The following is a 55,953-nucleotide window of genomic DNA, read 5'->3' on the forward strand; positions in this document are numbered from 1 at the left end:
ACCCGGGAGTCGTCTTCAGAATCCGTCTTGCCTTACAATGCAATAGCTAGCGAAAACCCATATGCGATTCCCCTGCCGCTTGCGGGGAGAGGGTTGGGGTGAGGGGGAGTCTCCGCAGGGACGGAGACAGATGGACTCGTGGAGAGTCCCCCTCACCCGCCGCGCGTTCCGCGCGTCGGCCTCTCCCCGCAAGCGGGGAGAGGCGAAGGAAATCGATCAGCTCGCCAGATCCAGCTTCGACGCCACGGTCGAATCCGCGTTGAGGCGATAGATGATCGGCACGCCGGTGGCGAGTTCGCGCTTCAAGATGCCCTCGGGCGACAGCTTTTCCAGCACCATGATCAGTGCGCGCAGCGAGTTGCCGTGGGCGGCAACCAGGGTGCGCTTGCCGTTGAGCACCGCCGGAAGAATCTCCTGCACGTAATAGGGCAGCGCGCGCGCCAGCGTATCCTTGAGGCTTTCGCCGCCGGGCGGCGCAATGTCGAAGGAGCGACGCCAGATGTGCACCTGATCCTCGCCCCACTTCTTGCGCGCGTCGTCCTTGTTGAGCCCGGAGAGATCGCCATAGTCGCGCTCGTTCAGCGCAAGGTCCTTCGATGTCGGCAGGCCGGTCTGGCCGAGCTCGGTGAGGATGAGATCGAGCGTGTGCTGCGCGCGCGTCAGCACCGAGGTGAAGGCGACGTCGAAGACAAGCCCATGCGCCTTGAGCTTGCGGCCGGCCTCCTTGGCTTCCGCAACACCCTGCTCGGTGAGATCAGGATCCTTCCAGCCGGTGAAGAGGTTCTTCAGATTCCATTCGCTCTGGCCGTGGCGCACGAGCACGAGAAGACGTTCGCTCATCTTACCTTCCATACGGAACTAAGTTTGACTATTGCGGCATCGACAGTGCCGAACCTCTCCCATAGGGAGAGGTCGGCGCGTAGCGCCGGGTGAGGGGAGTGGTCCCTCGAGGGACCTGAGCCCCCTCACCCGATTTGCTGCGCAAATCGACCTCTCCCCATTGGGGAGAGGTGAAGGGAGCTTGCGGTGAGAACGAGCAATCATCCAGTTCGTTCAGAAGTCGGCGAGGCCGAGCACGTCGGCCATCGAGTAGTGTCCCGGGCTCTTGCCGTGCGCCCAGAGCGCCGCCTTCAGCGCACCATGCGCGAACAGCATGCGGTCCTCGGCGTGATGCGACAGCGTCAGGCGCTCGAACGGCCCGAGGAAGCTCACGCTGTGATCGCCGGCCGCGGTGCCGCCGCGCAAGGAGGCGAAACCGATATCGCCGCTCCGGCGCGCACCGGTGATGCCGTCGCGTCCACGCGCCGAATGATCGTCGAGCGGGATGCCGCGGCCGGCGGCCGCCGCCTGGCCCAGCATGAGCGCGGTGCCCGAGGGCGCATCGACCTTCATACGGTGATGCGTCTCGACGATCTCGATATCGAAGGTCTCGTCGAGCGACTTGGCCACGCGCTTGACCACCGCGGCGAGCAGATTGACGCCGAGGCTCATATTGCCGGACTGCACCACCACGGCGCGGTTGGTGACGCTCTTGATCACGGCATTGTCGGATGCGGACAGGCCGGTCGTGCCGACGACGTGAACGAGGCCGCGCTCGGCCGCAATCGCGACATTGGCGATCGTGGCCGCCGGCACGGTGAAATCGAGGATGCCGTCGGCGTCCTTCGACATCGCCCAGAGATCGGCCGAGAGCTTGATGCCGTTGGCCGGGAGCCCCGCCAGCACGCCGGCGTCCTTGCCGAGCAGTTCCGAGCCCGGCGCCTCCAGCGCGCCGGCCAGCACCGCGCCTTTGCTCTCGGAAATCGCCCGTGTCAGCGCCCGGCCCATCCGGCCGCCGGCTCCTGCAACAATCAAGCGCATGTCGGACATGGTGTGATCCTCTTCGTGGCCGTTGTAGCGGGGGGACGCAGTTCCGGCAACCGAGGGGGCACCTAGTGAAAACGAACGCTCCCACCCTCCCCTGGAGGGCCTGGAGGGGGAGGGTCGATCGCGCGGAGCGCGAGCGGGGTGGGGTGACAGTCCCTCCGCGACAAACAGTGCCCGAGTGGAGAGATCACCCCACCCCGTCACGCAACCTCGCTTCGCTCGATCGCGTGCCGACCCTCACCCTCCAGGGGAGGGTAAGAAAGCAGCCCTACGGCTGCGGGCCGTCGTAGCCCTCGATGATGATGAGGTCGGCGATCGAGTGGGGCTGACGGACCTTGATATTGGCCTGGTATTCCGGTGAGTTGTAGCAGGCGAGCGCGGCCTCGTAGTCCGGGAATTCGATCACGACGTTGCGCGCGCGGCTCTGGCCTTCGACGCCGGTAAACTTGCCGCCGCGAACGACGTAGCGACCGCCGAACGTCTTGAAGATCGCGAGATTGGCCGCCGCATAGGGCTTGTAGCCATCGTCATTGTGCACGTCGACGCGTCCGATCCAGTAGCCTTTTGCAGCCATTCTCGTTCCCTTTCTTGTTCTGCTGTTTAACCCAAAGCCTGCGCGATCTCGGCATGGATCGCGTCTGCGACCGCCTTCGGATCGGCGGCCTCCACCACTGGCCGTCCCACGACGAGATAATCGGCGCCCGCGGCGATCGCGCGGCCCGGCGTCATGATGCGCTTCTGGTCGCCAGTCGCGGATCCCGCGGGCCGGATGCCGGGAGTAATGAGCTCCATCTGGTGGCCGACGATCTTGCGCAGATTGCCCACCTCCTCCGGCGAGCAGACGAGGCCGTTGACGCCGAGCACCTGCGCCTGCTGGGCGCGGGCCTCGACCAGTTCCGACACGCCGATCCGGTAACCGGCCGCGTGCAGATCGTCGTCGTTGTAGGATGTCAGCACCGTCACCGCGAGAATCTTGAGGCTTGACCCTGCGCGCCCTTCGACGGCGGCCTTCATGGTCTGCGGATAGGCGTGCACGGTGACGAAGGTCGCGCCCGACTTGGCGATGCTCTCGACGCCGCGTGCCACCGTGTTGCCGATGTCGTGCATCTTGAGGTCGGCAAAAACCTTCTTGCCCTGGCTCGCAAGCTTGCCGATCAGCGGCAGGCCGCCGGCATAAGCGAGCTGATAGCCGATCTTGTAGAAGGTGACGCTGTCGCCGAGCCGGTCGATCATCGCCTCCGCTGCGGCAGGACTCGGCAAATCGAGCGCTACGATCAGGCGGTCTTTCGGGGCGATTTCGGCTTGCGTCATGTCACCTCACATCATGCGTTGGGAAATGTCGATCAACTGCCGCACCAGCTCCTTCAGCGCGTCGATATCGCTCTGGTTCTTCAGCCTGTCCATATCGTCATAGGCCTGGTCGGCAAAGGACAGCGCGAGCTGGCTGGCAATCACATTGGCGTGGCACGAGGTCAGGATCAGCCGCAGCGCCATCAGCGCGCGGCTGCCGCCGAGCCGGCTCTGCGATGCACCGGCCAGCGCAAAGGCGCGATTGCGAAACACATCGCCGCGCCTCTCATGCGGATCCTGCACGCGGCTGACCCAGTCGATCGCGTTCTTGAGCAGTGGCGGGACGGAGGCGTTGTATTCGGGTGTGACGATCAGCACGCCATGATGGCTGCCGATCATGCGCTTGAGATTGAGGGCGTTCTTCGGCACGCCGGATTTCGCATAGAGATCTTCGTCATAGATCGGCAGCGGAAAATCGGCGAGCGAGATGCGGGTGACGTCGACGTTGGCCTGGGTGAATTCATAAGCGGCCACGGCCGCCAGCTTCGCATTGTGCGAACCGGTGCGCAGCGAGCCGGGAATGACCAGGATCTTTGGTGCGGGCATCCAATACAGCGCGTTCGGCGAAAACAACTCCCGCCGCGCGAAGGACGAAGCCGGCGGAATTAGTCCTTGCGATACACCCAGACGCGGGCGGGCGGAAGGTTCATCCAGATCCGCTCCGAGGCCTCTGTGGACACGCCGGGCAGCGATTTGGGGATCGGCGGCGCCACCGAATAGGTGAACTGCACGAAGGGCGCGCCGGGCGCGAGCGCCGTGAAGGCGTCGCGGATCAGCCTGAGGCGCGTCAGCATCGGTTTGGTAACCAGCGGAAGGCCGGAGACGACGGCGGACGCGGGCGCGCCCAGGACGTTCCGGAGCGTATCGCGCAAACGATAGGCATCGCCCTGCAAGACCTTGGCCCGCGGATAGCGGTCGCGCAGCAGCGCGCAGAAGCCGGGATTATATTCGACGAGGACGAGACGTTTCTGATCGACCCCACGCTCGATCAGGGCCGAGGTGATTGCGCCGGTGCCGGGGCCGAGCTCGACCACCGGTGCATCTGAATCGACGTCGACGTAATGCGCCATGGTCCGGGCAAGCAGCTTGCCCGACGGCATCACCGCGCCCATGTGCAGCGGCTTTTCTATCCATGAGCGGAGGAATCGAACCTCGTCGTCAAGACGGGGCTTCTTCGACGCACGCACGGACGATTGCAATGGCATGTCAGGACCGGACGGGACCGCGTCACCGCGGCGTGTCAGAAAATGGTCATAAAGACCTATAGGTGACAAGCGGTATGGTCAAGCCGGGTCAGGTCGCCCGATTACCGAAGAAATCCTTGACCTTGGAGAAAAAGCCCACCGATTCCGGCTGCGTGGCGCCGGAGGACAATTTTTCGAACTCCGCGAGCAATTCCTGCTGCTTCTTGGTGAGGTTCTGGGGTGTTTCGACCGCAACCTGGACGTACATGTCGCCCATCTGGCGCGAGCGGAGCACCGGCATGCCCTTTGATGCAATGCGGAATCGACGGCCGGACTGGGTCCCGGCCGGGACCTTCACCTTGGTCTTGCCCTTGTCGATGGTCGGGACCTCGAATTCGCCGCCGAGCGCGGCGGTCACCATCGAGATCGGCACCCGGCAATGCAGATCGGCGCCGTCGCGCTGGAAGAACTGGTGCTGGGCCAGCGACAGGAAGATGTAGAGGTCGCCGGACGGACCGCCGCGCACACCGGCCTCGCCCTCGCCGGCGAGCCTGATCCGCGTGCCGTCCTCGACCCCCTGCGGAATGTTGACCGACAGCGTCCGCTCGCGCGTGACGCGGCCCTGGCCCGAGCAGGACGGGCAGGCATCCTCGATCATCTGGCCGCGGCCCTGGCAGCCGGGACAGGTCCGCTCCAGCGTGAAGAAGCCCTGCGACTGCCGCACGCGCCCGGCGCCGCCGCAATGCGAGCAGGTCTTTGGCTTGGTCCCGGCCTTGGCGCCGGTGCCCGAGCAAGCTTCGCAGGTGACCGAGACCGGAATCTCGATCTGCGCGGTCTTGCCGCCAAAGGCTTCCTCGAGCGTGATCTCCATGTTGTAGCGCAGGTCCGCGCCACGCTCGCGGCCGCCACGGCCGCGTTGTCCGGCCATGCCGAACAGATCCTCGAAAATATCGGAGAAGGACGACGCAAAGCCCGCGCCGAAGCCGGCACCGCCGCCGCCGAAGCCGCCGCCCTGCTCGAAGGCGGCATGTCCGTAGCGGTCGTAGGCGGCGCGTTTGTCCTTGTCCTTCAGGATCTCATAAGCCTCGTTGATCTCCTTGAACCGCACCTCGCTGGTATCATCCCCCGGATTGCGATCGGGATGGAATTTCATCGCCAGCTTGCGGAACGACGATTTCAGTACGGAATCGTCGGCGGTCCGTTCGACTTCGAGGGTTTCGTAATAGCAGCGCTTGGTGGACATGTTGAACCCGGTCTCGTCGCAATTCAGGTCGGGGTGGAACAACGTCGCCACGCGACGATACGAGCGCCCTCACGCCCTGCGGCAGAGGACGGCAAAGCAGCGTTCAGAATAACGGCTGGGAGTTGATCGATCGTAACGCGGACGCGTCCCGTCTGACCCGGCACGACGGCCTCCCCCTTGTGGGGGGAGGCGTTCGCGATATGGGTCCAAGCCGTCCGCATCATGACCCTCGCGGGCTCTAGGCGGACTTCTTGTTGGTCTTGTCGTCGTCGACCTCGGTGAACTCCGCGTCGACGACGTCGTCCTTGGCAGCATCCTTCTTGGCGTCGGCCTCGGCCTGCTGCTTGTACATGGCCTCGCCGAGCTTCATCGAAGCCTGGGCCAGCGTGTTGGTCTTGGCCTTGATCGCCTCGGCATCGTCGCCCTTCAGCGCTTCCTTGAGGTCGCTGACGGCATCCTCGATGGCGCGGCGCTCGGTCTCGGCGACCTTCGAACCGTGCTCGGCAAGCGCCTTCTCGGTGGAATGCACCAGCGCATCGGCATGGTTCTTGGCGTCGACCGCCTCGCGGCGTTTCTTGTCGGCGGCCGCATTGGCTTCGGCGTCCTTGACCATCTTGTCGATGTCGGCTTCGGACAGACCGCCGGAGGCCTGGATGCGGATCTGCTGCTCCTTGCCGGTCGCCTTGTCCTTGGCGGACACGTTGACGATGCCGTTGGCGTCGATGTCGAAGGTCACCTCGATCTGCGGCATGCCGCGCGGGGCCGGCGGAATGCCCATCAGGTCGAACTGGCCGAGCATCTTGTTGTCGGCCGCCATTTCACGCTCACCCTGGAAGACGCGGATAGTGACCGCGTTCTGGTTGTCCTCGGCGGTCGAGAACACCTGGCTCTTCTTGGTCGGGATCGTGGTGTTGCGGTCGATGATGCGGGTGAACACGCCGCCCAGCGTCTCGATGCCCAGCGACAGCGGGGTCACGTCGAGCAGCAGCACATCCTTGACGTCGCCCTGGAGCACGCCGGCCTGGATCGCAGCGCCGATCGCGACGACCTCGTCGGGATTGACGCCCTTGTGCGGCTCCTTGCCGAACAATTGCTTCACGACTTCCTGGACCTTCGGCATGCGCGACATGCCGCCGACCAGCACCACTTCGCCGATCTCACCGGCGGTGACGCCGGCGTCCTTCAGCGCCTTGCGGCAGGGCTCGACGGTCTTCTGGATGAGGTCGTCGACCAGCGCCTCGAACTTGGCGCGGGTGAGCTTCATGGTCAGATGCTTCGGCCCGGTCTGGTCCGCCGTGATGAAGGGCAGGTTGATCTCGGTCTGCGTCGTCGACGACAGCTCGATCTTGGCCTTTTCAGCGGCTTCCTTCAGGCGCTGCAAAGCGAGCTTGTCGTTGCGCAGGTTGATGCCCTGCTCCTTCTGGAACTCGTCGGCGAGATAGCCGACCAGGCGCATGTCGAAATCTTCACCGCCGAGGAAAGTGTCGCCATTGGTCGACTTCACCTCGAACACGCCGTCGCCGATTTCGAGAATGGAAATATCGAACGTGCCGCCGCCGAGGTCGTACACGGCGATCGTGCCGGCCTTGGTCTTGTCCAGACCATAGGCGAGCGCGGCCGCGGTCGGCTCGTTGATGATGCGCAGCACTTCGAGGCCCGCGATCTTGCCGGCGTCCTTGGTCGCCTGGCGCTGGGCGTCGTTGAAGTATGCGGGAACGGTGATGACCGCCTGATCGACCTTCTGGCCGAGATGGGCTTCCGCGGTCTCCTTCATCTTCTGCAAGATGAACGCAGAGACCTGCGAGGGCGAGTAGGTCTGGCCGTCGGCCTCGACCCAGGCGTCGCCGTTGGAAGCCTTCACGATCTTGTAGGGAACGAGCTTCTTGTCCTTCTCGACCATCGGGTCGTCGTAGCGGCGGCCAATGAGGCGCTTCACTGCGAAGAACGTGCGCTCGGGATTGGTAACGGCCTGGCGCTTGGCGGGCTGGCCGACGAGGCGTTCGCCATCATCCGTGACGGCGACGATCGAAGGCGTCGTGCGCATGCCTTCGGAATTCTCAATGACTTTGGCGTTTTTGCCATCCATTACGGCGACGCACGAATTCGTGGTGCCGAGGTCGATCCCAATGACCTTTCCCATGGTCCTGATATCCTTGTTTTTGCGGCAGGTTGGTTGGGCCCAGAAGGCACCCGATCCAAACCCCCTAAGATCAAACATCCGCGATATTGCGATGATTGAGGCTCATATAGGAGGGGGGGACCTGCCCGCAAGGACCGAAACCACGTTTCGGCCGTGAAAACATTGGGTTTTGGAGGATCGTATCGGGCTACCCGGCCCCTTGCGGGTGAGGGTTTATCAACAGGTTGCGGGCCACCCGGCCCCGGCCGGGCCCGATGACCCGCCCTGTTGCGGGAACGCCAAACCCGCTAAAAGGCGGGGCGACCGGATCGCCCCCCTGATCCGACCCTTGATCGATCCTTGGGCTCCCACCGCGACAAAGGGGCCCGATGGCCGTCCATCGAACGGCCTCAATGTGAACCAAGTAGAGTCTTCATGAAGCCCATTCGCCTGCTGACCGCGCTCGCCCTCGTCGTCATCTCCGCCGTTTCGGCGATTGCCCCGGCCTTGGCCGCCGATCCCGTCTTCCCGTCGGGAGCCCGCCTCGGGATGGTCCCGCTGATCGGCCTGAATGCAGCCAAGACTTTTCCGGGATTTGAGAGCGGCGACGGAGGCGTGAAGGTGCTGGTCACCGAGCTGCCGGCGGATGCCTATGGCGAGGTCGCAAACGCCCTCAAGGCCAATCCCGCCGGCACCACCGCGATGAAGCCGGACAAGATCGAGACCCAAGCGGGCCTCGCCTATTTCACCGTCGAGACCGGCAAGAACGGTGCGGAGACCGTGAAGCGCTATTCGATGATCGTGCCGGGCCAGGGCTTCTCCGGCTATGTCGCGGTGCAGATCCCGGAGAACGCCGCCAAGATCTACACCGACGAGGCGGTGCGGCAGATGTTTGCCACAGCGGTCACGCGCAAGGAGGTGCCGGTCGACGAGCAGCTTGCGACGATGCCGTTCAAGATCAGCGATCTCGGCAACTTCAAGAACGTGCGCATGATCGCGCCCGGCGCCAGCATCGTCTTGGCGGACGGCGACGAGACCGCCAGTCTCGAAACCAAGCCGTTCATGATCATCAGCCTGATCGGCTCGACGCCGCAGAATGCGGACGACCGTGCCCGCTTCGCGCAGGAGGCTGCGCAGCAGATCCCGGGCCTGCGCGAGGTACGCGTCACCATGTCCGAGCCGGTCCGCATCAGCGGCACGCCGGGCTTCGAGACCCGGATCGACGGCGTCAGCGGCAAGGACAAGACCGAGGTCACGGTGGTGCAGTGGATCCGCTTCGGCGGCGGCACGTCGCTGCGCATCATCGCCAGCGCCCCGCGCAGCCAGTGGTCCGACGCCTTCACCCGTTTCCGCGCGGTGCGCGACGGCATCCAGCCGAAGGGCTAGCAAAGGTCATCGCGCGACGACCGACCAACCAACCTGCTCGGTGTCGTCCCGGCGGGGATTTGTCCGGCCAGCAAGCCTACACGTTGACCAAGCCAGGCCGCATTTTCGGGCTTTTGTTTGTACACAAATGGAACTACGCTCCCTCCCCGTCGGGTTCATCTTGGAGGGAGACGGACTATGCTTGATCGACGCAAGGTGCTGTTCGGGATTTCGACTGCAACGCTCGCAACCCTCGTTCCTGCCCCGCTCTGGGCGGCGGCATCAATCAAGCCGGACGAGGCGTCGGCGCTGCTCGTGATCGACGTGCAAAACTGCTTCCTGCCCGGCGGCAGCCTCGCCGTGAAGGAAGGCGAGCAGGTGGTGCCGGTCATCAACAAGATGGCCAAGGCGTTCGCGAACGTGGTGATGACACAGGACTGGCACACGCCGGGACACATCTCGTTTGCGTCGGTGCATTCCGGCAAGAAGCCGTTCGAGACCGTCGATCTTCCCTACGGCAAGCAGGTGCTGTGGCCCGACCATTGCGTGCAGGGCACCGACGGCGCTTCGCTGTCGAAGGATCTTGCGATCCCGCACGCCGAGCTCATCATCCGCAAGGGTTTTCACAAGGACGTCGACAGCTACTCGGCCTTCGTCGAAGCCGACGGCAAGACCTCGACCGGCCTCGCCGGTTATCTCAAGGGCCGCAAGATCAAGCGCGTCTTCGTTGCGGGCCTGGCGACAGATTTCTGCGTCGCCTGGACCGCGCTCGACGCGCGCAAGGCCGGCTTCGAGACCTATGTGGTGGAAGACGCCTGCCGCGGCATCGACACGCAGGGCTCGCTCGCAAAAGCCTGGGCCGATATGGCCAAGGCCGGCGTCAAGCGGATTCAGTCCGGCGATATCGCAATGAGCGCGTAAGATAGCAGCTTGTCATTCCGGGGCGGCTCGAAGAGCCGAACCCGGAATCTCGAGATTCCACAATGCGCAATTGCGCGTTGGGGCTCGATGCTTCGCATCGCCCCGGAATGACGTTCAAACTTACGCCGCGCTGTTCGGCTCGTTGGTGTTGGCGGCCGGCGCGGCCTTGGCGCCGCCCTTGGACACACCGACCAGCGCCGGGCGCAGCACGCGCTCGCCGATCAGATAGCCGGCCTGCACGACCTGCACGACGGTGCCCGACGGCACCGACGCATCGGGCACCTCGAACATCGCCTGCTGGAAGTTCGGATCGAACTTCTGACCCTGCGGATCGAACTTCTTCACGCCGTGCTTTTCCAGCGCGTTGAGCAGCGAGCGCTCGGTCAGTTCCACGCCCTCGATCAGCGCCGTCAGGCCGGGATCGGCGGCGGCACGCGCCTCGGCCGGAACGGCGTCGAGCGCGCGCTGCAGATTATCGGCGATGTCGAGCACGTCGCGGGCAAAGCCGGTGATGCCGTAGAGCCTGGCGTCGGCGACTTCCTTGGTGGTCCGCTTGCGCAGGTTTTCCATCTCGGCAAGCGTCCGCAGCATCCGGTCGCGCGCATCGGCCGCTTCCTTCTGCAGCAGCTCGACAGAACCGGGCTCGGGATCGTCGGGCATCACGTAAGGCTTTGACACCACGGGCTCGCCGGTTGCCGCGGTCGTGTCTTCGGGTTGCCGGTCTCGATCGGTCATCGGCTGCTTCTCGGTCTCAGTTAGGGGAGTTTCTGGCCGGGATATCGTGCTTTGCGGCGCGAAAATCAAGCGCCCGTGATCGGCGAAAAACGCGCCTCAGCCGCCCAGCAGGCGGCTGACGATGCGGGCGGCATAGTCCACGGTCGGGATCACGCGGGCATAATTCAGCCGCGTCGGACCGATCACGCCCAAAACGCCGACGATGTGACCGGCGGCATCCCGATAGGGCGAGATGATGGTGGAGGAGCCGGACAGCGAGAACAGCTTGTTCTCCGAGCCGATGAAGATCCTCACGCCCTCGGCGTGTTCCGCGCGGCCGAGCAGATCGATCACGCCGCGCTTGGTCTCGAGGTCGTCGAACAACAGGCGCACCCGCTCCAGATCCTCCAGCGCATGCAGGTCTTCGAGCAAATTGGCATGGCCGCGCACGATGAGCTGGCGGTCCTCGTTCTCGCCGCCGGACCAGCTCGCGATGCCGGCCGAGATCACTTTCTGGGTGAGCTGGTCGAGCTCGGCGCGGGCATGCGCCAGCGCGGTCTCGAGCTCGAGCCGTGCTTCCGCCAGCGTGCGGCCGCGGATCCGCGCATTGAGAAAATTGCCGGCTTCGATCAGGGCCGCGGCCGGAACCCCGGGCGGCAGCGTCAGCACGCGGTTCTCCACCTGGCCGTCCTCGCCGACCAGGATCACCAGCGCCCGCTCCGGTTCCAGGCGGACGAACTCAATGTGCTTGAGCCGCGCGTTGGATTTTGGCGTCAGCACCACGGCGGCCGCCCGCGTCAGGCCGGAGAGCCGCGTCAGCGCCTCCTCCAGCGCGGCCTCGACCGACTGCGCCTGGCCGACGGAGGACAATTGGCTCTGGATCGCCTGCCGCTCGGCGTCGGTGAGGTCGCCGACCTGCATCAGGGCGTCGACGAAGAAGCGCAGGCCGAGTTCCGTCGGCAACCGGCCGGCCGAGGTGTGCGGGGCATAGATCAGGCCGAGCTGCTCCAGATCGGCCATGACGTTGCGGACAGAGGCCGGCGACAGCGGTACCGCGATCAGCCGCGAAATATTGCGCGAGCCGACGGGCTCGCCGGTCGCGAGGTAACTCTCGACAATTTGACGAAAGATGTCGCGCGAACGTTCGTTGAGCTGGGCAAGGCCTGCGCGCGACGCGATCAGATGAATCGGATCGTGATGGGCCACAGACGTTAACTCCTCTCAGTTGCTGATAATTTGTCTATCCAAGGGCGCTCTGACAAGCGCGCATTTGGGCCGAAAAGGCCTTGCCGCCCACCCTTCCCCCACATACAAGCACCGCGAACAGCATTTTCCCGTGAGTTTTGGAGGATTCCCATGCGGCCAAGCCGCCGTGCGCCCGACGAATTGCGCCCCGTGACGCTGGAGCGCGGCGTGGTCAAATATGCGGAAGGCTCCTGCCTCGTGAAGTTCGGCGACACCCATGTGCTGGTCACCGCCACGCTGGAAGAGCGCCTGCCGCCGTGGCTAAAGGGCCAGGGCCGCGGCTGGGTCACCGCCGAATACGGCATGCTGCCGCGCGCCACGCTGGAGCGCACCCGTCGCGAGGCTTCCGCGGGAAAACAGAGCGGCCGCACCGTCGAGATCCAGCGCCTGATCGGCCGCTCGCTTCGCACCATCGTCGACCTCGAAGCGCTCGGCGAGCGCCAGATCACGGTCGATTGCGACGTGCTCCAGGCCGATGGCGGCACCCGCACGGCGTCGATCACCGGCGCCTGGGTCGCGCTCGCCGACTGCATCAACTGGATGAAGTCGCGCAACATGATCAAGGCCAACGTGATGCGCGACAACGTCGCCGCGATCTCCTGCGGCATCTATCAGGGCACACCGGTGCTGGACCTCGACTATGCCGAGGATTCCGAAGCCGAGACCGACGCCAATTTCGTCATGACGGGCGACGGCCGCATCATCGAGGTGCAGGGCACCGCGGAACGCGAGCCGTTCACGCAAGACGAGTTCCTGGCGCTGATGGCGCTGGCGCGCAAGGGTGTGGCGCGTCTGGTGGACTTGCAGAAACTTGCGGTGGCATAGTCAATAGGCCATGGCCCGCCGAATCACAGGCAAGCTCGTCATCGCCACCCACAATCCCGGCAAGCTCGCCGAGATGCGGGAGCTGCTGGCACCGCACGGCATCGAAGCGGTGTCGGCCGGCGAGCTCGGCCTCGGCGAGCCCGAGGAGACCGGCCACGACTTTCGCAGCAATGCCGGAATCAAGGCGGTCGCAGCGGCGCAAGCCGCAAAGCTGCCGGCCTTTGCCGACGATTCCGGCATCGTGGTCGACGCGCTCGACGGCGCGCCCGGCATCTTTTCCGCGCGCTGGGCGGGACCGACCAAGGACTTCACCGCGGCGATGACGCGCATCGAGCGGCTGTTGCAGGAGCGCGGCGCGACCGCGCCCGACCGCCGAAGAGCCCATTTCGTCTCCGCGCTCTGCGTCGCCTGGCCCGACGGTCACCGCGAAGAGGTCGAGGCGCGCGTCGACGGCACGCTGGTCTGGCCGCCGCGCGGCACCGCCGGCTTCGGCTACGATCCGATGTTTCTGCCCGACGGCCACACGCGCACCTTCGGCGAAATGGAGAGCATCGAGAAGCACGGCCTGCCGCCGCTCGGCCTCGGCCTGTCGCATCGCGCCCGCGCCTTCGTGAAACTGGCGGAGATCTGCCTTGAGCCGCGCTGACAAGGACGCCTTCGGCGTCTATGTGCACTGGCCATTCTGCCTGTCGAAGTGCCCTTACTGCGACTTCAACAGCCATGTCCGCCACGCCGCGATCGACGAGGCGCGCTTTGCCAGCGCCTTCGCCCGCGAGATCGAAACCACCGCGCAGCGCGCACCCGGCCGCGAGGTCACCTCGATCTTCCTCGGCGGCGGCACGCCGTCGCTGATGCAGCCGGCAACGGTCGGCGCGGTGCTCGACGCGATCGGCAAGCACTGGCACGTCGCCGGCGATGTCGAAGTCACGCTGGAAGCAAACCCCACCAGCGTGGAAGCCACGCGCTTTGCCGGCTATCGCGCCGCCGGCGTCAACCGCGTCTCGCTCGGCGTGCAGGCGCTCGACGACGCTTCGCTGAAGATGCTGGGCCGCTTGCACTCTGCGCGCGAGGCGCTCGACGCCGTCGCCATCGCGCGGCGCTCGTTCGACCGCTATTCGTTCGACCTGATCTATGCCCGCCCCGACCAGACGCCGGCGATGTGGAGCGACGAGCTCCGTCATGCCATCGACGAGGCGGCCGAGCATCTGTCGCTCTATCAGCTCACCATCGAGGAAGGCACGCCGTTCTACGGCCTGCACCAGGCCGGCAAGCTGAAGACGCCGGACGAGTCACTCGCGCGCATCCTTTACGATGTGACGCAAGAGACCTGCGACAAGCTCGGGCTTCCCGCCTACGAGATTTCCAATCACGCGCGGCGCGGCGCCGAGTGCCGGCACAATCTCGTCTACTGGCGCGGCGAGGAATATGCCGGCATCGGTCCCGGCGCGCATGGGCGTCTCGACATCGACGGCGTCAGGCACGCGACCGCCACCGAGAAGCGCCCCGAAGCCTGGCTGATGCGGGTCGAGACCAACGGCCATGGCGTTGTCACCGACGATCTCCTCAACAGCGAAGAGCGCGCCGACGAATTCTTGCTGATGGGATTGCGGCTCGCCGAGGGCATCGATCCCAAGCGCTACGCCGCGCTCGCCGGCCGCTCGCTCGACCCCAGGCGCATCGCGCTATTGCGGGAGGAAGGCGCGATCACCGTCGATGCTACTGGCCGCCTGCGCGTGACAAGCAGTGGTTTCCCCGTGCTGGATGCTGTCGTCGCTGACCTGGCGGCGTAAAGGCTTTGATAAGCGAACCGCCGGGATTTCCGGCGGTTGACGGCCCGATGTGCTAGATTGGCTCGCGCGTTATCCTGCCCCCGCCTTCGGACGGCCATGAACGAGCGAACCACGCCTCCTGCGATCCATGATCCAGAACTCGACCGGCGCGTGAAGGATGCCGGTGCGAGCAAGACGGTCTACGCCCTCGTCACGCCGGAGACCGAAGCGGCAAAACACGCCATCCTCGGCAATTGCCTCGTGTCGCCCGATGCCGCGCGCCGGCATCATCTCGAGCAATTCCGCGACGCCTGGACCGGCAAGCAATTTGCGCTTCATGAAGCCTTTCTCGAACGCTGGATGGCGTGGGCCGCCCCGGTAGTCGCGCTCAAGCCCGCCGGATTTCCCTGGCGCTATCCGACAGCCGGCGGCAGCGAAGCCCTGTTTCACGTCATTACCGCCTACGGCAACCGCGCGCGCAGCGAGCGATTTGAGCCCGAAGTCCATGTCTTCTGTGGCGAGTACGAGGGCTACAAGGCCTATGCCGAGGCATGCGGGATCGCGGTCGTCGAGCATGACCGCGCCGATTGGCAAACGGTCGGACGTTCGCTTCCCGCGACCGCGCTGTTCTGTATCAGCCAGCCCTCCGCGATCGACGGCAATGTCTGGCCCGACGCAAATGCCTTCTTCGACCTGCTGTCGGCAGGCGCCGCAAAACCGCGCCTGCTGCTCGACGTCACCTATGTCGGCAGCATCGCCGAAGCGCTGGCTTTGCGAATTGCCGCCGACAGCCCTGTGGTGCAGGCCGTCGCGTTCAGCCTCTCAAAACCGTTCGGCGTCTACTACGACCGTATCGGCGGCATTTTCTGTCGCGAGGCCATGCCATCCCTGTTCGGCAATCAATGGTTCAAGAACCTCACCTCGCTGCAGCTCGGTCTCGCGCTGATCGAGCGCCATGACGTGTTCGACCTGCCGCGGCGCTACAGGAGCGTTCAGTGCGAGGCGGCGGCGCAGGTCGGCCGCCGGCTCGGCATCGCGCTCGAACCGACTGACGTCACGATCCTTGCACAGGCATCACAGTCAGACGCCGTCGATCCAGCGCTCGCCGCCTTCCTGCGACGGCCAGCGAACAATCCCCGGGCCAATTTGCGCGTGTGTCTGACCCCCGCCATGGCTGATATGATCGGCACGGCCGGCCCGATCACCGGAGGCGCGTCTTGAAGAATCTCGTCGCGTTGACCAATCCTGAAGACATCCACCGTCATGTGCTTGCCTTATGGCGATGCGAGCCGATCCGCAGCTCGCACGCCAACAATGGCTTCATCCACGACATCGTCGAACAGTTCGCGAGCCTGCCGCGGCTGTTCTGCGACACGACGAATGACCGGCTCGAACGCGCCCATTTCTGCTCCTGGTGGGGCGTGACGATGAACCGGACCTACGACAATCCTGCGATCGAGGATCTCTACCGCCTGCACGAGATGTTTCATTCCGCCTTCATGCCCTACTTTCCGGGCATCGGCTTCGATGCGTTTCACCGCAAGATGGAGGACAACGAGCTGAAGGCGAGCGTCTGTTCGGAGATTCGCGTCTATTTTGAACTGCCGCAGCTGAGGAACCTTGCGTTTGAGCATCCGATCTATGCCGACCGGTTCCTGTCAGACACCTCGATGCAGACGCTCTGGCAGAAGAACAAGCCGGTCGCGATCGAGACGCTGCAGGAAGCGCGCCGCGATGTGATGTTCTCCAAGCCCGAACATGAGATGGACCTGGCGGAGCGATGGATCCGGCGCTTTGCTCTGCAAAACCGCCAGTGGTCGACATGCTGGTACGATCGTTATCTCGAGATCGAACAACACATGTACGACTTCCAGATTCGCGCATTGCAGGGTGATCGCTCAGGCGCCATCGCGGATCACCTGACCTGGATCGAGGCTCAGGCCGGCCAGGACGCCGACGATCAAATTCCCTATCGTCAGGAGGCCGCGCTGTTCGCGAACATCTATTGGAGCAACCGGCGCCGTTACGAGGCGCAGGTCCCGGCTGTGGTCAAATCGGGTTAGTTCAACGGGCGAAGGCCCGTTAAGCCCCAAAACTCCTCGGCGAGCCCGCGACCGCGACGCCGCCGCCTTGCGCGACCTTCATCACGGCAAGACCGCGTTCGTTGGTGCCGTCGGCGCGGAAACGGAACAGGCCATCGATGCCTGCAAAGCCGGAAGGGTTCGTCAGTACGTCGGCCGAGAAACGCTGGCCGCCCTGCGTGCGCGCGAGCGCTGCGACGAGCGCCACCGCATCATAGGCGAGCGTCGCCGTGCGCACCGGCTCGCCGCCATATTTGGTGCGATAGCGGCCCGCGAAGGCACGGAACCCCGCGGGATCCGGCGCGGCATAGAGACCGCCCTGCAACGCCGGGCTCGAATAGACACGCGGATTGTCCCACAGGCCGGTGCCGAGCAGCTGGATGTTGCGCAGGTTGGCACCCGCGGCCGTGAGCGCATCGGCCACCGCAACGACCGCATCGCCGTCATCGGCGATGAACAGCGCATCTGCGCCGCCAAGCTGCTGCGCCACCGTGCGCGCGGCGGTGGCACGGTCGGCGCCGTATCTTTCGAACGCGACTATGCGGCCGCCGCGGCGCGGCACGGCCGGCTTCAGCGCCGCCTCGACGACATTGCCATAGGCATTGTCCGGCACTAGCGCCGCGAACGAGCGTTTGCCGATGCTGGCGGAGTATTCGACGATGCGATTGACGTCGGACTCCGGCAGGAAGCTGAGCAGGTACACGCCGCGGCCGGCGATGCTCGAATCGGTCGAGAACGCGATCACCGAAACACCGCGTGCCCGCGTCACCTGCGCGACGGCCGGAACCGACTGCGCGAACAGCGGCCCCAGAACGATCTCGGCACCTTCCTCGACCGCCTGCTGCGCACCCTGTTGGGCGCCTTGCGGCGTGCCGTTGTCGTCCTTGATCAGGAGCTGGATGTTCGGGTTCTGGAACTCGGCGAGCGCCATCTCGGCGGCGTTGCGCATGGACTGCGCGGCGAGCCCGGCATTGCCAGCGGCCGACAAGGGCAGGATCAGGCCGACCTTGACCCCGCCGGTGCCGGCGACGGCAGCCTGCTGCGGAGGACCAGCGGGCCCCGGCGATGGCGAGGAGCTGAACGGATTGGAGAACTGGCTGAGGCTCTGCTGAACGCCGGCGCAGGCCGACAGCAGGGGTGCGCCGAGCAGCAGGCCAAGCGCGGTCCGGCGGGTCGCCCCTGATAAAGGGGCACCCGAGCGGGACGACTTCAAACGACGCGGGCCCACCATGGCAACTCTTGTAACGACCGGTGGAAACCGGTCTGGATCTCCGTTCCGCTAGAAAGAGGCGGATTCAGGCATATTGTCGGCGAATAGTTAACCAAAACAAAAGGATAATAATCACCTAACGCGATTGCACGTCGTTCATGGAAAGCCGTTCGCCTCCCCGAGGCCAGGCATCAACCCGGCGTTTCCGTCGCGAATATGGCGCTTGCGCTCCTCTCGCTCCAGAGCTTCCGTTCCGATGGAATCGGAGCCGAAGCTCTAGATTCTTGTTTTGACGCGTTTTCTTGACGCGAACCGGTATCCACTTCGCTGGAAAACACTCTAAGTTGACATTATGCGCGCAAAGCCTGCCCCGATAAATACGCCTGAAGGCGCGGCCGACACCGCCGCGCGGGGTTTTTCCATCGATGCCCACCGATTTGCAGCGCCGAAGGCAGCGCCGGGTCTCTATCTGGTGGCGACCCCCATCGGCAATCTCGGCGATATCACCCTGCGCGCGCTCGAGACGCTCGCAGGCGTCGACATCATCGCCTGCGAGGACACCCGCATCACCCGGCGGCTGATCGAGCGCTACGCGATATCGGCCCAGCTAAAACCCTATCACGAGCACAATGCCGAAGCGGCGCGGCCAAGAATCCTGGGGCTGCTTTCGCAGGGCGGCGCGATCGCGCTGGTGTCCGATGCCGGCACGCCCCTGATCTCCGATCCCGGCTTCAAGCTGGTGCGCGAGGTCTCGGCCGCAGGTTATGCGGTGTTCGCCCTGCCCGGCCCCTCCTCGGTGCTCGCGGCGCTCACGGTCGCAGCCTTGCCGACCGACCGCTTCTTCTTCGAGGGCTTTCTGCCGTCGAAATCGGTCGCGCGCCGCAACCGCCTCGCCGAGCTTGCCCGCATCGAGGCGACGCTCGTGATGTTCGAATCCGGCAATCGCGTGCAGGACACGCTCGCCGATCTCGCCGAGATCATGGGCGACCGCGAGGCGGCGATCTGCCGCGAGCTGACCAAGCTGCATGAGGAGGTTTCGCGCGCGCCGCTCAGCGAGCTGGCACGTGACGCGGCTACGCTGGAAACACGCGGCGAATTCGCGCTGGTGATCGCGCCGCCCGCCGCGGACAGCCAGGCCATGACGCCGGACGCGCTGGACGATCTTTTGCGAAAGCAGCTTGCCACGCACAGCGTCAAGGACGCGGTGGCGCATGCGGTCGAGCTTTCCGGGCGGCCCCGCCGCGAGATCTATGCCCGCGCGCTCGAGCTCGTGAAGGACTTGCGGGGCGCTCATGACGAAGACTGACGGCGTGACGCCGGCGGAGCCGAAGGCCGCCTCCCCCGAACGCGTCGCCGCGTTCCGCACCGGGCTATCAGCCGAAAGCCGCGCCGCCGCCTACCTTCTGGCGAAGGGCTACCGTATTCTCGCAAGACGCTACCGCACGCCGCATGGCGAGATCGACATCGTGGCGCGCAGGCGCGATCTGATCGCCTTCATCGAGGTCAAGGCGCGCGCCAGCCTCGATGACGCCGCCTATGCCGTGACGCCCCGCCAGCAGCAACGCATCGTCAATGCGGCCCAAGGCTGGCTTGCCGCGCATCCCGAGCATGCGGAGTTTGAATTGCGATTCGACGCCATGCTGATTGCGCCGCGCCGACTTCCACGCCATCTGTTGGCGGCATTCGACGCCTCGACCTGAAAGGCCGCCCATGAAACTGAACGTCGCCGTCCAGATGGACCCCATCGCCCGCATCAATATCAAGGGCGATTCCACCTTTGCGCTGCTGCTGGAGGCCCAGAAGCGCGGCCACGGGCTGTCCTATTACACCCCCGACAAGCTGTCGCTGGTCGGCGAGGAGCTGGTCGCCCCGGTGCAGCTTTTGACCGTGCGCGACGAGCCGGGCGATCACTTCACCCTCGGCGAGCCCAGGCGCGAGGCGCTGAACGGTTTTGACGTCGTGCTGCTGCGACAGGACCCGCCGTTCGACCTCGCCTACATCACTTCGACGCATTTCCTCGAGCGCATCCATCCCAAGACGCTGGTCGTCAACGATCCCGCATCCGTGCGCAACGCGCCGGAAAAATTGTTCGTGATGAACTTTCCGCAATTGATGCCGCCGACACTGATCTCGCGCGACCTCGACGAGATCAACGCCTTCCGCCTGCAGCACGGCGCGGTCGTCATGAAGCCGCTGCACGGCCATGGCGGCGCGGCGGTGTTCCGCGTGATGCCGCAGGACATGAATTTCGGGTCGCTGTTCGACATGTTCTCGGTGACCTTCCGGGAGCCCTGGGTGGTCCAGCAGTTCATTCCCGAGGTGAAGCACGGCGACAAGCGCATCATCCTGGTCGACGGCGAGTTCGCAGGCGCCGTCAATCGCGTGCCGGCCGCCGATGATCTTCGCTCCAACATGGTGCGCGGCGGCGCAGCCAAGGAGACCGAGCTCACCCCGCGCGAGCGCGAGATCTGTGAGACGGTCGGACCGGCGCTGCGCGAGCGCGGCCTGCTGTTCGTCGGCATCGACGTCATCAACGGCAACCTCACCGAGATCAACGTGACTTCGCCGACCGGCATCCGCGCAATTGGACGGCTCGGCGGGCCGGACGTGGCAGCGAAGATCTGGGACGTGATCGAGAAGAAACGGGCGAAGTAGCATCGTGGCCTGGCGACCCATCCCGCATTTCGCACTTGCCGCCGGCATCCTGCTCATCTGCCAGTCGGCCGCCAGCGCCGCCTGCGTCGCCAACTATCGTTTCCACATTACCTCCGAGGGGCCGTGGAACGCCTACGGCGCGATCGGACAGGGCAAGAGCTGCACCGGGAGCTACACGGCGGGCGGCAACATGGTGTTCAAGCGCCTCTGGCTGGTCAGCGCGCCCGCCCGCGGCAAGATCCAGCTCCACGAGGGCGGCACCTACACTTACACCGCGCCGAAGGGCTACACCGGTCCGGACTCCTTCACGCTCCGTGTTTGCGGCAAGGAGGGCAACACGGAAGGGTGTGCGAACATCGTCTACAGCATGACGGTGTCGTAGGCGTGGGACGCATCTCCATCTCGTCATCCCGATGAGCGCAGGCGACGCGACGACGACAAGCTAACCTTGCGTTCACCATGACGCGGCGCCCAGCATCCGTAGCGTGCGTAAATCTACGGACTTATCGCTTTCCGAATAACGCCCCGTTCACCATGCGGCCAAAACCCGCTGCGTGACGCGCGATCACATTCGGGCCTGCAACATCCCTTATACTTTTACTGGCCTACTCATCGAGACGGGGGAACCCGCCACGTTCGTGCGGTTCGTGTATCCGCGTTGAGAGTAGCAAGCGTATGAATACCGCACGCATCGTCGTTCTCGTCATTGCGCTCGGCGCCGGCGGCGTCGCCGCCTATCTCGCCAGCGGCTACGAGAACAAGCCCGTTGCGCCGGCACCGGTCGTCGAGAAGCTGCCGACGGTCGACGTGCTGGTTGCGAAGAACGACATCGGCCTCGGCCAGGTCGTCAAACCCGAGGATCTGCTCTGGCAGCCCTGGCCGGCGACGGCCGCGAGCGGCGCCTTCATCCGCCGCGACGGCAGGCCCGATGCGGCAACCCAGATCGCCGGCTCGATCGCGCGCACGCCCTTGATGCAGGGCGAGCCGATCCGCGAGCAAAAGCTGGTCAAGGCCGATGGCTCCGGCTTCATGGCGGCGATCCTGCCGACCGGCATGCGGGCGATCTCGACCGAAATTTCCGCGGAGACCGGCGCCGGCGGCTTCATCCTGCCGAACGACCGCGTCGACGTCATCCTAACCCGGCGCGACAAGAACCCCGGCGCGAACGCGGCCAATGGCAGCAATGCTCCCGACCTCGTCTCCTCCGAGGTCATCCTGTCCAACATTCGCGTTCTCGCGATCGACCAGGCTCCGAAGGAGAAGGAAGGCCAGAACACCGTCCTCGGCAAGACGGTGACGCTGGAGTTGAAGCCCGAGCAGGCGGAAACGCTCACCCGGGCGCGGCAGACCGGCAGCCTGGCGCTGGCGCTGCGCAGCATCGTCGATGCCAATGCAGTCGACAAGAATTCTGACGAGCAACCCGCGAAGCGCGGGGCGAGCGTGAACGTCGTCCGTTACGGCATTCAGAGCACGTCGTCACAGAAGTGATGGGGATAGAAGATATGAAGCTTGGGGGACATCAGGGCGCGATGCGGATCCGGGGGGATCGCGCGCGCTCATTGTGGACGGGGGCAATGCTGATGCTCGGCGTCGTCGCCGGATCGCCGGTGGCGATCGGTGCCGAAGCAGGCGTCGGCGATCAGACACCAGCGCAAGCCGCGGACCTCGGGCTCTCGCCGGTCTCAACCGTCGCCCCGGCGCGGACGCGCTTCCTGGCACTCGGCGTCGGCAAATCCGTCGTCATCGACCTGCCGCGTGACGTCAAGGACGTGCTGGTCGCCGATCCCAAGATCGCCAATGCGGTGATCCGCTCGGCGCAGCGTGCTTACATTATCGGCGGTGCGGTCGGACAGACCAATGTCGTGTTCTTCGGCGCCGACGGCCAGCAGGTCGCCTCCTACGACATCGCGGTGAAGCGCGATCTCAACGGCGTGCGCGCAGCACTCCGGCAGTCGCTACCGGGCATTCAGATCGAGGGCGTCGGCGACAGCGTGATGCTGACGGGCTCGGTGTCGAGCCCGGTCGAGGCGCAGCAGGCCGGCGACGTCGCGGCAAAGCTGGTCGGCGGCGCCGAGAAGGTCGTCAACAACATCATCGTGCGCGGCCGCGACCAGGTGATGCTGAAGGTGGTCGTTGCCGAAGTGCGGCGCGACATCGTCAAGCAGATGGGCATCGACCTCTCGGCCAGCATGAATGCCGGCACGGCGGTGGTGAATTTCAACAACGCCAATCCCTTCACGGCCTCCGGCGTGCCGCTGGTGTCCGGCAATGCGCTGACCGCGGCCGCGGTCGCCAAGGGCATGCCGACGGTGACAGCGACGATGCGCGCGATGGAAAGCGCGGGCGTGGTGCGGACGCTGGCCGAGCCGAACCTCACCGCGATCTCGGGCGAGGCCGCGACCTTCATCGCGGGCGGCGAATTCCCGATTCCCGCAGGCTACTCCTGCGACCCCACCACCCATGTCTGTACCACGCAGATCTCGTTCAAGAAGTTCGGCATCTCGCTCAACTTCACGCCGGTCGTGCTCAGCGAGGGCCGCATCAGCCTGCGGGTGATGACCGAAGTGTCGGAGCTGTCGAACCAGCATTCGATCACGGTGTCGCAGGCGATCAGCTTGAACTCGACCAATTCGATCACCATTCCGTCGATCCAGACCCGCCGCGCCGAGACCACGCTCGAGATTCCGTCCGGTGGCTCGATGGCGATGGCGGGCCTGATCCAGCAGCAGACCCGGCAGGCGATCAACGGCCTTCCCGGCGTCGACCAGTTGCCGATCCTCGGCGCGCTGTTCCGCAGCCAGGACTACGTCAACAACGAGACCGAACTGATGGTGATCGTCACGCCCTATGTCGTGCGTGCCGTCGCGCAGAAGGAGCTGTCGCGTCCCGATGACGGATTCGCGCCGGCTTCCGACGCGCAATCGGCCCTGCTCGGCCGCATCAATCGCCTCTACGGTCTTGCCGCGCGCCGCGTCGATCCCGTGGCCGGCGTCCAGGGCGATTTCGGCTTCATCGTCGACTGAGAACGAAGCTTCAACACGAGGGGGATGAAGCGATGACGAATCGACCGGTCGATCACCGCAGGGGATTGCGTCTCGCCGGCGTGCTGATGGGGTTTTCCGTCGCGCTCGGCGCCTGCACCTATACCGAGGAGGTCACCCAGTCGGTGCCGACCGATTATCGCCTGCGCCACCCGATCGCGGTGCAGGAAGCCAAGCGCTCGATCGTGATCTTCGTCGGCCAGTCGCGCGGCGGCCTGTCGGCGGCGCAGCACGCCGACGTCACGGGCATTGCCCGCGATTGGGTCCGCGAAGGCACCGGCTCTGTTATCGTCGACGTGCCCGTCGACACCGCGAATGCCCGCGCAGCCGCATCGGCCTATCGTGAGATCCGCTCGGTGCTCGCCGCAGGCGGCGTACCGTCCCGCGCGGTCGTCCAGCGCCCCTACCGGCCCGAGGATCCCGGCCTGCTGCCGACCATCCGCCTCAGCTATTCCCGGATCGCCGCGGTCGCCGGTCCCTGCGGGCTGTGGCCGGAGGATACGGGGCCATCGATCTTCGACCCCGGCTACAACGAGAACCGGCCCTACTTCAATCTCGGCTGTGCCTCGCAGCGCAATCTCGCCGCGATGATCGACAACCCCGCCGATCTCGAACAGCCGCGGGCTGAAACGCCGGCCTACACGGCGCGCCGTTCGATCGCCTACGACAAGTACCGCAAGGGCGTCTCCACCACGACCACCTATCCCGAAGCCGACAAGGCCAAACTCAGCGACACAGGCAAATGATGCGCGGCCACAGCGAAGAAGAAGCCGACGATCCCAGGCATCCCGACGAGCACATTGCGCCGGTCCCGCGCATTTCGGTGCAGGCCTATTGCGAGACCGACAAGACGCTTGCTGCAGTCACGGCGGCCGGCGAGGACCGCCGTCTCGCCAAGGCGCATCTGACCGCCAAAGACGGCGGGCTCGCCGCCGCGATCGAAGCCTATGAAACGATGCCGACGCCGAACGTCATCGTGATCGAATCCGACGGCACGCGCGACATCCTCGAAGGTCTCGACGATCTTGCCGGCGTCTGCGACCCCGGCACGCGCGTGGTCGTGATCGGCAATCCCAATGACACGGCGCCCTATCGCGAGCTGGTGCGCCGCGGCGTCAACGATTATGTGGTCGGACCGGTCGAGACCATCGACGTGGTGCGCTCGATCTGCAGCCTGTTCTCGGCGTCCGAAGCCATCATCACCGGCCGCGTCATCGCCGTGGTCGGCGCCAAGGGCGGCGTCGGCGCCTCGACTGTTGCGCATAACGTCGCCTGGACGATCGCGCGCGACCTGTCGCTCGATTCGGTCGTGATCGACCTCGATCTCGCCTTCGGCACCGCCGGCCTCGACTACAACCAGGACCCGCTGCAGGGCATCGCCAATGCCGTGCTGTCGCAGGACCGGCCGGACACGGCGCTGCTGGAACGCCTGCTCGCCAAATGCACCGATCGCCTCAGCCTGCTCGCGGCCCCCGCGACGCTCGACCGCGTCTATGATTTCGGCGCCGAAGCGTTCGACGCCGTGTTCGACACGCTGCGCATGACGACGCCCTGCATCGTGCTCGACGTGCCCCATCAATGGTCGGGATGGACGCGTCGCGCGCTGGTCAGCGCCGACGACATTCTGATCGTGGCGGAGCCCGATCTCGCCAACCTGCGCAACACCAAGAACATGCTGACCGTGCTGAAAGGCGCGCGGCCCAACGATCGCCCCCCGCTCTACTGCATCAACCAGGTCGGCATGCACAAGCGTCAGGAGATCGAGGTCAAGGCGTTCGCCAAGACCATGGAGAGCCAGCCGATCGCGGTGATTCCCTTCGATTCGAAACTGTTCTCGACGGCGACCAATAACGGCCAGATGATCGCGGAGATCTCCAAGAGCCACCGCATCACCGAGACGTTCCAGGACATCGCCAACCGGCTTGCCGGACGCGGCGAAGTCAGGAAACCGAAGCGCTCGCTGCTCGGCCCGCTCCTGAAGAAGCTGAAGGCGAAGACGGCGCGGCGCGGACAGGCGCCGCATCGCAAGGCGTCGTAAGCTTCATTTCGTGAAAGAGGCGCGGCGGACCAGAGTCTTATCCATCGCGATGGATAAGGCTCTGGATTCTCGTCTTGACGCGTTTTCTTGACGCGAACCGGTATCCACTTCGCTCGAAAACGCCCTATCTATCCGCTCGCTGCTGCTTCTTCGCCAGCATCTCGCGCAGCGCGTTGACCTTCGCCGCAGCTTCATCAGGGGGCAGATCCGCCTTCACGAGGACTTCGGCCTCGGCCTGACGTCCCTGCAGGCCCAGCACGAGCGCGAGATTGGCACGGACTCGCGCATCGTGCGAATTGCGCTGATAGGCGCGACCTAGCGTCTGTTCGGCCTTGGGCAGATTGTTCTGCAGCACATAGGATAGGCCGAGGTTCGACAGCACCGACGGCTCGTCGGGCCTGATCTTCAGGGCGCTGGCGTAATATTGCTGCGCCTCCTCGTTGCGTCCCATCTGGTCCAGCACCGCGCCCTGCGCCGACAGGATGCGCCAGTCGGGATCCTCGGGCGAATGTGCCTTGGTCAGCACGTCGAAGGCCTGCTGGAAATTGCCGTTGTCAGCGAGCGCCCGGCCATAGGCCGCGAGCAACGCCTTGTTTTTCGAATGATTGAGCACGGCCTGCTCGAGAACTGCGACCGCCTGTGACCGCTGGCCGCTCTCGCGCAGCGCCTTGCCATAGGCGAGCGCGATCTCGGGATCGCCCTGCCTGGCGCGATAGGTTTCCCGCAAGCCGTCGAGATCGGACTTGGCCTCGGCCCTGGCCTCACCCGCCCGCGACTTTTCCGATTTGCCGCCCAGCGCGCCGGTGACGTCCTCGATCCCTGCGGTCTGGCAGCCGCACAGACCCAGCACCAGAAGCGCGGGCAGGAAAACTCTCGCCGGGGAAGAGGAACGGAACAAACGCTGGGACATATACTCTGATCTACTGTCGGCGACTGATCAGAGATGCTTCCCTATTAACGCTAAATTCCCGTTAAGGACGCGCCAAAGCGCGATGAATTCAGGTTGAAGCATCATCGCGCTTTAGCTGTTTGTTTGAGCATGATCGTTCCGGAAAACCGCTACACACTTTTCCGGATCATGCTCTAATCGGTGAATTCCGCGCCGAATTCGCAGCCGATGCGCCAGCGCAGGCGGCATTGGCGGCTGTAATCGGGCGCGAAGATGATGGTGAATTGCGGCGGCACTTCCAGAAACTCCGCCACCACTTTCACACCCCCGTCCGAAATATCCGTAACCGTGCAATCGCGCGGCAAGGAGCCCGCCCCGAAATGAATCTTGGCGAGCCGGCTGCACACCCGACGTTCGCTTCTCCGGCGATTTACAAGCATCTCGACCATTCGCTGTTAGATCACGGCCCATCCCGCACCCTCATCAGTAGCGGACATGTGTTGGGATGTGCTGAGTGGAACCGGCGGCATTCGAGGCGTAGTCGATGCTTAATCGCGGCTTGATGTCCGCATTCCCTTCACCTTCCGTTAGGAATTGCCGGAGCAACGGCAATGTTCCCGTAATGTTCTTGCCAAGCAAACCCAATTCCGCTACCCTTGATTGTGCAAGAGGGGCTGGATGGTTCAGCGCGTTTCTACCGTCGCTTTTGAGGGAATCGAGGCTCGCGCGGTCGACGTGCAGGTGCAGGTCGCGCCTGGCCTGCCGGCCTTCATTATCGTCGGCCTGCCGGACAAGGCGGTGTCGGAGGCACGGGAGCGGGTCCGCTCGGCGCTGATCGCCTCAGGGCTGGCGCTACCGGCCCGGCGCATCATCGTCAATCTCGCCCCGGCCGATCTGCCCAAGGAAGGCAGCCATTACGACCTCCCGATCGCGCTCGGCCTGATGGCCGCGATCGGCGCGATTCCCCCGGATGCACTCACGGGCTTCACCGTGCTCGGCGAGCTCGGGCTCGACGGCTCGATCGCGCCTGTCGCCGGCGTGCTGCCCGCCGCCATCGGCGCCAATGCGCGCGAGGAAGGATTGATCTGCCCCGCGTCCTGCGGCTCGGAAGCGGCCTGGGCGAGCCCGGACATCCAGATCGTCGCCGCACACTCGCTGATCCAGATCGCCAACCATTTCAAGGGCACGCAAGTGCTCTCGCGCCCTGCCCCCAAGGTGCACGAAGCCGCCGCCTCTCCGCTCGACCTGCGCGACATCAAGGGTCAGGAAAGCGCCAAGCGGGCGCTCGAGATCGCGGCCGCCGGCGGGCATCATCTGCTCATGATCGGCGCACCCGGCGCCGGCAAGTCGATGCTGGCGGCCCGCCTGCCCTCGATCCTGCCGCCGCTGTCGCCGGGCGAGCTGCTCGAAGTGTCGATGATCGCCTCCGTTGCCGGCGAGATCGAAGGCGGCGCGCTGACCGCGCAGCGGCCGTTCCGCTCACCGCATCATTCCGCCAGCATGGCGGCGCTGACCGGCGGCGGCGCGCGCGCAAAACCCGGCGAGATCTCGCTCGCGCATTAGGGCGTGCTGTTCCTCGACGAACTGCCGGAGTTCGATCCGCGCGTGCTCGACTCCCTGCGCCAGCCGCTGGAGAACGGCGAGGTTTCGGTCTCCCGCGCCAATCACCGCGTCACCTACCCTGCCCGCTTCATGCTGGTCGCCGCGATGAATCCATGCCGCTGCGGCAACGCATTCGAGCCCGGCTATGCCTGCAAGCGCGGCCGCATCGATCGCTGCACATCGGACTATCAGGCGCGCATCTCGGGCCCGCTGATGGATCGCATCGATTTGCGAATCGAGGTGCCCGCCGTGACGGCGGCCGACCTGATCCTGCCGCCAGCGGCGGAAGGCTCTGCCGAAGTCGCCGCGCGCGTCGCAGCCGCGCGGGATGTCCAGCTCGCGCGCTATCAGGCTGCCGGCCTGCCGCAGGTCCGCACCAATGCCGAGGCGCCGGCCTCCGTGCTGGAAGTGATCGCCAAGCCCGATGCGCAAGGCGCAAAACTGCTGCGCGATGCCGCCGAGACCATGCGGCTGTCGGCGCGCGGCTATCACCGCGTGCTGCGGGTGGCGCGCACGCTCGCCGACCTCGACAGCGCCGAGAAGATCGGCCGGCTGCATCTCGCCGAAGCCCTGTCCTACCGGGCACTCGCAGAGGATGTGCGGCAGATGGCTTGACGATCCCCGGCATCAACCCGGCGGTAACGAGTTTCCTTTACGGTCTGCAAACCATAAGCGCACGGGCCCTGTCGGTCCGGCTTTGGCGAGTAGAGTGCCATGTTGCGTTTCAAGATCCTGGCTTCGGTCGTTCCCCTCCTGGCGGCCGCGGTGTTCCGCGGCGAGGTCGGCTCGACATCCCATCCCTGCATTGCCTTCGGCGAGACAGCGGTCGAGCTCGCCTCGGTTCCCTGGGGCGCCGACCTGCATGTCGGCTTCACCGACGATCCCAGCCGCGCCACGGTGCGGGTACAGATCACCGACGACGCTGATGCGGCGGACTTTGCCCTGGTCGACGACACCTCGACCTCCGAGACCGGCGCCTGCCAGGGCCATGCGACGACGCGCTCGATCGCGATTTCGGGGTGGCCGAGCACTAACGGCCCGGTGATCTATCTCTCCCAGGACGGCCCGGCCGACTATCGCATCTATGTGCGCTCGAACGCGTTCTCGCCGCGCGACGCCGCCGCGCTGATCGTCGGCGCCAGCGGCGGACACCGCCACATGCAGGCCGCCTCGCTGTAGATTCTTGTTTTGACGCATTAACGTTTCGTCAACCCTGTTCGTAAGGCGCCGCAAAACCTCAAACTCTTCGCAAGGTCGAACGACACATCGTCACGTAAGGCGAGCATTCATTTCAGGGCAGCATCGGGGTCTTTGGCGATGGGTCGGGCGTTCCGGATCAAAGTGCGCATGCGCCGCTTCAGGCGCCGCTATCCCAAAATCTCGTTCACGGTCCGCTCCTTCCTGATCTTCTCGGCGACCTTCGGCGCCGCCTATGGCTTCATCACCGCGAGCCGGTCGGAAAATTCCGGCTACGATCCCAACGCCTTTGCAGTCGGCGCCAGCTTCCTGTTCGCGCTCGCCTGCCTCGGGCTTGCCACGCTCAGCATGCGGCTGCGTTTCGTGAACAAGCGCCTGCGCGCGCTGGCGGCCCATAACGAGGCACTGGTCGACCGCAATTGGGAGCTGAAGGAAGCTGAAGAGCGCGCGCGCAGCCTGTTCGAATCGCAGGGCGACCTGATCGTGCTGCGCGACACCCACGGCCGCATCACCTTTGCCAATGACGCCTATTGCACGCTCGCCGGTCAGGCGCGCGGTGCGCTGGTCGGCACCCGCTTCAATTTCGACGTGCTGGAGCAGGGCGAGAGTGCGCGCGAGAGCAACGGCACGCGCATCCACGACCAGAAGATCGCAACGCCGCTCGGCTCGCGCTGGATCGCCTGGCGCGAGGGCCTGGTACGGCTCGACGCCGGCCAGCCCGCCGAATTGCAGAGCGTCGGCCGCGACGTCACCGACCGCACCGAGAGCGAGCGCGCGCTGTCGGAAGCGCGCGACCAGGCCGATGCCGCCAACCGCGCCAAGTCGCGCTTCCTCGCGATGGCGAGCCACGAGATCCGCACGCCGCTCAACGGCATCATCGGCATGAGCGGATTGCTGCTTGACACCACGCTGACGCCGGAGCAGGGGACTTACGCCAAAGCCGTGAAGACCTCGGGCGAGGCGCTGATGGCGCTGATCGAGGAATTGCTCGACTATTCTAAGATCGAGGCCGGCAAGCTCGACCTCGAGCAGCGCGCCTTCGCGCTCTCGACCCTGATCGAGGAGATCACCGAGTTGCTGGCGCCGCGCGCGCAGGCCAAGAACCTCGAGATCGCGGCGTACGTCGACGAGCGTCTTCCGCTGGAGGTCGTCGGCGACGCCGCGCGGCTGCGCCAGGTGCTGCTCAATCTTGCCGGCAATGCGATCAAGTTCACCTCGACCGGCGGCGTCGCACTGATCGTCGAGCCCGGCGTCTGGCCGAACGAGATCAGTTTTCTGGTGCGCGATACCGGCATCGGCATCGCGCCCGAGGCGCAATCGCGCATCTTCCGCGAATTCGAGCAGGCCGACGAGCGCGTCGCGCGCAATTATGGCGGCACCGGCCTCGGGCTCGCGATCAGCGATCGCATCGTCAAGCGCATGGGCGGCCGGATTACGCTGGAGAGCGAGCAGGGCAGGGGCTCGACCTTCGAAGTCTCGATCCCGCTGCTCGCCTCCGACGCAAAGGCCGGACAGACGACCTTCCCGAGCCCCGATCTCAACGGCAAGTCGATCCTCCTGATCGCCGACGGCATCGAAGCTTCGCTGATCGCGCGCCGGCTGGAGCGCTGGGGTGGCCAGACCTGCATGGTCTCTGATGCCGCCGTCGCCGAAGCCCTGCTGCCGGAACGATCCTGGCACGCGATGCTGGTCGATCGTGCGCTCGGCGCAGACAGCGTTGCGCGGCTCGGCGCAGCCGCGCGTGCACACGCGACCCAGCGGCTGGTTCTGCTGACGCCGGCCACGCGGCATGAGCAACAGCTTTCTGCTGATCTCACCGGCTTTCTCGTCAAGCCTCTGCGCACCGCTTCGCTCGCTGCGCGACTGTCACTGACCCCGGAGGTCCCATCGCCTGAGCTGGCACCGGAGCCGCCGAGCGAAGCAAAGCCGGCAGCCACGACATCGAAGGGCCTGTCGATTCTGGTCGCCGAGGACAATGAGATAAATGCGCTCTTGATGCGATCGCTGCTGACCAAACTCGGTCATCGCGTCGTGATCGCAACCCATGGCGAGGCCGCGCTGGAATCCTGGCTGTCCGCAAAATCGGCCGGCACGCCCTACGACCTCGTGCTGATGGACATCCAGATGCCGCAACTCGACGGCATCGAAGCGGCCAAGCGCATCCGTGCGCGTGAAGCCGGCGAGCCCGGCCGCCGTACGCCGATCCTGGCGCTGACCGCCAATACATTGGTCGAGGACCGATACGCCTGTTTCGAGGCCGGCATGGATGGGTTCCTGATCAAGCCGCTCGACCGCGAGAAGCTGGAAGAAGCGCTGGCCGCGCTCGCCGCGTCGCGGCATCTGGTGGCGTGATCGTCAGGGTGCGGAGCGCCCGCGCGCTCACGCGCTTGTCAGCAACTCCCGATTGAAATCGACCGCGGAGCGCATCACCATCCTCTTGGCGGGGACGTGCAAGTCACCAAGAGGATGCGCCGATGAAAGCGCTCTATCGCCTTGCCCTCCTTGCCCTTTTCGCCGGCTACGGCCATGCCGCCGCAGCCGATACACACGACCTCATCTCGGCGCTGAAGCAGGGCGGCTATGTCCTCGTGTTCCGGCACACCGCAACCGACGACAGCCAGAAGGATATCTATCCCTTCAGGTTCGACGACATGAGCGCCCAGCGTCAGCTCAGCGAAAAGGGGCGGGAGGCGGCGCATCAGATGGGCGCCGCAATCAAGAGCCTCGCGATGCCGATTGGCGAGGTCTACACGAGCCGGCTCAATCGCGCGATCGAGACCGCCAAGCTGCTCTCGGGCAAGGATGTGGAGCCGGTCGATGCGTTGACGGACAGCAGCAATGCCAGCGCGTCGGGCATGGCCAATCCCACGGCTGGGAATACGAAGGCCGGGCTCGCTATGCGTCAGCTCGTCGATGCGCCGCCAAAACCCGGCACCAACACCTTCCTCGTCACGCACAAGACCAACATCACCGATGCCTTCGGCAAGGAAGCCGGCGACGTCGGGGACGGCGAGGCTTTCGTCTACAGGGCAAGCGGCTCAGGTCCAGCGGCCTTCGTGGCGCGGATCAAGCCCAGTGATTGGATGGCGCAAGCCGGCAACTGATGCTGCCACAATCGACGCAACCGCAGGGTGGGCAAAGCCAACGGGTCGCGCGAACGCGCCCGATGACAGGCTCCGCGTGCCCACCACTTCTGTCTCATGCGAGGAAAGATGGTGGGCACGGCGCGCGAAGAGCGCGCCCTTGCCCACCCTACGACTACAACCCTGCGGCTACAGCCGCCTGAGCGCCACGCTCTCCACCACGTGGTCGGCGCCCTTTTTCAGGATCAGCGTCGCGCGGGGGCGGGTGGGCAAAATGTTGTCCTCGAGGTTCGCGAGGTTGGTACGTTCCCAGATCGCGATGGCCGTGGCGGTCGCTTCGTCGTCCGACAACAGCGCGTAGCGATTGAAGTAGGACTTTGGATTCGTGAACGCGGTGTCGCGCAGCGCCAGGAAGCGCTTGATGTACCATTGCCGCAGCGCCGCCTCGTCGGCGTCGATATAGACCGAGAAGTCGAAGAAGTCGGAGACCACAGGCACCGCCTTGCCGTCACGCGGCAGTTTTCCGGTCTGCAGCACGTTGACGCCCTCGACGATCAGAATGTCGGGCTGGTCGATCTCGGCCCACTGGTTCGGCACGATGTCATAGGTCAGATGCGAATAGACCGGCGCGCGCACATGGCGGCGGCCGGACTTGATATCGGAGAGGAAGCTCAGCAGCAGGGGCAGATCGTAGCTCTCCGGAAAACCCTTCTTCTGCATGATGCCCTGCCGATCGAGCACCGCGTTGGGATAAAGAAATCCGTCTGTCGTGATCAGCTCGACCTTCGGCCGCGGCGACCAGCGCGCCAGCAGGGCCTGGAGCACACGGGCCGTGGTGGACTTTCCAACCGCGACCGAGCCGGCGACGCCGATGATGTAGGGCATCTTGCGATCGCGGATGTTGAGGAACTGGCGCTCCGCGTAGTAGAGGCGCTGCATAGCATCGACATAGATCGACAACAGGCGCGACAGCGGCAGGTAGATGTCCTCGACCTCCTGCAAGTCGAGGCGATCGTGCAGCGAACGCAGCCGGTCGAACTCACCCGGCTCCAGCGTCATCGGCGTATCGTCGCGCAACCGCGCCCATTGCTCGCGCGTGTAGACGCGGTACGGATTGTACAGCTGCTCGGGTGCGCGGATATCCATGACGCCGCCTTTCCGTTAATCGCCCTTGCGTGACGCCTTTTCTTCGAGCCCGGACATCGCAGTGCGCTTGTCCAGTGCCGCCTCGACCTCCTCCAGTCTTACGCCGCGCGCCTTGAGGAGCACAAGGAAGTGGTAGAGCAGGTCGGCGCTTTCCGCGATCAGATGCGCGCGATCGTTTTCGACTGCTGCGATTACGGTTTCGACTGCTTCCTCGCCGAACTTCTTGGCGCAATGTTCCGCGCCCTTGTCGAGCAGCTTGCGGGTGTAGGACGCCTCGCCAACGGACGCCGCGCGGGCGTCGATGGTTGCAGCCAGGTCGTGGATCGTGAAACGCGACATACGAAATACTCAGAAACACGCCGCCGGCCGCCCTGGCCGGTCCCCTCCGGCCTGTGTAGCATTTTTACGAACAGGAGTCGTTATGCATCCATGCGCATGGGCAGCCCACGCCGGGCCATGTGCTCCTTGGCCTCGCGGATGGTGAATTCCCCGAAGTGAAAGATCGACGCCGCCAACACGGCCGTGGCGTGCCCGTCGCGGATACCGTCGACGAGGTGATCGAGATTGCCGACGCCGCCCGAGGCGATCACGGGTACCGGAACGCTGTCGGCAATCGCCTGGGTCAGCGGGATGTCAAAACCCTGCCTGGTGCCGTCTCGATCCATCGAGGTGAGCAAAATCTCACCGGCGCCGAGCGAGACCACTTCCTGGGCATACTCGACCGCGTCGATGCCGGTCGAGTTGCGCCCGCCATGGGTGAAGATCTCCCAGCGGTCAGAGCCGCCAGGGCGCTTGACCCGCTTGGCGTCGATCGCGACAACGATGCACTGCTCGCCGAATTTTTCGGCCGCTTCCTTGACGAACTCGCGCCGGGAGACCGCGGCGCTGTTGATCGAGACCTTGTCGGCGCCAGAGCGCAGCAGCGTCTTGATGTCGTCGACCGTGCGGACGCCGCCGCCGACCGTCACCGGCATGAAGCAGGCCTCCGCCGTGCGCCGGACCACGTCCAGCATGATGCCGCGGTTCTCGTGGGTCGCGGTGATGTCGAGGAAAGTGAGCTCGTCGGCGCCGGCGGCGTCATAGGCGATCGCCGCCTCGACGGGGTCGCCGGCATCGCGCAGGTCGACGAAGTTGACGCCCTTGACGACCCGGCCGTCCTTGACGTCGAGGCAGGGGATCACGCGCACCTTGAACATCTGGCGTTCTCCTAAGCAGCCGCGCGCGCGTTGCGGATCAGGGTGAGGGCGGCCGCGGGATCGAGCCTGCCGTCGTAAAGCGCGCGACCGGCAATCGCGCCGGCGAGCTTCTTGGCCCGCGGCGTCAGCATCGCCTTGACGTCCTCGATCGAGGCGAGGCCGCCGGAGGCGATCACGGGGATGGAGATGGCATCTGCAAGCGCGATCGTCGCGTCGAGATTGAGGCCCTTGAGCAAGCCGTCACGCGCGATGTCGGTAAAGATGATGGCGGCGACGCCGGCATCCTCGAAACGCTGCGCGATCTCCAGCACCGTGACCTGCGAGGTCTCGGCCCAGCCTTCGACGGCGACCTTGCCGTCGCGGGCATCGAGCCCCACGGCGATGCGGCCGGGGAATTTTTTCGAAGCCACCTTCACCAGCTCGGGATCGCGCACGGCAGCCGTGCCGATGATGACGCGCGTGATGCCCTTGGCAAGCCAGGCCTCGACGGTCGCGAGATCGCGAATGCCGCCGCCGAGCTGCACCGGCATCTTGATCGTCTTCAGCATGGCCTCGACGGCGTGTGCATTGACCGGCTTGCCGGCAAAGGCGCCGTCGAGATCGACGACGTGGAGATATTCAAACCCCTGCGCGGCAAAGCTCTGGGCCTGCGCCGCGGGATCGAGGTTGAACACGGTGGCGCGCGCCATGTCGCCTTGCTCCAGGCGCACGCATTGGCCGTTCTTCAGATCGATGGCGGGGAAGAGGATCACGGCTTCCATCTCAAAAAGTTCGAGATCAGGGCCAGGCCAAAGCGCTGGCTCTTCTCGGGGTGAAACTGGGTGCCGATGGCGGTGTCCTTGGCGACGATGGCCGTGACCGGTCCGCCATAATCGGCGCGCGCCAGCACGTCCGCCTCATTGGCGGCATTGAGGTGATAAGAGTGCACGAAATAGGCGTGCTGGCCCTTGGGACCGAGCGGCAGCTTTTCCAGCACCGGATGCTCGCGCAGCACGTCGAGCGTGTTCCAGCCCATGTGCGGGATCTTCAGATTCTCGTCGCGGGGCGCGATCTTCTCGACGTCACCGGCGATCCAGTTCAGGCCCTCGGTGATGACATGCTCCTTGCCGCGGGTTGCGAACAATTGCATGCCGACGCAGATGCCGAACATCGGCCGCGCCTTGACCCGCACGGCTTCGGTGATCGCGTCGACCATGCCGTCCACGGCATCAAGCCCGCGCCGGCAATCGGCGAAGGCGCCGACGCCCGGCAGCACGATGCGATCGGCGCGATAGGCGGTGTCCGGATCGTGCGTCACGATGATCTTCTGCGGGTCCTCCATGCTGCGCGCGGCGCGCTCGAAGGCTTTTGCAGCGGAATGCAGATTGCCGGAACCGTAATCGATGATGGCAACGCTCATCGTGACCCTCCCGGTTCTGGAAACAAGCCAATGATGCCGCCGGACGGCAGCGGCGGCGGGTTGGAGAACGGCTCGCCCGGCACGTTGCGGGTCGGCGGCGGGCCACCGCGATCGACGGCCCATTGATCGTTGACGATGCCGCGCTGCTTCTGGCTCCAGCGCTCGAAGAAACGCCGCTCGGCGGTGTCCCGGTCATCGGCAACCACGACGTCGAGCTGCCGCCACTTACCGCGCGACAGCGTCCAGCGGCGCAGGCTTGTGGCCTCGAGCCCCATCAACAGCGCCAGGATAATGTCGGCGAAGAAGATCGAGGTGCGGCCGACGCCGAGGCTCGAGAGCCCGGCCTGAAACGCGGCGAAGAAGATGACCCAGCCGATCAGCGCCAGCCACAGCCGGTGCCAGAGCAGCCAGATCGGGCCAAAGATCATCGCCCAGAAATGGAAGCCATCGCGCACGAAGGCGAATTTCTCGGTGGCGCGCAGATCCGTCCCATGGGGGGAGGGAGCATGGACTGTATAGACAGGCATTCGGATGCCCCGTTCCAAAAAATTCAATTGAACCCGCCGGCGGCGCCCGATGGCCCGCGAGACGGAGATGTCAGCCGCCGAGCGAGCCCTTGGTGGACGGCACCTCACCCGCTGCACGCGGATCGATGGCGACGGCCGTCCGCAGCGCCCGCGCCAGACCCTTGAAGCAGGATTCGGCGATATGGTGGCTGTTCTCGCCATATAGGGTCTCGACGTGGAGAGTCACGCCGGCATTCATGGCGAAGGCCTGAAACCATTCGCGAACCAGCTCGGTGTCGAACTCGCCGATCTTGTCGCGGGGAAAGTCGGCCTTGAACACCAGGACCGGGCGGCCCGAAATGTCGATGACCACGCGCGACAGCGTTTCGTCCATGGGCATGTGGACGCTGGCATAGCGGGTGATGCCCGCCATGTTGCCGAGCGCCTGCTTCACGGCCTGACCGAGCGCGATGCCGGTGTCTTCGGTCGTATGGTGATGATCAATGTGCAGATCGCCCACCGCCTTGACCGTGAGGTCGATGCGGGAATGGCGGGCGAGGAGATCGAGCATATGGTCGAAAAAGCCGATGCCGGTCGTGATGTTGGACACGCCGGATCCATCGAGGTTCACGGATACCTCGATGTCGGTCTCCTTGGTCTTGCGCTTGATCGTCGCGGTGCGCATTGGAAAGCTGGCTTCCACTTTGGTTTTGAGCATGATCCTCTCGGAAAACCGGTACCCACTTTTCCGGATCATGCTCCTTTGAGCCGAAAACGGCGGTCTTTTAACAGCCAAATGACGCCTTCGCTACTGCGGGATGGCCCTAGCAGGGCTCTAGTTCTGCCTATGGTGAGCGAAATCGGCCCAAAGCCGGGCGTTGTGCCCCGGTTGTGCCCTTGGCCCCGACCCCCTAAATCAGGCCGGACAACGAGGTATTTCATGCAGGATTCCCAGAACAGCTCGCCGGTCTGGCACGGCACGACCATTGTGACGGTCCGCAAGGGCGGCCGGGTGGTGGTCGGCGGCGACGGACAGGTCTCGATCGGCCAGACCGTGATCAAGTCCAACGCCAAGAAGGTCCGGAAACTCGGCAAGGGCGACGTGATCGGCGGGTTTGCCGGGGCGACGGCCGATGCTTTCACGCTTTTTGAGCGGTTGGAATCCAAACTCGAGCAATATCCGGGGCAACTGACCCGGGCGGCCGTCGAGCTCGCCAAGGACTGGCGCACCGACCGCTATCTGCGGCGGCTGGAGGCCATGATGATCGTGGCCGACAAGGACGTTTCCCTGGTCCTGACCGGGACCGGCGACGTGCTGGAGCCCGAGGCCGGCGTAATGGCGATCGGCTCGGGCGGCAATTACGCGCTGGCCGCGGCTCGCGCCCTGCTCGACACCGACAAGGACGCCGAGACCATCGTCCGCCGCTCGCTCGACATCGCCGCCGACATCTGCGTCTACACCAACCGCAACGTCACCATCGAGAGCCTGTCGAGCGGCTAGGCGATGACGCCCGCCTACACCTTCCGCCCGATGACGGCGTCCGACCTGCCGCTGATCGGGCGGTGGCTGGGCGAGCCGCATGTGCGGGAGTGGTGGGGCGATCCGGACGAGCAATATGCGCTGGTGGCCGGCGACCTCGACGAGCCCGCGATGGACCAGTTCATCGTGTTGGCAGGTGGCGATCCCTTCGGCTACCTTCAGTGCTACCGCCTGACGGCGTGGAATACCGGCCTTGGGCCGCAACCGGAGGGTACCCGTGGCATCGATCAGTTCATCGGTGTGTCAGACATGATCGAACGCGGCCACGGCTCGACCTTCATCCGCCAGTTCGTCGACCACCAGTTGGGGCAGGGCTTGCCGCGCATGGTCACCGATCCCGATCCCAAGAATCTTCGCGCGGTACGCGCCTATCAGAAGGCGGGCTTTGAAAGAACAGGCATGGTCGAGACGCCGGACGGGCCGTCGCTGCTGATGGTGCGCGATCGATGACCATGGCGCGCGTCGACGACAACAAGATCTCGATTCCCTCGATCTATTGGGTCGGCATCGCGCTGCTCCTGCTCGCGCTGCAGGCCTCGATCCTGTTTGCGATGGGCCGCGTGCCGATCTGCACCTGCGGCTATGTCAAACTCTGGCACGGCGTGGTGCAGAGCTCGGAGAATTCGCAGCACATCGCCGACTGGTACACGCTGTCGCATGTGCTGCACGGTTTTCTGTTCTACGGCCTGACCTGGGTGCTGTTCTCGCGCTGGTCCTGGCCGGCGCGGCTCATCCTCGCGATGCTGATCGAGGGTACCTGGGAGATCGTCGAGAATTCGCCCTTCATCATCGAGCGCTATCGCGCCGGAACCATCTCGCTGGACTATTACGGCGACAGCATCGTGAACTCGGTGTCCGACACCGTGGCCATGATCCTGGGTTTCCTCACGGCGCGCGCGCTGCCGGTGACCGCAACCGTGCTGCTCGCACTCGTTTTCGAAATCGTGATGGCGCTCCATATTCGCGACAATCTGACGCTGAATATCTTGATGCTGATCTACCCGCTTGACGCCGTGAAGCAGTGGCAATCGGGTCCGCCGATCATCTGATCGCCGAAAAATGCAGCTTGTCCTCGCCCGTCTCTGACCCTAGCTAAGCAGACATGACAGACTTCTCCCCCCGCGAAATCGTTTCCGAACTCGACCGTTTCATCGTCGGCCAGGCCGAGGCCAAGCGCGCCGTCTCGATCGCGCTGCGCAACCGCTGGCGCCGCCAGCAGCTCACGGGCTCCCTGCGCGAAGAGGTGCTGCCGAAGAACATCTTGATGATCGGCCCGACCGGCGTCGGCAAGACCGAGATCGCGCGTCGCCTCGCAAAGCTCGCCAACGCACCGTTCCTGAAGGTGGAAGCGACCAAATTCACCGAGGTCGGCTATGTCGGCCGCGACGTCGAGCAGATCGTCCGCGATCTCGTCGAGGTCGCAATCGCCCAGGTGCGCGAGAAGAAGCGCAAGGACGTGCAGGCGCGCGCCCAGCTTGCCGCCGAGGAACGCGTGCTCGACGCGCTGGTCGGCGCCAACGCCAGTTCCGGGACGCGGGAATCGTTCCGCAAGAGGCTGCGGGCCGGCGAGCTCAACGACAAGGAAATCGAGATCGAGACCCAGAGCTCGGGCAGCGGCCTTCCGATGTTCGAGATCCCGGGCATGCCCGGCGCGCAACTGGGCGCGGTCTCGCTCGGCGACATCTTTGGCAAGCTCGGCGGCCGCCCCAAGATGCGGCGGCTGACGGTCGAAAGCTCGCACGAAATCCTCGTCAACGAGGAATCCGACAAGCTCCTGGACAACGACCAGCTCGTGCAAGAGGCGATCAGCGCCGCCGAGAACAACGGCATCGTATTCCTCGACGAGATCGACAAGATCTGCGTCCGCGACGGCCGGGTCGGCGGCGATGTCTCCCGCGAGGGCGTGCAGCGCGACCTCTTGCCGCTGATCGAGGGCACCACCGTCTCGACCAAGCACGGCGCGGTCAAGACCGACCATATCCTGTTCATCGCCTCCGGCGCCTTCCACATCGCAAAGCCGTCGGACCTGCTGCCGGAATTGCAGGGCCGCCTGCCGATCCGCGTAGAATTGCAAGCGCTGACCCGCGACGACATGCGGCGCATCCTCACCGAGCCCGAGGCCTCGCTGATCAAGCAATATGTGGCGCTGCTGCAAACCGAGGGCGTCAAGCTCGACATCACCGACGGCGCGATCGACGCGCTCGCCGACATCGCGGTCGCCGTCAACTCGTCGGTCGAGAACATCGGCGCGCGGCGGCTGCAGACGGTGATGGAGCGGGTGCTGGACGAAATCTCCTTCACCGCGCCCGACCGCAACGGCGAGACAATCCAGATCGATGCCGATTATGTGCAGAAGCACATCGGCGACCTCGCCAAGAACGCCGATCTGAGCCGGTTCATTTTGTAATTTCCGGCCAGTCCGCTATCTATTCCGCCGTCGTCCTGGCGAAAGCCAGGACCCATTACCACCGGCGTTCCTTATTGGAAAAGATAGCGGCCCCAACCTTGGCTCACACAAACATTCGTGGTTATGGATCCCGGATCGGCGCTCGCTGCGCGAGCTTGTCCGGGATGACGGCGGAGGTGGACGCACGCCGGGTGGCTCGTGCGCGCTAGCATCCTGCAAAACCCATGGCGGCTTTTGCTCGCGGTCAACGCTGCAATCATCGTCGGCGTCTTCATTAATAAGATCCAGCTTCCGCCCTGGGTCCCCTACATCCACCTCGTCGTCGACTATCATTTCGGCTTCATCAAGCGCGCGCTGATCGGCGCGGCCGTTGCGCTGTTTACCGACAGGGTGCCGGTGTGGCTGGTGTTTGCACTCGCCGACGTGACCTGGCTCGTAACACTTGCGCTGTTCGTAAGACTCTTCCGAAAAACGTTCGGCTTCAACGAGAAGACCTTGCCGCTGTTCGTCTTCATGGCGGGCTCGCCGTTCTTCCTGAAGAATTTCATGCACACGCTCGGCCATTTCGACATCTATGGCTGCGCGCTGGCGATCGTGCTGCTGATGATCCCTGCCCGCTCGCTGCTGTTCGTCGCGCTCGCCGCGCTGTTCTCGATCGTCCTGATCCTGATCCACCACATCCATCTCCTGATGTATGTGCCGACCATCGTCGTCATCGTGCTGCTCAGGCACTACCTCGGCCATGGCATCGGCCGGACCAATGTCGCGTTCGGCGCAGTTGCGCTCGTTTGCGTGAGCGTGCTGTTCTTCGCCGCGCAGTTCTGGGGCGTGATGCCGATCCCCGAAGCCGACTTCGTGCAGCATCTGCGCGGGCGGATGGCCGATCCGACACGCAGCGATCTCCTGCAGTTCAGCTACATCTGGTACCAGCCGCTGTCGAAGGAGATTTCCGATACCTGGGGCCGCATGCCCCACAACATCCTCGGCGTCCCCGTCTTCGTGCTGCTGATCTGGCTGCATACGCCGCTGTGGCGCTATTTTGCCAACGTCATCCGCGCCCTCGCCGATGAGATGCACCGGCGCCTGGTCATTGCCGGCCTGATCGGCGTTGGCCTCGCCTATCTCGTGATGTTTGCGATGGTGTTCGATTATTCGCGCTGGATCTCGAACTGGGCGGTCTGCATGTTCTTGATCCTGCATGCCGTGAAGGCGCTCCCGGCTGCACGTGAAGTCACGCCGATTCCCAGCGAGGATCGCAACACCAACATTTTTGGCGTGATCGTCACCCTGATCCCGCGCGTCGGAATCGTGCGGCCGTTCTAACCTCGCGCCCGTCGTATCCGCACATAGAGCGCGCCCTCGCCGCCATGGCCGATGCCGGCTTCCTCAAAGCCGACAACAAGGCTGCGAAACTCCGGCAGGCTCAGCCATTGCGGCACCTGGCGGCGCAGCACGCCGCTTTCGCCGCCGGTGCGACCCTTGCCGGTGATGACGAGCACGAAGGTCAGTCCCTCGTAATGTGCCCGCTGCAGAAAATTCGACAACGCGTGATGGGCGCGGACCTGCGTCATGCCGTGCAGATCGAGGCGCGCCTCGATCCCGCTGCGGCCGCGCGAAAGCTTGGTCCGCTCGCGCTTGCCGAGCGGCGCCAGCGGCGGCACCGCGGGTTTTGCCACGCGCGGCGCGGTCGCAGGTGCATGGGGGCGCGGCGACATTGACGGCTTTGCGACCGGCGGCACGGTTGCCGTCGGCTCAGAGCGCTTCGCGGCATGTGACTTCGGCGCGCGATGTTTCCTTAGCGGCTTGACCTGCTTCGCAACCAGGTCCCAGAGCGCGCGATCCTCTTCGCTGAGCGCACGGCGGCGCGGCGATGGAGGTGGGTCCAGCACGGGCGGGCGCGACGATCGTTTCATTGCTGAATTGCGCGGCGACGAACGTGCTTGCGCTGCTCGCGGCTCGGCTTGATGACCGGGCGCGGCTCCGGCAATGGCACCGGGTTCGCCACGGCCACTGTCGCACCGGCGGCTTGCTGCGCAGCAGGAGCAGCGTTCTTCTGATCTTTGGCAGGAGCCGTCTGCGGAAACAGTTTTGCGATTTTTTCCGACGGCCGGGGATCTGGCACCGGCAATTTTTGGCCGCGTGCCACGGGATCAAGGCTCTTCGGCACCAGCATCACAAAATGCATGGGATGACGCAGGCGGCCGGAGACGCGGCCCGCTTCCTGGCCGGCGCCGAAATAGAGATCGGCGCGTGCGGGCCCGACGATCGCCGATCCCGTGTCCTGCGCGATCATCAGGCGGTGGAACGGGGTCTTCGACCGATCGGACTCGATCGGCAATTGCCCCTCGATGAAGAACGGCGTGCCGTAGACGTGCAGCGCCTTGTCCACTGCGATCGAGCGGCCCGCGGTCAGCGGCACGCCCTGGGCGCCGACGGCCTCGTCCTTGTCCGACAGGTTCACCTCGCGGAAGAAGATGTAGGAGCGGTTTTGCCGCCGCAGCTCCTTGGCGCCATCAGGATTCTGCGCCATCCACTCCCTGATCTTCTGCATCGACATCTCCTCCTTCGGGACGATGCCGCGCTCGATCAAAACTCGCCCCACGGCGGTGTAGGGATAGCCGTTGTGGGCGTCGTAGTTGATGCGGACGGTCGAGCCGTCCTCCAGCTTGATCCGCGCCGAGCCCTGGATCTGCGCGAAGAGGAGATCGGTGGAATCCTTGAGGTAGCAGATCTCGAGCCCGCGGCCGGCGATGATGCCGTCCTCGATCTCGCCGCGGTCGTAATAGGGCACCAGCTTGCGGCGGCCGATCTTGCGGAACACCTGGCCCTTGTTGGGCAGGCTGACGGAATCCTGCTTGTAGCCGCGCACGAACAGATTGGAGGGCCGGCGGTAGACCGGCACGGTGTAGGCATCGGTCGGCGTGCGCGAGCCGTCGAGGATCGGCTCGTAATAGCCGGTCACGAATCCGTCGGGCTCGCCGAGGCGCGAGATGCGGAGCGGGGAAAAATGCTCCTCGAAAAATGCCTTGGCTTTGACGTCGTCGGACAATTCCAGCGTCTTCGTGATCCGGCACGGCTCGTTGAGCGAACCACCCAGCGCCTTGGCCTCAGGCGACGGCTGGTTTTGCGGCGTGATCGACTTGCAGCTCACGCGAAAGGCCTTGTAGGCGGCGAGATGGTCGTCGTCGCTCCAGCCGGCGATGTCGGTCCAGGCGAGCGGCAGATATTGCGTTCCGGGAATGTCGAAGGGCAGCGCGAGGTTGGGGTAGGGCAGCGCCCGCGCGGGCACGGCTGCGATAGTCGGAGCGGGATGATGACGGCCGTGGGAGTGGCGGCGCGCAGCCTCGGCGGCGAGCGAAAACGACGACAGCGCGACGGCTCCTGCGCACAGCGCCGTCACGCAATTCCAAAAGGCTTGCTTAATGCGCGCTTCCGGTGCCAACCAGCTTCCAGTTCGGATCGCGAGAACCTGTGTCGCGGGCGAAGGTCCAGACGTCGGTGATGTCGGCGACCTTGTCGGCGCTGCCGTCGACGATGGCGCCGGCCTTGTCGCGGGTGACCGAGATCATCTGCGAGACGAAACGCACCGTGAGTTGCGCGGTGCGGTCGCGCGCCTCGGCACCGACGAGCTCGGCCTTGTCGATCGAGACGAAGCGCGTCTCGGTCTTCTGCTCGGCCTTCTCGCGCTCCTTGATCGCGGCGTCAAAGCTCTCATAGACCTCCGACGACAACAGGTCGCGCAACGCGCGGCGGTCGCCATTGGCAAAGGCAAGCACGATCATCTCATAGGCGCTGCGGGCGCCCGACAGGAAGTGGCGCGGGTCGAACGAGGAATCCTTCTCGACGATGGCATCGAGGCCCAGCGCGAGCGACGTGCCGGGTTCGGCGAGATCCTTCCAGCGGTCGCTCGGCGGCGCGACATCGGCGCTCGGCGCGAGCGGGGCCTGATCGATCACCTTGCCGGGCATCGTCACGACATTCTTGTCCGCGCCCTGGAGGGCGTTGCGCGCGGTGCGGTCGAAAGGCGGCCGCTCGTTGCCGGTGCGCTGCCCCAGCACGCTGCGCAGGCGCACGAAGATGAAGACCGCCAGCGCTAGGAAGATGATGGTGTAGATGTCCACGTGGTATTCGCTTTCTGGTCCTTGCCGTCTGGCCTTTGCCGGGAAAATAAGTCCGGCCAGTAGACCGTTCCTTACCGGAACGGCAACACTACATCACCTTTTTAGGTCCGCTTCAGGTCCGCGGGATGTAGGCACGAAATCTTGCCCGGCCAATGGCGCCTTTTGGCACAGTGCGAATTCTAGCGCGTTTTATGCTTAAGGGGAAACCCGATCCTGCCCGGAAATCACGCATCTTCAAATGTTTAAGATGCATGCGGGAAGACCGGGACGGGTAGGGAGGCACCCCCGCAACCCGCGCCGGAAGACGTCCTCCGGGGTCGTTCGTCCCTTGTGGAATGAGGCGCCCCTATGTTAGCCAACCCGCCGCGATATCAGGCCCATTCGGGGTTAAGGAGAGATTTTCATGACCAACGGTAACGGCAACGCCCCCGACGCGGCCCAGGCTCCCCAGCTCAACGTGCTGGCGCAGTATACCAAGGACCTCTCGTTCGAGAATCCCAACGCGCCCGCCTCGCTGCAGCAGCAGGGTCAGCAGCCGCAAATCAACATCCAGATCAACGTCAACGCCAACAATCTCAGCGAACAGGAGTTCGAGGTGACGTTGTCGGTCGAGGGCAAGGCTGAAACGGCCGGCAAGGTGATGTTCTCCTTCGAGCTCGCCTATGCGGGTGTGTTCCGCATCGTCAACGTGCCGAAGGAAAACCTGCACCCGCTGGTCATGATCGAATGCCCGCGGCTCTTGTTCCCGTTCGCCCGCGAGATCATCGCGACTGCCGTGCGTGACGGCGGGTTCCCGCCCCTGATGCTCGATCCCGTCGATTTCGTCGGTCTCTACCGCCAGAACATGGAACGGCAGATGGCCCAGCAGGGCCAGGCCAAGCCGAGCTAGGCGAAGTCGAGCTAAGTCAGGTCGGACTGGCCGCGGTTGCGGCCAGATATTCGTTCCAGATCGCCTTGTCCCCCATCGTCGCGATGAAGGCACGATGGGCCTCGCGCTCGGCCTCGCTGACGCGCGGGGCTAGCGGCGCTGGCCGTTGCCGCCGTGGCACGTCGCCACTCGTCCCGACTCGAATTTCCTCGGACTCCGACGCCAGGATGAGTTGCGACTGACGCGCGCCGATCAGGTCGACATAGACTTCCGCAAGCAGCTCGGCGTCGAGCAACGCGCCATGCTTGGTGCGGTGGGAATTGTCGATCGCATAGCGCGAGCAGAGATCGTCGAGGCGATTGGACACGCCGGGATGCTTGCGCCGCGCCAGCAGCAGCGTATCCACCAACCGCTCGCGCGGGATCGCCGCACGCTTGATGCGGTCGAGCTCGGCGTTGATGAAGCTGATGTCGAACGAGGCATTGTGGATCACCAGCGGCGCGTCGCCGATGAATTCCAGGAACTCGTCGACCACCTCGTCGAATAGCGGCTTCGTCGAGAGGAATTCGCTCGACAGCCCGTGCACGGCAAAGGCTTCCGCCGGCATGTCGCGCTGCGGGTTGATGTAGCGATGGAAGCTCTGGCCCGTCGGCATGCGGTTAAAGATCTCGACACAGCCGATCTCGACCAGGCGATCGCCGCGCAGGGGATCGAGGCCGGTGGTTTCGGTGTCGAGGACGATTTCACGCATGATTTAAGATACCGCTATGAAGCGAATCAGTTTCGCCGCTGCGGCATCTTAACGACCTCGGCCAGAATGTCCTTGATTTGCGCCCGCACCGGATCGAGGCCGTGCGAGGTATCCACCACGAAATCGGCGCGCTTGCGCTTCTCGGTGTCGGGCATCTGCTTGGCGATGATGGCATCGAGTTTTTGTGCGTCCATGGTGCCGCGCGCCAGCACGCGCTCGCGCTGAAGTTCCGGCGACGTCGTCACCACGACAACGGCGTCGACGCGCTTCTCGCCGCCGGTCTCATACAACAGTGGAATATCCAGGATCACGACCGGCGCCTTCGCCGCCTCGGCGTCCGCGAAAAACTTCTGACGCGAGGCCCCGAGCATCGGATGGACGATCTGCTCCAATTGCTTCATGGCCGCGGCATCGCCAACCACGCGCGCCGACAATTTTGCACGGTCGACCTTGCCATTGGCGGTCGTGCCCGGAAAAGCCGCCTCGATCGCCGGCGCGGCTTCGCCCTCATAGAGCTGGTGGACCGCGGCGTCGGCGTCATAGACGGGAACGCCCGCCTCCGCGAACAGCTTTGCTGTCGTGGATTTGCCCATCCCGATCGAGCCGGTCAGTCCCAGGATCAACATGACAGCGCCGCCATCTATCTGGTCACACCGCAACTAGCCCTTCGTGGCGGAGGAAGGCAAGCAGCGGCAGGAGCGGCAGGCCCAGGATGGTGAAGTGATCGCCCTCGATTCGCTCGAACAGATGCACGCCCAATCCTTCGAGCTGATAGGCGCCGACGCTGGTCGTGACGGCTTCGCTGGCGGCATCGAGATAGGCGGATATTTCGGCCTCGGAGAGCGATCGCATCGTCATCCGGGCCACCGAAGCGTCCTCGAACAGCAGCTTGCCGCCGCGGGCAATTGCGACCGCTGAATGCAGCTCATGGACACGTCCGGCAAGATCGTGGAGCTGCCCGGCCGCCTGCTCCCGACCCGCGGGCTTGGTGAAGAGACGCTCGCCGAGCGCCAATGTTTGATCCGCGCCGATCACGTAGCGATCGCGCTGCTGCGCCGAGACCGCCTTCGCCTTCTCGCGGGCCAGCAGCATGGCGACGTCGCGCGGACTGGAGAGCCTTGAGCCGGCCTGAATCCCACGCTCGTCGATATCGGCGGGTACTGCTTCGAACGGAAGTCCGGCATTCGCGAGCAACATTTTTCGCGCCTGGCTTTGCGAGGCCAAGATCAGCGGAGCTTTGCCGCGCCAGAGACTCATCGGCCGCATCTACTCCGAAGGACGGTTGCGTTGCCGGTCGGTGTAAAGCTTCATGACCGCGGCGGCGGTTTCCTCGATCGAGCGTCGCGTCACGTCGAGCAACGCCCAATTGTGCTTGGCGCTGAGTTTTCGTGCGAATGCGACTTCGTCGGTCACGGCCTGCTTGTCGATATAGGTGTCACTGCCTCGCTCGGCCCCCATGCTCAGCAACCGGTTCTGGCGCACCTGGATCAGGCGTTCTGGCGTGGCGTGCAGGCTTACGATCAGCGGCCGCGTCAGCGTCTCCAATTGATGCGGGACAGGAATGCCCGGCACCAGCGGAACATTGGCCGTGCGGATGCCACGGTTGGCGAGGTAGATCGAGGTCGGCGTCTTCGAGGTGCGCGACACGCCCACGAGCACCACGTCGGCTTCTTCGAGGCCTTCGACGTGCTGGCCGTCGTCGTGGATCATCGTGTAGTTCAGCGCGTCGATTCGCTTGAAATATTCGGCATTGAGCACGTGCTGGGCGCCGACACGCCCCGTCGTCGCAGCTCCGAGATAGGCCTCGAACAATTGCATCACCGGTCCGATGATCGAGAGGCTCGGAACGTTGATTTCCTTGCACTTGTTCTCGAGCCTCGCGACCAGATCCTTCTCGAGCAGCGTGAACAGCACGATACCCGGCGCTTCCTCGATCTCGTCAAGCACACGATCAAGCTGCTTCTGGCTGCGCACCAGCGGATAGACATGCTCGACCGGCGTGACGTTGGCGTATTGCGCGGCGACCGCGCGCGCCACGGTGATCAGGGTCTCGCCGGTGGAATCGGAGACGAGGTGCAGATGGAAATAATTGTTCGATGTCGGCACGAAATCTCTTTGTATGTCGGCGGGACGAGCTGTGAATAGGTGTGGAGCTTAACCCCTCGGAAAGGGTTGTGCGACACCAGGGGCGGGATAACGGCCAAGTTTCTTCACACCGGTCCGTCAAAGGATAACTCCGACGCCTTGCGGGCGCGGAAACGGGATTGTGCGTACAGGCCTCTTGATAAGCCGCCGACAATTATGCGCAAGCCCTTGAAGATGGGTGGCTTATCCGGATCTCGCGGATCAGCGCTGGAAATGTTGATGGGTGTGAAAAAGCACAGGCAAAGTGGCGGACCGCATTGCATGAGTCCAATCCACGGTCACTCAGACTCAAACCTTTAAGAATCTATAAGTTTTAGGTTTAGAAGAGCCGAGCGTGCGGATATGTGTGCGCTCCAATCTCTAAATGAATTCTTACCAATTCGGGTTCCTCCACCGATTGATGAGAAGCGAAGGTTTTGACGTATGTACGAGTGGATCAAGGCGCTGCACGTGATTGCCGTCATCTCCTGGATGGCGGGAATGCTCTATCTGCCGCGGTTGTTCGTCTATCACTGCGAGGCCGAGGTCGGCTCAAAGCAGTCCGAGACCTTCAAGGTCATGGAATGGCGGCTGCTCAAGGTCATCATCAACCCCGCGATGATCATCACCTGGCTCGCCGGTCTCTATCTCGCGTGGTCCGGCCATTGGTTTGCGTCACCCTGGTTGCACGTAAAACTGGCACTGGTGCTGGCGCTCTCCGCGGTCCACGGCTTTTTTTCCCGCTGGGTGAAGGATTTCAAAGCCGACCGGCGGCCGCGTACCCAGAAATTCTATCGGATTATCAACGAGGTGCCGACAGTCCTGATGATCTTCATCGTCATCATGGTGATCGTGAAGCCGTTCTAGGCAAGGATCGTGATCGACCGCTCAGTGCTTCGGCTTGCGCCGCGAGAAGCGATTTTCTATATTAGCGACATCCCACCCAACGCAGGCGGATGTGGTTGTGTCCGAGCTTTTTGACAGCCGGACACCGCATCAGGTTTGAAGCCTCACCGGCACTCTCCTTGCTAGACCTGCGGACCTTACCTGCTCGCGTCCGCATTTCTCAGGCCACCTCGCACCCCCTTCCCAAGGTTACCCCACAGGACCACCCCAATGCGGGAAATCAAACTCCAAGACCTCAAATCCAAGACCCCGGCCGAGCTCGTCTCGTTCGCGGAAGAAAAAGGGGTCGAGAACGCCAGCACGCTGCGCAAGCAGGAGCTTTTGTTCGCCATTCTCAAGCAGCTCTCGATTCAGGAAACCGACATCGTCGGCGAGGGCGTCGTCGAGGTGCTCTCTGACGGCTTCGGCTTTCTCCGCTCGCCGGATGCCAACTACCTGCCCGGCCCTGATGACATCTACGTCTCACCATCGCAGATTCGCCGCTTCGGCCTGCGCACCGGCGACACCATCGAAGGCCACATCCGCAGCCCGAAAGAGGGCGAGCGCTACTTTGCGCTGCTCAAGGTCAACACGCTCAATTTTGAGGACCCGGAAAAGGCCAAGCACAAGGTCAATTTCGACAACCTCACGCCGCTGTTTCCGAATCAGCGCTTCCGGATGGAAATCGACGACCCGACGCGAAAAGACCTTTCTGCAAGGGTGATCGACATCGTTGCACCGATCGGCAAGGGCCAGCGCGCGCTGATCGTCGCGCCGCCGCGCACCGGTAAGACGGTGCTGATGCAGAACATCGCGCACTCGATCACCGCGAATCACCCGGATTGCTATCTGATCGTGCTGCTGATCGACGAACGTCCGGAAGAAGTCACGGACATGCAGCGTTCGGTGAAGGGCGAGGTTGTGTCCTCGACCTTCGACGAGCCGGCGGTGCGCCACGTCCAGGTCGCCGAGATGGTGATCGAAAAAGCAAAGCGCCTGGTCGAGCATGGCCGCGATGTCGTGATCCTGCTCGATTCGATCACGCGCCTCGGCCGCGCCTACAACACCGTGGTGCCGTCATCGGGCAAGGTGCTGACCGGCGGTGTCGACGCCAACGCGCTGCAGCGGCCGAAGCGCTTTTTCGGTGCCGCCCGCAACATCGAGGAGGGCGGCTCGCTGACCATCATCGCGACCGCGCTGGTCGATACCGGCAGCCGCATGGACGAAGTCATCTTCGAAGAGTTCAAGGGCACCGGTAACTCCGAACTGATCCTCGATCGCAAGGTCTCGGACAAGCGGACCTTCCCGGCGATCGACATCTCGCGCTCCGGCACCCGCAAGGAGGAGCTCATCACCGATCCGCAGGTGCTGAAGAAGATGTACGTCCTCCGCCGCATCCTGAACCCGATGGGCACCATGGACGCGATCGACTTCCTGCTCGACAAGCTGCGCTCGACCAAGAGCAACTCCGAGTTCTTCGATTCGATGAATACCTGAGGTCTGCTGCAGCAATGTTTGCGAAGGGCGCCTCCGGGCGCCCTTTTGCTTTTGCTGCAGTTTTGCTGCGGGATCAGGCGCAGCATGGCCGGCGCGAAAAGGCTGCGGACTAGTTTTCAACTTGTTGTATTTACACAGATATTTGGCGATCTTGGCGCACTGTCTGAGCCAAACGCCGTAGACCAGGCAACAGAAAATGTTACGCCGCATATTGCGTCGCACAATAGCAACACTTTGCGCGGCGACCGGCGATGGAGGCGCGTCCGGCGCTTGAATTCGGCGTTTGCCTTTTGGCCGGTTGGCCGACAAATAGGCCGCCATGCATCCAAGGGACCAGACCATTTTTGCGCTGTCATCGGGACGGCCGCCGAGCGCGATTGCCATCGTGCGGGTCTCGGGGGCCGTCGCTGGCGAGGTGCTGGCCGCGCTGGCGGGCAGGCTCCCGAGCCCGCGGCAGGCCAGCCGGGTGACGCTGCGGGATGCGGAGGGACAGCCGATCGACGATGCGGTCGTGCTGTGGTTTCCGGCCCCTGGTAGCGCGACGGGTGAGGACGTCGCCGAATTCCACGTCCATGGCGGACGCGCGGTGCTGGCGGCGTTGCTCGCTGCTATTTCTGTTATTCCGAATGTACGCGCGGCAGAGCCCGGCGAGTTCACGCGCCGCGCATTCGAGAACGGCAAGCTCGACCTCACCGAAGCCGAGGGCCTCGACGACCTCATTCACGCCGACACCGACCGGCAGCGCCGGCAGGCCTTGCGTCAGTTGCAGGGATTGCTCGGCGACCGCGCCCGCGACTGGCGCGAACGGATCATCGACGCGTCGGCACTGATCGAGGCCGGAATCGATTTCTCCGACGAGGGCGATGTGCCCATGGAATTGCAGGCGCCGGCGTTGAAGGCAATCAAGGCCCTGCACGACGAAATCGCAAAAGTGCTTGCGGCGCAGGGCAAAGCCGAACGCCTGCGCGAGGGCCTCGTGGTCGCGATCGCCGGCCCGCCGAATGTCGGCAAGTCGACGCTGATCAATCAGCTCGCGCGGCGCGACGTCGCAATCGTCTCGCCGCACGCCGGCACGACGCGCGACGTGATCGAGGTGCAGCTCGACCTCGACGGTTATCCCGTCACCGTCATCGACACGGCCGGCATCCGCGAGACCGACGATCCCGTCGAGCAGGAAGGCGTGCGCCGGGCACGTGCGCGCGCGGACGAGGCAGATCTCGTGCTGTGGATCTCCGATGATGGGGAGAGTGGTGACGCTCCGTCGGCCAGGGGAGCCCCGGTGTGGATCGTGCGGAACAAGATCGATCTCGCTTCGGGAGGCTTGAGTCCAGGGGCCGGGAAGGTTATTGCCCCGGACGCGAATCCCAAGGTCTTTGCGATCTCGGCGCAGCGCGGCGACGGACTGCCCGACCTGATCATGTCCTTGGTCGAGTTTGCCGGTGCATTCTTCGGGGCGAGTGAAGGCGCGCTCGTAACCCGGGCTCGCCAGCGGGAGCTGTTGCGCCAGACCGCTGGGTCCCTGCAGCGGAGCATGGACCTGCTCGGCGAGGGCGAGGAACTCGCTGCAGAGGAACTCCGGGCTGCGGCCTACGCGCTCGGCCGGCTGCTGGGCCGGGTGGATGTCGAGGATGTCCTTGGGGCCATTTTCCAAAAGTTCTGTGTTGGAAAGTAGAGCTAGTTCTAGATTGTAGAACTAGCGCTTGTTCCGGCTCTTCGTTGTTTCACGTGAAACAATTGGAGAGATGGGAACGCCAGCTACTTTGCATGGGGTTGTTTTCGCGAAATTTGGCGGGAGCTTGCGGGGGTGCGCTGTTTCACGTGAAACACGGGCCGAGTTTCCACTTCCGGCTTTTCTCGCTCTGGGCTAGAAGTCCACGCTATGCGGACAGAGCGAGATTCCTTCGACGTCATCGTGATTGGCGGCGGGCACGCCGGCTGTGAGGCTGCGGCTGCGGCTGCGCGCATGGGCGCGGCCACGGCATTGGTGACCCACCGCTTTGCCACCGTCGGCGCAATGTCCTGCAATCCCGCCATCGGCGGTCTCGGCAAGGGTCACCTGGTCCGCGAGATCGACGCGCTCGACGGCCTGATGGGCCGGGTCGCGGACGCCGGCGGCATTCAGTTCCGGATGCTCAACCGCCGGAAGGGTCCTGCCGTTCGCGGTCCGCGGGCCCAGGCCGACCGGAAGCTCTATGCGGCCGCGATGCAGGCAGCGATCCGCGAGACCGATCGTCTCAGCGTGATCGAGGGCGAGGCGGACGAGTTGATCGTCAGGGACGGTCGGGTCACCGGTCTGCGCCTGGCTGATGGACGGACCTTGCGGGCAGGGGCCGTTGTCGTCACCACCGGGACCTTCCTCCGCGGTCTGATCCATCTTGGAGAGAAGAATTGGCCGGCCGGGCGCGTGGGTGAAGCCCCCGCGATGGGGCTCTCGAAGTCTTTTGAGGCCGCCGGTTTCACGCTGGGCCGGCTCAAGACCGGCACCCCGCCGCGGCTCGACGGCACCACGATCGACTGGTCGGCGGTCGAAATGCAGCCCGGCGATGATCCGCCAGAGCCCTTTTCGGTCCTGACCGAGCGGATCACGACCCCGCAGATCCAGTGCGGCATCACCCGGACGACATCGGCGACCCATGAGGTCATCCGGGCCAATGTACATCGCTCTCCGATGTATTCCGGCCAGATCAAGAGCTCCGGCCCGCGCTATTGCCCCTCGATCGAGGACAAGATCGTCCGCTTCGGCGACCGCGACGGCCACCAGATCTTTTTGGAGCCCGAGGGCCTCGATGATCCGACGGTTTATCCCAACGGCATCTCGACTTCGCTGCCGGAGGAGGTCCAGCTCGCGATCCTCGCCACCATCCCGGGCCTGGAGCGGGTCAAGATGGTCCGGCCGGGTTATGCCATCGAATATGACCATGTCGATCCCCGCGAGCTCGATCCGACCCTGCAGACCAAGCGTCTGCGCGGTCTTTTCCTGGCCGGACAGATCAATGGCACCACCGGATATGAGGAAGCCGGCGCCCAGGGCATCGTGGCCGGTCTCAACGCGGCGCTTGCCGCCAGCGGAGCGGCGCTGACGGTCTTCGATCGCGCGGACGGCTATCTTGGCGTGATGATCGACGACCTCGTGACCCGGGGGATCACCGAGCCCTATCGGATGTTCACCTCGCGGGCCGAGTATCGGCTGACCTTGCGGGCCGACAATGCCGACCAGCGCCTCACCGAGAAGGGCATTGCTCTCGGATGCGTCGGGAGCCGTCGCACCGAACATCATCGGGCCAAGATGGTGGCCCTCGGAGCGGCGAAGACGCTCTCGAAGTCGCTGACCATCACCCCGAACGAGGCCAGCAAGCACGGCCTGTCTCTGAACAGGGACGGTCAGCGCCGGTCGGCCTTTGAGCTGCTTGCCTATCCCGAGATCGGCTGGAGCCAGGTTCGGGCCATCTGGCCGGAGCTGTCGGTCATTGACCCCGCCATTGCGACCCACCTCGAGATCGACGCCAAGTATGACGTCTATCTGGAGCGTCAGAGCGCCGACGTCGAAGCTTTCCGGCGCGACGAGGCCATGGTGCTTTCCGATGTCGACTACGCCCAGGTGCCGGGGCTTTCCAACGAGGTGCGGGGCAAGCTCGAGCGTGCGCGGCCCTTCACGATTGGTCAGGCCGGCCGGCTCGACGGCATGACGCCCGCGGCGCTCGGCATTCTTGCGGCCTACCTCCGCCGCGAAGCCCGCCGCAAGACCTCGAAGGCGATGGCCTAGGCGTTTCACGTGAAACAGCGCGGACCCGGCACGGGCAAATCCTCTTCACGACGACCTGGCGAAGGCGAGGGGACGACCAAGTTGCTGGGGGCCCAAGGTCGGTCATTGGACGAGGCGATCGCGGCGGACAAATCTGCTGCGCTGAAACTGGCGCCCGTTTCACGTGAAACCGAAGCTCGCCTCGATCGCTATGTCGCGCTGCTCTTGGAGTGGCAGGCCAAGACCAATCTCGTTGCGCCCTCGACGCTGCCGCATCTCTGGACCCGGCACATCGCCGATTCGCTTCAGCTCGTGTCGCTCGTTCCAGGCGCAAAGCGTTGGGCCGATCTCGGCAGCGGCGGAGGCTTTCCCGGCGTGGTCCTGGCTTGTGTGATGGCTGAGGCGCCGGGCGCGAGCGTTCACCTCGTCGAGCGAATCGCCAAGAAGGCCGCATTTTTGCGCGAAGCCATTCGCGTCACGGGATCGCCGGGGGTCGTACATCTCGCCGAGATCGGGGATAATGTGGATAGAATCACCGGCCCGGTCGATTGCGTCACCGCACGCGCGCTGGCTCCGCTACATCAACTCATCGGTTTTGCGGAGCCGCTGATGCGCCATGGTGCAAAAGCGCTATTCCTCAAAGGTCAAGATGTAGAGGCTGAATTGACCGAAGCCGCTAAATATTGGAATATTCAGCCTCGACTCCATCAAAGCCGCACGGGTGACGGCTGGATCGTGGAGCTCACCGCGGCCACGCGGCGCGGGTGAGGCGTCAAGGGGTGAGTGGGGGACAGGCATGGCCGTGATCGACGAACCGCAGCACGAACAGACCGACATTGTCCCGCCGGGCCATCCGCGGATCCTGGCGCTGGCGAATCAGAAGGGCGGCGTGGGAAAAACAACCACGGCGATCAATCTCGGCACGGCACTCGCAGCGATTGGCGAGCGTGTCCTGATCGTCGATCTCGACCCCCAGGGCAACGCCTCGACCGGTCTCGGCATCGACCGCCGTAACCGGAGCTGCTCGACCTATGACGTGCTGGTGGGCGAGGCCGCCTTGCGCGAAGCCGTTGTCGCGACCGCCGTGCCGCGGCTGCACATCGCGCCCTCCACCATGGATCTCTCCGGCCTCGAGCTCGAGCTCGGCACCACGCCCGGCCGCGCCTTCCGCCTGCGTGACGCGATTGCGTCGCTCAACAACAACGTCTCGCCGGATTCCGACTACACCTATGTGCTGATCGACTGTCCTCCCTCGCTCAACCTGCTCACGGTGAACGCGATGGCCGCATCGGACGCGATCCTGGTGCCGCTGCAATGCGAGTTCTTCGCGCTCGAAGGTCTGTCGCAACTCTTGCAGACGGTGGAGCAGGTGCG

The 55,953-nt window shown here is 64.6% G+C and carries 57 protein-coding genes and 1 pseudogene (1 of these 58 only partly in view); 31 read left to right on the forward strand and 27 right to left on the reverse strand.

Annotated elements, in window-relative coordinates; all coding sequences use genetic code 11:
* Nucleotides 1–216: 216 nt before the first annotated feature.
* From JQ632_RS14870 to dnaK, 8 genes are all read right to left on the reverse strand, one after another.
* On the reverse strand, nt 217–840 hold the full coding sequence (locus JQ632_RS14870; protein ID WP_212403186.1) for a 2,3-bisphosphoglycerate-dependent phosphoglycerate mutase: 624 nt from the start codon (nt 838–840) through the stop codon (nt 217–219).
* 213 nt (nt 841–1,053) lie between these two features.
* Complete coding sequence (gene dapB / locus JQ632_RS14875; protein ID WP_212403188.1) at nt 1,054–1,869, reverse strand: 4-hydroxy-tetrahydrodipicolinate reductase; 816 nt, start codon at nt 1,867–1,869, stop codon at nt 1,054–1,056.
* Between the two features lie 265 nt (nt 1,870–2,134).
* Nucleotides 2,135–2,440: a DUF1330 domain-containing protein gene (locus JQ632_RS14880; protein ID WP_212403190.1), complete on the reverse strand. Its 306-nt coding sequence runs from the start codon at nt 2,438–2,440 to the stop codon at nt 2,135–2,137.
* A gap of 26 nt (nt 2,441–2,466) precedes the next feature.
* Nucleotides 2,467–3,177, reverse strand: coding sequence for an orotidine-5'-phosphate decarboxylase (gene pyrF / locus JQ632_RS14885; RefSeq protein WP_212403192.1), 711 nt, complete (start codon nt 3,175–3,177; stop codon nt 2,467–2,469).
* A gap of 6 nt (nt 3,178–3,183) precedes the next feature.
* Entirely contained in the window at nt 3,184–3,762 is a 579-nt protein-coding gene (locus tag JQ632_RS14890; protein ID WP_212403194.1) for an NADPH-dependent FMN reductase, read from the reverse strand.
* A 59-nt stretch (nt 3,763–3,821) separates the two neighbouring features.
* Nucleotides 3,822–4,421: a class I SAM-dependent methyltransferase gene (locus tag JQ632_RS14895; RefSeq protein WP_212403196.1), complete on the reverse strand. Its 600-nt coding sequence runs from the start codon at nt 4,419–4,421 to the stop codon at nt 3,822–3,824.
* 88 nt (nt 4,422–4,509) lie between these two features.
* Nucleotides 4,510–5,643: a molecular chaperone DnaJ gene (gene dnaJ, locus JQ632_RS14900; protein WP_212403466.1), complete on the reverse strand. Its 1,134-nt coding sequence runs from the start codon at nt 5,641–5,643 to the stop codon at nt 4,510–4,512.
* A gap of 238 nt (nt 5,644–5,881) precedes the next feature.
* On the reverse strand, nt 5,882–7,783 hold the full coding sequence (gene dnaK / locus JQ632_RS14905; protein ID WP_212403198.1) for a molecular chaperone DnaK: 1,902 nt from the start codon (nt 7,781–7,783) through the stop codon (nt 5,882–5,884).
* A 414-nt stretch (nt 7,784–8,197) separates the two neighbouring features.
* Here dnaK and JQ632_RS14910 point away from each other — a divergent pair, with 414 nt between their 5' ends.
* The gene (locus JQ632_RS14910; protein ID WP_212403200.1) at nt 8,198–9,148 is read left to right on the forward strand and encodes a hypothetical protein; all 951 of its coding nucleotides are present in this window, start codon (nt 8,198–8,200) and stop codon (nt 9,146–9,148) included.
* Between the two features lie 177 nt (nt 9,149–9,325).
* Nucleotides 9,326–10,048 carry a bifunctional nicotinamidase/pyrazinamidase gene (gene pncA, locus JQ632_RS14915; RefSeq protein ID WP_212403202.1) on the forward strand — a complete coding sequence of 241 codons (723 nt, stop codon included), beginning with the start codon at nt 9,326–9,328 and terminating at the stop codon, nt 10,046–10,048.
* 120 nt (nt 10,049–10,168) lie between these two features.
* On the opposite strand, the gene grpE is transcribed toward pncA, so the two are convergent.
* Together grpE and hrcA are read right to left on the reverse strand one after the other, a co-directional pair.
* Entirely contained in the window at nt 10,169–10,783 is a 615-nt protein-coding gene (grpE, locus tag JQ632_RS14920; protein ID WP_212403204.1) for a nucleotide exchange factor GrpE, read from the reverse strand.
* A gap of 96 nt (nt 10,784–10,879) precedes the next feature.
* Nucleotides 10,880–11,968 (reverse strand): heat-inducible transcriptional repressor HrcA, encoded by a 1,089-nt coding sequence (hrcA, locus tag JQ632_RS14925; RefSeq protein WP_212403206.1) that lies wholly within the window; start codon nt 11,966–11,968, stop codon nt 10,880–10,882.
* A gap of 150 nt (nt 11,969–12,118) precedes the next feature.
* Here hrcA and rph point away from each other — a divergent pair, with 150 nt between their 5' ends.
* The 5 genes from rph to JQ632_RS14950 all read left to right on the forward strand — a co-directional run bounded on the left by rph (nt 12,119) and on the right by JQ632_RS14950 (nt 16,664).
* Nucleotides 12,119–12,832, forward strand: coding sequence for a ribonuclease PH (rph, locus tag JQ632_RS14930; RefSeq protein ID WP_212403208.1), 714 nt, complete (start codon nt 12,119–12,121; stop codon nt 12,830–12,832).
* Between the two features lie 10 nt (nt 12,833–12,842).
* Nucleotides 12,843–13,478 carry an RdgB/HAM1 family non-canonical purine NTP pyrophosphatase gene (gene rdgB / locus JQ632_RS14935; RefSeq protein ID WP_212403210.1) on the forward strand — a complete coding sequence of 212 codons (636 nt, stop codon included), beginning with the start codon at nt 12,843–12,845 and terminating at the stop codon, nt 13,476–13,478.
* The gene (gene hemW, locus JQ632_RS14940) at nt 13,465–14,622 is read left to right on the forward strand and encodes a radical SAM family heme chaperone HemW (RefSeq protein ID WP_212403212.1); all 1,158 of its coding nucleotides are present in this window, start codon (nt 13,465–13,467) and stop codon (nt 14,620–14,622) included. Before rdgB ends, hemW begins: the two co-directional genes overlap by 14 nt.
* A 96-nt stretch (nt 14,623–14,718) precedes the next feature.
* Nucleotides 14,719–15,822, forward strand: coding sequence for a hypothetical protein (locus tag JQ632_RS14945; protein ID WP_212403214.1), 1,104 nt, complete (start codon nt 14,719–14,721; stop codon nt 15,820–15,822).
* On the forward strand, nt 15,819–16,664 hold the full coding sequence (locus tag JQ632_RS14950; protein WP_212403216.1) for a hypothetical protein: 846 nt from the start codon (nt 15,819–15,821) through the stop codon (nt 16,662–16,664). The genes JQ632_RS14945 and JQ632_RS14950 overlap by 4 nt, the downstream gene beginning before the upstream one ends.
* Before the next feature lie 19 nt (nt 16,665–16,683).
* Here JQ632_RS14950 and JQ632_RS14955 read toward each other — a convergent pair whose 3' ends face one another.
* Entirely contained in the window at nt 16,684–17,913 is a 1,230-nt protein-coding gene (locus tag JQ632_RS14955) for a penicillin-binding protein activator (protein ID WP_212403217.1), read from the reverse strand.
* Between the two features lie 331 nt (nt 17,914–18,244).
* Here JQ632_RS14955 and rsmI point away from each other — a divergent pair, with 331 nt between their 5' ends.
* The 8 genes from rsmI to JQ632_RS14995 all read left to right on the forward strand — a co-directional run bounded on the left by rsmI (nt 18,245) and on the right by JQ632_RS14995 (nt 25,626).
* Nucleotides 18,245–19,198: a 16S rRNA (cytidine(1402)-2'-O)-methyltransferase gene (rsmI, locus tag JQ632_RS14960; RefSeq protein WP_212403219.1), complete on the forward strand. Its 954-nt coding sequence runs from the start codon at nt 18,245–18,247 to the stop codon at nt 19,196–19,198.
* Complete coding sequence (locus JQ632_RS14965; protein WP_212403221.1) at nt 19,185–19,592, forward strand: YraN family protein; 408 nt, start codon at nt 19,185–19,187, stop codon at nt 19,590–19,592. The genes rsmI and JQ632_RS14965 overlap by 14 nt, the downstream gene beginning before the upstream one ends.
* Before the next feature lie 10 nt (nt 19,593–19,602).
* Entirely contained in the window at nt 19,603–20,547 is a 945-nt protein-coding gene (gshB, locus tag JQ632_RS14970; protein WP_212403223.1) for a glutathione synthase, read from the forward strand.
* Nucleotides 20,548–20,551: 4 nt separating this feature from the next.
* The gene (locus tag JQ632_RS40275) at nt 20,552–20,929 is read left to right on the forward strand and encodes an Ig-like domain-containing protein (protein ID WP_212403225.1); all 378 of its coding nucleotides are present in this window, start codon (nt 20,552–20,554) and stop codon (nt 20,927–20,929) included.
* 293 nt (nt 20,930–21,222) lie between these two features.
* Complete coding sequence (gene cpaB, locus JQ632_RS14980) at nt 21,223–22,035, forward strand: Flp pilus assembly protein CpaB (protein ID WP_212403226.1); 813 nt, start codon at nt 21,223–21,225, stop codon at nt 22,033–22,035.
* 41 nt (nt 22,036–22,076) lie between these two features.
* Complete coding sequence (locus JQ632_RS14985; RefSeq protein WP_212403468.1) at nt 22,077–23,570, forward strand: type II and III secretion system protein family protein; 1,494 nt, start codon at nt 22,077–22,079, stop codon at nt 23,568–23,570.
* 32 nt (nt 23,571–23,602) lie between these two features.
* Complete coding sequence (locus tag JQ632_RS14990) at nt 23,603–24,334, forward strand: CpaD family pilus assembly protein (RefSeq protein ID WP_212403228.1); 732 nt, start codon at nt 23,603–23,605, stop codon at nt 24,332–24,334.
* The gene (locus JQ632_RS14995) at nt 24,331–25,626 is read left to right on the forward strand and encodes an AAA family ATPase (protein WP_212403230.1); all 1,296 of its coding nucleotides are present in this window, start codon (nt 24,331–24,333) and stop codon (nt 25,624–25,626) included. The genes JQ632_RS14990 and JQ632_RS14995 overlap by 4 nt, the downstream gene beginning before the upstream one ends.
* Nucleotides 25,627–25,750: 124 nt before the next feature.
* Here JQ632_RS14995 and JQ632_RS15000 read toward each other — a convergent pair whose 3' ends face one another.
* A complete protein-coding gene (locus tag JQ632_RS15000) occupies nt 25,751–26,536 on the reverse strand; it encodes a tetratricopeptide repeat protein (RefSeq protein WP_212403231.1) in 786 nt (261 codons plus the stop codon).
* Nucleotides 26,537–26,709: 173 nt separating this feature from the next.
* Complete coding sequence (locus tag JQ632_RS15005; protein WP_212403470.1) at nt 26,710–26,955, reverse strand: PilZ domain-containing protein; 246 nt, start codon at nt 26,953–26,955, stop codon at nt 26,710–26,712.
* A 238-nt stretch (nt 26,956–27,193) separates the two neighbouring features.
* On the opposite strand from JQ632_RS15005, the pseudogene JQ632_RS15010 reads away from it, so the two are divergent.
* The 4 genes and pseudogenes from JQ632_RS15010 (at nt 27,194) to JQ632_RS15025 (ending at nt 32,418) form a co-directional block, all read left to right on the forward strand.
* A pseudogene (locus JQ632_RS15010) lies at nt 27,194–28,732 on the forward strand (YifB family Mg chelatase-like AAA ATPase).
* 99 nt (nt 28,733–28,831) lie between these two features.
* Complete coding sequence (locus tag JQ632_RS15015; RefSeq protein ID WP_212403233.1) at nt 28,832–29,296, forward strand: hypothetical protein; 465 nt, start codon at nt 28,832–28,834, stop codon at nt 29,294–29,296.
* A 138-nt stretch (nt 29,297–29,434) separates the two neighbouring features.
* A complete protein-coding gene (locus JQ632_RS15020) occupies nt 29,435–31,666 on the forward strand; it encodes an ATP-binding protein (RefSeq protein ID WP_212403235.1) in 2,232 nt (743 codons plus the stop codon).
* 122 nt (nt 31,667–31,788) lie between these two features.
* Complete coding sequence (locus tag JQ632_RS15025) at nt 31,789–32,418, forward strand: histidine phosphatase family protein (protein WP_212403237.1); 630 nt, start codon at nt 31,789–31,791, stop codon at nt 32,416–32,418.
* Nucleotides 32,419–32,586: 168 nt separating this feature from the next.
* Here the strand turns inward: JQ632_RS15025 and coaA are convergent, their stop codons facing one another.
* From coaA to hisB, 7 genes are all read right to left on the reverse strand, one after another.
* A complete protein-coding gene (gene coaA / locus JQ632_RS15030; RefSeq protein ID WP_212403238.1) occupies nt 32,587–33,543 on the reverse strand; it encodes a type I pantothenate kinase in 957 nt (318 codons plus the stop codon).
* Nucleotides 33,544–33,558: 15 nt separating this feature from the next.
* Nucleotides 33,559–33,882, reverse strand: a complete 324-nt coding sequence (locus JQ632_RS15035) for a phosphoribosyl-ATP diphosphatase (protein ID WP_212403240.1) — start codon at nt 33,880–33,882, stop codon at nt 33,559–33,561.
* Nucleotides 33,883–33,962: 80 nt separating this feature from the next.
* Nucleotides 33,963–34,739, reverse strand: coding sequence for an imidazole glycerol phosphate synthase subunit HisF (gene hisF, locus JQ632_RS15040; RefSeq protein WP_212403242.1), 777 nt, complete (start codon nt 34,737–34,739; stop codon nt 33,963–33,965).
* 11 nt (nt 34,740–34,750) lie between these two features.
* The gene (gene hisA / locus JQ632_RS15045) at nt 34,751–35,500 is read right to left on the reverse strand and encodes a 1-(5-phosphoribosyl)-5-[(5-phosphoribosylamino)methylideneamino]imidazole-4-carboxamide isomerase (RefSeq protein ID WP_212403244.1); all 750 of its coding nucleotides are present in this window, start codon (nt 35,498–35,500) and stop codon (nt 34,751–34,753) included.
* Nucleotides 35,488–36,138 carry an imidazole glycerol phosphate synthase subunit HisH gene (hisH, locus tag JQ632_RS15050; RefSeq protein ID WP_212403246.1) on the reverse strand — a complete coding sequence of 217 codons (651 nt, stop codon included), beginning with the start codon at nt 36,136–36,138 and terminating at the stop codon, nt 35,488–35,490. Before hisH ends, hisA begins: the two co-directional genes overlap by 13 nt.
* Nucleotides 36,135–36,665 (reverse strand): DUF2628 domain-containing protein, encoded by a 531-nt coding sequence (locus tag JQ632_RS15055; protein WP_212403248.1) that lies wholly within the window; start codon nt 36,663–36,665, stop codon nt 36,135–36,137. Before JQ632_RS15055 ends, hisH begins: the two co-directional genes overlap by 4 nt.
* Nucleotides 36,666–36,735: 70 nt before the next feature.
* On the reverse strand, nt 36,736–37,329 hold the full coding sequence (gene hisB / locus JQ632_RS15060; protein WP_212403472.1) for an imidazoleglycerol-phosphate dehydratase HisB: 594 nt from the start codon (nt 37,327–37,329) through the stop codon (nt 36,736–36,738).
* A gap of 255 nt (nt 37,330–37,584) precedes the next feature.
* Here hisB and hslV point away from each other — a divergent pair, with 255 nt between their 5' ends.
* From hslV to JQ632_RS15085, 5 genes are all read left to right on the forward strand, one after another.
* Nucleotides 37,585–38,145: an ATP-dependent protease subunit HslV gene (gene hslV / locus JQ632_RS15065; RefSeq protein WP_212403250.1), complete on the forward strand. Its 561-nt coding sequence runs from the start codon at nt 37,585–37,587 to the stop codon at nt 38,143–38,145.
* Nucleotides 38,146–38,148: 3 nt separating this feature from the next.
* A complete protein-coding gene (locus JQ632_RS15070; RefSeq protein WP_212403252.1) occupies nt 38,149–38,634 on the forward strand; it encodes a GNAT family N-acetyltransferase in 486 nt (161 codons plus the stop codon).
* 2 nt (nt 38,635–38,636) lie between these two features.
* Entirely contained in the window at nt 38,637–39,233 is a 597-nt protein-coding gene (locus tag JQ632_RS15075; RefSeq protein WP_409363487.1) for a DUF2585 domain-containing protein, read from the forward strand.
* Nucleotides 39,234–39,286: 53 nt separating this feature from the next.
* Nucleotides 39,287–40,591 carry an ATP-dependent protease ATPase subunit HslU gene (gene hslU / locus JQ632_RS15080; protein ID WP_212403256.1) on the forward strand — a complete coding sequence of 435 codons (1,305 nt, stop codon included), beginning with the start codon at nt 39,287–39,289 and terminating at the stop codon, nt 40,589–40,591.
* Nucleotides 40,592–40,789: 198 nt separating this feature from the next.
* Nucleotides 40,790–41,914 (forward strand): hypothetical protein, encoded by a 1,125-nt coding sequence (locus tag JQ632_RS15085; RefSeq protein WP_212403258.1) that lies wholly within the window; start codon nt 40,790–40,792, stop codon nt 41,912–41,914.
* Here JQ632_RS15085 and JQ632_RS15090 read toward each other — a convergent pair.
* The 3 genes from JQ632_RS15090 to JQ632_RS15100 are packed head-to-tail and all read right to left on the reverse strand — an operon-like array spanning nt 41,911 to nt 44,712.
* Nucleotides 41,911–42,504, reverse strand: a complete 594-nt coding sequence (locus JQ632_RS15090; RefSeq protein ID WP_212403260.1) for a Smr/MutS family protein — start codon at nt 42,502–42,504, stop codon at nt 41,911–41,913. The two genes, JQ632_RS15085 and JQ632_RS15090, sit on opposite strands and share 4 nt — an antisense overlap.
* On the reverse strand, nt 42,501–44,033 hold the full coding sequence (locus JQ632_RS15095; RefSeq protein WP_212403262.1) for a murein transglycosylase A: 1,533 nt from the start codon (nt 44,031–44,033) through the stop codon (nt 42,501–42,503). Before JQ632_RS15095 ends, JQ632_RS15090 begins: the two co-directional genes overlap by 4 nt.
* Entirely contained in the window at nt 44,011–44,712 is a 702-nt protein-coding gene (locus tag JQ632_RS15100; RefSeq protein WP_212403264.1) for a Tim44/TimA family putative adaptor protein, read from the reverse strand. Before JQ632_RS15100 ends, JQ632_RS15095 begins: the two co-directional genes overlap by 23 nt.
* Nucleotides 44,713–45,115: 403 nt before the next feature.
* Here JQ632_RS15100 and secB point away from each other — a divergent pair, with 403 nt between their 5' ends.
* A complete protein-coding gene (gene secB, locus JQ632_RS15105) occupies nt 45,116–45,601 on the forward strand; it encodes a protein-export chaperone SecB (protein WP_212403266.1) in 486 nt (161 codons plus the stop codon).
* Nucleotides 45,602–45,617: 16 nt separating this feature from the next.
* Here the strand turns inward: secB and dnaQ are convergent, their stop codons facing one another.
* The 4 genes from dnaQ to JQ632_RS15125 are packed head-to-tail and all read right to left on the reverse strand — an operon-like array spanning nt 45,618 to nt 48,437.
* A complete protein-coding gene (gene dnaQ / locus JQ632_RS15110; protein WP_212403267.1) occupies nt 45,618–46,331 on the reverse strand; it encodes a DNA polymerase III subunit epsilon in 714 nt (237 codons plus the stop codon).
* Between the two features lie 26 nt (nt 46,332–46,357).
* Complete coding sequence (gene coaE, locus JQ632_RS15115; protein ID WP_212403269.1) at nt 46,358–46,957, reverse strand: dephospho-CoA kinase; 600 nt, start codon at nt 46,955–46,957, stop codon at nt 46,358–46,360.
* Nucleotides 46,958–46,979: 22 nt separating this feature from the next.
* Complete coding sequence (locus JQ632_RS15120) at nt 46,980–47,588, reverse strand: nucleoside triphosphate pyrophosphatase (protein WP_212403271.1); 609 nt, start codon at nt 47,586–47,588, stop codon at nt 46,980–46,982.
* 9 nt (nt 47,589–47,597) lie between these two features.
* Nucleotides 47,598–48,437, reverse strand: coding sequence for a pyruvate, water dikinase regulatory protein (locus JQ632_RS15125; RefSeq protein ID WP_212403272.1), 840 nt, complete (start codon nt 48,435–48,437; stop codon nt 47,598–47,600).
* 462 nt (nt 48,438–48,899) lie between these two features.
* Here JQ632_RS15125 and hemJ point away from each other — a divergent pair, with 462 nt between their 5' ends.
* The 6 genes from hemJ to JQ632_RS15155 all read left to right on the forward strand — a co-directional run.
* Entirely contained in the window at nt 48,900–49,322 is a 423-nt protein-coding gene (gene hemJ / locus JQ632_RS15130) for a protoporphyrinogen oxidase HemJ (protein ID WP_212403274.1), read from the forward strand.
* 249 nt (nt 49,323–49,571) lie between these two features.
* Nucleotides 49,572–50,837: a transcription termination factor Rho gene (gene rho, locus JQ632_RS15135; RefSeq protein WP_091882608.1), complete on the forward strand. Its 1,266-nt coding sequence runs from the start codon at nt 49,572–49,574 to the stop codon at nt 50,835–50,837.
* Nucleotides 50,838–51,156: 319 nt separating this feature from the next.
* Nucleotides 51,157–52,509: a tRNA uridine-5-carboxymethylaminomethyl(34) synthesis GTPase MnmE gene (mnmE, locus tag JQ632_RS15140; RefSeq protein WP_212403276.1), complete on the forward strand. Its 1,353-nt coding sequence runs from the start codon at nt 51,157–51,159 to the stop codon at nt 52,507–52,509.
* Nucleotides 52,510–52,716: 207 nt separating this feature from the next.
* A complete protein-coding gene (mnmG, locus tag JQ632_RS15145) occupies nt 52,717–54,600 on the forward strand; it encodes a tRNA uridine-5-carboxymethylaminomethyl(34) synthesis enzyme MnmG (protein ID WP_212403278.1) in 1,884 nt (627 codons plus the stop codon).
* Nucleotides 54,601–54,705: 105 nt separating this feature from the next.
* A complete protein-coding gene (rsmG, locus tag JQ632_RS15150; RefSeq protein WP_249152008.1) occupies nt 54,706–55,347 on the forward strand; it encodes a 16S rRNA (guanine(527)-N(7))-methyltransferase RsmG in 642 nt (213 codons plus the stop codon).
* Between the two features lie 28 nt (nt 55,348–55,375).
* Nucleotides 55,376–55,953, forward strand: the 5' portion of a protein-coding gene (locus tag JQ632_RS15155; RefSeq protein WP_212403282.1) for a ParA family protein. 277 nt of this gene lie beyond the right edge of the window; 578 of the gene's 855 nt are visible here — the first part of the coding sequence; the start codon lies at nt 55,376–55,378; its stop codon lies beyond the right edge, outside the window.

Origin of the sequence: Bradyrhizobium liaoningense (assembly GCF_018130955.1) — a bacterium.
Taxonomy (GTDB): Bacteria; Pseudomonadota; Alphaproteobacteria; order Rhizobiales; family Xanthobacteraceae; genus Bradyrhizobium; species Bradyrhizobium liaoningense_C.

Excerpts from the sequence above, each read along its gene's own strand:
- JQ632_RS14870 (WP_212403186.1), bottom strand. The coding sequence starts at position 840 with ATGAGCGAACGTCTTCTCGTGCTCGTGCGCCACGGCCAGAGCGAATGG.
- dapB (WP_212403188.1), bottom strand. The coding sequence starts at position 1,869 with ATGTCCGACATGCGCTTGATTGTTGCAGGAGCCGGCGGCCGGATGGGC.
- JQ632_RS14880 (WP_212403190.1), bottom strand. The coding sequence starts at position 2,440 with ATGGCTGCAAAAGGCTACTGGATCGGACGCGTCGACGTGCACAATGAC.
- pyrF (WP_212403192.1), bottom strand. The coding sequence starts at position 3,177 with ATGACGCAAGCCGAAATCGCCCCGAAAGACCGCCTGATCGTAGCGCTC.
- JQ632_RS14890 (WP_212403194.1), bottom strand. The coding sequence starts at position 3,762 with ATGCCCGCACCAAAGATCCTGGTCATTCCCGGCTCGCTGCGCACCGGT.
- JQ632_RS14895 (WP_212403196.1), bottom strand. The coding sequence starts at position 4,421 with ATGCCATTGCAATCGTCCGTGCGTGCGTCGAAGAAGCCCCGTCTTGAC.
- dnaJ (WP_212403466.1), bottom strand. The coding sequence starts at position 5,643 with ATGTCCACCAAGCGCTGCTATTACGAAACCCTCGAAGTCGAACGGACC.
- dnaK (WP_212403198.1), bottom strand. The coding sequence starts at position 7,783 with ATGGGAAAGGTCATTGGGATCGACCTCGGCACCACGAATTCGTGCGTC.
- JQ632_RS14910 (WP_212403200.1), top strand. The coding sequence starts at position 8,198 with ATGAAGCCCATTCGCCTGCTGACCGCGCTCGCCCTCGTCGTCATCTCC.
- pncA (WP_212403202.1), top strand. The coding sequence starts at position 9,326 with ATGCTTGATCGACGCAAGGTGCTGTTCGGGATTTCGACTGCAACGCTC.
- grpE (WP_212403204.1), bottom strand. The coding sequence starts at position 10,783 with ATGACCGATCGAGACCGGCAACCCGAAGACACGACCGCGGCAACCGGC.
- rph (WP_212403208.1), top strand. The coding sequence starts at position 12,119 with ATGCGGCCAAGCCGCCGTGCGCCCGACGAATTGCGCCCCGTGACGCTG.
- rdgB (WP_212403210.1), top strand. The coding sequence starts at position 12,843 with ATGGCCCGCCGAATCACAGGCAAGCTCGTCATCGCCACCCACAATCCC.
- JQ632_RS14945 (WP_212403214.1), top strand. The coding sequence starts at position 14,719 with ATGAACGAGCGAACCACGCCTCCTGCGATCCATGATCCAGAACTCGAC.
- JQ632_RS14955 (WP_212403217.1), bottom strand. The coding sequence starts at position 17,913 with ATGGTGGGCCCGCGTCGTTTGAAGTCGTCCCGCTCGGGTGCCCCTTTA.
- rsmI (WP_212403219.1), top strand. The coding sequence starts at position 18,245 with ATGCGCGCAAAGCCTGCCCCGATAAATACGCCTGAAGGCGCGGCCGAC.
- JQ632_RS14965 (WP_212403221.1), top strand. The coding sequence starts at position 19,185 with ATGACGAAGACTGACGGCGTGACGCCGGCGGAGCCGAAGGCCGCCTCC.
- gshB (WP_212403223.1), top strand. The coding sequence starts at position 19,603 with ATGAAACTGAACGTCGCCGTCCAGATGGACCCCATCGCCCGCATCAAT.
- cpaB (WP_212403226.1), top strand. The coding sequence starts at position 21,223 with ATGAATACCGCACGCATCGTCGTTCTCGTCATTGCGCTCGGCGCCGGC.
- JQ632_RS14985 (WP_212403468.1), top strand. The coding sequence starts at position 22,077 with ATGCGGATCCGGGGGGATCGCGCGCGCTCATTGTGGACGGGGGCAATG.
- JQ632_RS14990 (WP_212403228.1), top strand. The coding sequence starts at position 23,603 with ATGACGAATCGACCGGTCGATCACCGCAGGGGATTGCGTCTCGCCGGC.
- JQ632_RS14995 (WP_212403230.1), top strand. The coding sequence starts at position 24,331 with ATGATGCGCGGCCACAGCGAAGAAGAAGCCGACGATCCCAGGCATCCC.
- JQ632_RS15000 (WP_212403231.1), bottom strand. The coding sequence starts at position 26,536 with ATGTCCCAGCGTTTGTTCCGTTCCTCTTCCCCGGCGAGAGTTTTCCTG.
- JQ632_RS15005 (WP_212403470.1), bottom strand. The coding sequence starts at position 26,955 with ATGCTTGTAAATCGCCGGAGAAGCGAACGTCGGGTGTGCAGCCGGCTC.
- JQ632_RS15015 (WP_212403233.1), top strand. The coding sequence starts at position 28,832 with ATGTTGCGTTTCAAGATCCTGGCTTCGGTCGTTCCCCTCCTGGCGGCC.
- JQ632_RS15020 (WP_212403235.1), top strand. The coding sequence starts at position 29,435 with ATGGGTCGGGCGTTCCGGATCAAAGTGCGCATGCGCCGCTTCAGGCGC.
- JQ632_RS15025 (WP_212403237.1), top strand. The coding sequence starts at position 31,789 with ATGAAAGCGCTCTATCGCCTTGCCCTCCTTGCCCTTTTCGCCGGCTAC.
- coaA (WP_212403238.1), bottom strand. The coding sequence starts at position 33,543 with ATGGATATCCGCGCACCCGAGCAGCTGTACAATCCGTACCGCGTCTAC.
- JQ632_RS15035 (WP_212403240.1), bottom strand. The coding sequence starts at position 33,882 with ATGTCGCGTTTCACGATCCACGACCTGGCTGCAACCATCGACGCCCGC.
- hisF (WP_212403242.1), bottom strand. The coding sequence starts at position 34,739 with ATGTTCAAGGTGCGCGTGATCCCCTGCCTCGACGTCAAGGACGGCCGG.
- hisA (WP_212403244.1), bottom strand. The coding sequence starts at position 35,500 with ATGGAAGCCGTGATCCTCTTCCCCGCCATCGATCTGAAGAACGGCCAA.
- hisH (WP_212403246.1), bottom strand. The coding sequence starts at position 36,138 with ATGAGCGTTGCCATCATCGATTACGGTTCCGGCAATCTGCATTCCGCT.
- JQ632_RS15055 (WP_212403248.1), bottom strand. The coding sequence starts at position 36,665 with ATGCCTGTCTATACAGTCCATGCTCCCTCCCCCCATGGGACGGATCTG.
- hisB (WP_212403472.1), bottom strand. The coding sequence starts at position 37,329 with ATGCGCACCGCGACGATCAAGCGCAAGACCAAGGAGACCGACATCGAG.
- hslV (WP_212403250.1), top strand. The coding sequence starts at position 37,585 with ATGCAGGATTCCCAGAACAGCTCGCCGGTCTGGCACGGCACGACCATT.
- JQ632_RS15070 (WP_212403252.1), top strand. The coding sequence starts at position 38,149 with ATGACGCCCGCCTACACCTTCCGCCCGATGACGGCGTCCGACCTGCCG.
- JQ632_RS15075 (WP_409363487.1), top strand. The coding sequence starts at position 38,637 with ATGGCGCGCGTCGACGACAACAAGATCTCGATTCCCTCGATCTATTGG.
- hslU (WP_212403256.1), top strand. The coding sequence starts at position 39,287 with ATGACAGACTTCTCCCCCCGCGAAATCGTTTCCGAACTCGACCGTTTC.
- JQ632_RS15090 (WP_212403260.1), bottom strand. The coding sequence starts at position 42,504 with ATGAAACGATCGTCGCGCCCGCCCGTGCTGGACCCACCTCCATCGCCG.
- secB (WP_212403266.1), top strand. The coding sequence starts at position 45,116 with ATGACCAACGGTAACGGCAACGCCCCCGACGCGGCCCAGGCTCCCCAG.
- dnaQ (WP_212403267.1), bottom strand. The coding sequence starts at position 46,331 with ATGCGTGAAATCGTCCTCGACACCGAAACCACCGGCCTCGATCCCCTG.
- coaE (WP_212403269.1), bottom strand. The coding sequence starts at position 46,957 with ATGTTGATCCTGGGACTGACCGGCTCGATCGGGATGGGCAAATCCACG.
- JQ632_RS15120 (WP_212403271.1), bottom strand. The coding sequence starts at position 47,588 with ATGAGTCTCTGGCGCGGCAAAGCTCCGCTGATCTTGGCCTCGCAAAGC.
- hemJ (WP_212403274.1), top strand. The coding sequence starts at position 48,900 with ATGTACGAGTGGATCAAGGCGCTGCACGTGATTGCCGTCATCTCCTGG.
- rho (WP_091882608.1), top strand. The coding sequence starts at position 49,572 with ATGCGGGAAATCAAACTCCAAGACCTCAAATCCAAGACCCCGGCCGAG.
- mnmE (WP_212403276.1), top strand. The coding sequence starts at position 51,157 with ATGCATCCAAGGGACCAGACCATTTTTGCGCTGTCATCGGGACGGCCG.
- mnmG (WP_212403278.1), top strand. The coding sequence starts at position 52,717 with ATGCGGACAGAGCGAGATTCCTTCGACGTCATCGTGATTGGCGGCGGG.